The organism is Pseudomonas sp. NPDC086278 (assembly GCF_050280905.1).
Lineage (GTDB): Bacteria > Pseudomonadota > Gammaproteobacteria > Pseudomonadales > Pseudomonadaceae > Aquipseudomonas.
This window is the reverse complement of record NZ_JBNNWE010000036.1, coordinates 1-53,899: the sequence shown is the minus strand read 5'-3', so window position 1 is coordinate 53,899 and position 53,899 is coordinate 1. Positions and strand designations below refer to the sequence as shown.

Genomic DNA, 53,899 nt, shown 5'->3' with positions numbered 1-53,899 from the left:
ATTGCCAAATGGCCGCTGATCGCGCTTGGCCAGAAGCTTTGGCTGCGTTATTTCGGGACCCGCACTGACGGTTCGACGTACACCTCGCAAACCTACGACGCCACGCCTGTGCCCGGTGCCGGTTTGCCGAATGGCATGTACCCGAACACCCCAGTCGCCCAACTGCGCAGCCTGAAGGATGGCTCGCAGTTGCGAATTGAGTTCAAGGTAACCTTCGATGGCAACACCGATGAACGCCAGGCAGTGATTTTTCCATCCCGGCTCTACACCGTTAAGGCGTTGGTGGAGACGAGGCCGGAAATAACCTCGGTCAAAGGCGCGTCCAATGGCGCAGAGATTGCCAATGGCAGCCTCACCGTCGAGACCAGCGTGGTCCTGACCGGCACGGCGAGCAAGGGCCAGAAAGTCGATGTGCTCGATGGCACTGTCTCCAAAGGCCAACCCACCGCCGATGCGACGACGGGCATCTGGACCCTGACCGTCAGCGGTCTGGCCGTGGCGGCCCACAGTTTTACCGCGAAGGCGCTGTACGGCGCGGGCACCCCGTCGGCGGCGCGGACCTTCACGGTGACGGCGGTCGTTGCGCCGACCATTTCGTCGGTGAAAGGCTCGCCCAGCGGCGCCGAGATTCCCAATGCCTCCCTCACCATTGAAACCAGCGTGGTGCTCACCGGCACGGCGAGCAAGGGGCAGAAAGTCGATGTGCTCGACGGTACTGTTTCCAAAGGCCAACCTACCGCCGATGCGACGACGGGCATCTGGACCCTGACGGTCAGCGGCCTGGCCGTGGCGGCTCACAGTTTTACCGCGAAGGCGCTGTATGGCGCGGGGAGTTCATCGGCGGCGCGGACCTTCACGGTGACTGCGGTCATTGCGCCGACCATTTCGTCGGTGAAAGGCTCGCCGAGCGGCGCCGAGATTCCCAATGGCACCCTCACCATTGAAACCAGCGTGGTGCTCACCGGCATGGCTAATAAAGGCCTGCAAGTGGATGTGCTCGATGGCTCCGTCTCCAAGGGGCAACCGTTCGCTAACATAACGACCGGGGTCTGGACGGTTACAGTGTCGGGGCTGAGTGTGGGAAGCCATAGCTTCACCGTCAAACTCATATCCGGCAGTATTCCACCGTCAGCCGCGCGTCAATTTTCGATCATTCCACCGTATACAAAACCTACGATTACTACCGTAGTCCGAATTGACACCGGGGCACATGTCCCTAGCGGGTCAACTGTCCCTCGTACGACTCAGTTAAGAGTAACTGGGGGATGTTATTCACACCCTACGCGCTCGCGTGACATAAGTTTTTCAGGCAGCAATAACCATCAAGGAATAACGACGGTACCTCCAGGGAACAGCAGTTACTTCATTCTCGAGTTTGGGTCACCTGTAAACGCGGGATACGCGACATACCAGGCTATTGACTATTTATCGGGGCTATCTAGCCAGACCTCCTGGGGTATCAACTGGAGCTAACCTGGAAATAAATACAGAAATAAGGGGACGGATATATCAATCCGTCCCTGTGTTACTGCCGACTTCTGATGCGAAGCGACAACGTCTTTTGGTCTTAGTTTTCCTGCGCGCGATAAGCCCCCGGCGTCAACCCGGTCCACTTCTTGAACGCTCGATGAAACGCCGAAGGCTCTGAAAACCCCAGTTGCTCGGCAATCTGCTGCAACGACAAATCCGCCCGCCCCAGGTGATAAATCGCAATGTCCCGCCGCAACTGATCTTTCAATTCCTGAAAACTCGAGCCTTCTTCACGCAAATGCCGGCGCAAGGTCTGCGGGCTGATGTGCATGTGCGCGGCCACCGCTTCCAGGTCCGGCCAGCGTGCACTGTCGCGACTGAGCAAGCGGCGCAACTGGCTGCTCAGACTGTCGCCATCATCCGGGCGCGACAACAGGTCGGCGGGGGAATGTTGCAGGAAATGTTTGAGCGTCCGTTCGTCCTGCAACAGCGGCATGTGCAGGTAGCGGCTGTGAAACAGCAGGCTGCTTTGTTCGGTGGAAAATTGCAGGGGGCAGGGGAACAGCAAATCGTATTCGGCGCCGTGTTCCGGTCGGGGGTAACTGAACGTTGCCTGCTCCAGGCGGATGCGCTGGCCGATCAGCCAGCTGCCGAGGCGATGCCACACCATCAACTGGCTTTCAGTCAGGAAATGGTCCGGGTCCTGGAACTTCGAATCGTCGAGGCTCAAACGGACCATTTCGTCTTCATGGGTGAGGGTCAGACGCGGACCGTCGGGGAATAGGCTATAAAACAATAAGCCGCGATGCAGTGCCTTATCGAGGTTGCGGCAATGGATCACGGCGTGGCACATCATGGCGAAGCTGCCGGTTTTGCTCGGCACCGGGGCGAAGCCGAGGTATTCGTCGTCGAGGGCCAGCCACAAGCCCTGGATCAATCGGCTGAACTGTTCAGGGGCGATTCGCGCACGCGGCTCATCGAGCAGTTCGGGGCTGATACCGAGTTGTTGCAGCAGGTTTGAATAGTCATGACCCAGCCGGCGCGCGCCACCGAGGGCGGCACGGGCGAAATGACTGGCGATGGTGCGTTCGCGCATAAAGGGCAAGTCCGTCCATTGAACGACGGATAGTAGCGGCGGCGTCGTCCGATGGACAGGCGGATATCCGCCAAATTGCAGGACGACGTCTTGGCGATAGGCGGAAACCCGCCACATTACGTAACCGGTTGGTGACAAGGAAAAACCTGCACCCCTTGATGTCATAAGGCTTGCAGGGATTTTGGCAAAGGTGGCACGGGCCTTGCGATACACCGAGCAGATGCTTGCCGTCGCGCAGCTCGAAAAAACAAATCCCTCCAGAAGCAGGAGGGTTCGCAATTCAGGTGTCAGGCGCAACAGGTGGATGTCGCGACCGGGCACTCTTGAGGAACTTTGCAATGACGACTCGTCAGCCACTGTACAAATCCCTGTATGTCCAGGTGATCGTTGCCATCATCATCGGCATCCTGATCGGTCACTTCTATCCGCAGACCGGTGTGGCCCTCAAGCCGCTGGGCGACGGGTTCATCAAACTGATCAAAATGATCATCGCTCCCATCATCTTCTGCACCGTGGTCAGCGGTATCGCCGGTATGCAGAGCATGAAGTCGGTCGGCAAGACCGGCGGTTACGCGCTGCTGTACTTCGAAATTGTCTCGACCATCGCGCTGCTGGTCGGCCTGGTGGTGGTCAACATCGTCCAGCCGGGCAACGGCATGCACATCGACGTGACCACGCTGGATGCCTCCAAAGTCGCGCAATACGTGGCGGCCGGCGCTGATCAAAGCGTCGTCGGCTTCCTGCTGAACGTGATCCCGAACACCATCTTCGGCGCGTTCGCGACCGGCGATATCCTGCAAGTGCTGATGTTCTCGGTGATCTTCGGTTTCGCCCTGCATCGCCTGGGTGCCTACGGCCGTCCGATCCTGGACTTCATCGATCGCTTCGCTCACGTGATGTTCAACATCATCAACATGATCATGAAGCTCGCGCCCATCGGTGCCTTCGGTGCCATGGCGTTCACCATCGGTGCCTACGGCGTGGGTTCGCTGGTGCAACTGGGTCAGTTGATGGCGTGCTTCTACATCACGTGCGTGTTGTTCATCCTGATCGTGTTGGGCGGTATCGCTCGCGCTCACGGCTTCAGCGTGCTGAAAGTGATTCGCTACATCCGTGAAGAACTGCTGATCGTGCTGGGTACTTCGTCTTCGGAATCGGTACTGCCGCGCATGCTGATCAAGATGGAGCGTCTGGGCGCGAAGAAATCCGTCGTCGGTCTGGTGATCCCGACCGGTTACTCGTTCAACCTCGACGGCACCGCGATCTACCTGACCATGGCTGCGGTGTTCATTGCTCAGGCCACTGACACCCACATGGACATCACGCACCAGATCACCCTGCTGGTGGTGTTGCTGCTGTCGTCCAAAGGCGCTGCGGGCGTGACCGGTTCGGGCTTCATCGTGTTGGCGGCTACCCTGTCCGCCGTTGGCCACTTGCCGGTTGCCGGCCTGGCGCTGATCCTCGGCATCGACCGTTTCATGTCCGAAGCCCGCGCCCTGACCAACCTGGTGGGTAACGCGGTTGCCACCCTGGTCGTGGCCAAGTGGGTCAAGGAACTGGACGTTGACGTAATGCACGCCGAACTCGCTTCCGGCGGTCGCGGCATCGCCGACACCCGTCCTGAAGATGACCTGGGCGTTGCCGAAGGCCCAACCCCGACCAGCGTCAAGTAACACTCGCTGCACGGAAAAACCCGCTTCGGCGGGTTTTTTCATGCCCGGGATTTGAGCATAAGCGTCACAACTGCTGACGCATCGGGTGATTGCCGGGATGCCATTCGCTGCCTAGGCTGGAGGCATCGTTCACGGAGATTGCTCATGCCCGGTCCACTGGCATCACTCAAGGTTCTGGATTTCTCGACACTGCTGCCGGGGCCGTTTGCCTCGCTATTGCTGGCCGACATGGGCGCCGAGGTATTGCGCATCGAGTCGCCGACCCGCATGGATTTGCTGCGGGTGCTGCCACCGCACGATCAAGGGGTGTCGGCCAGCCACGCCTACCTCAATCGCAACAAGCGCAGCCTGGCGCTCGACCTCAAGCAGCCGGAAGCGCTGGAGGTGATCACGCAACTGCTGCAAGACCACGACATCCTGCTGGAGCAATTTCGACCGGGTGTGATGGAGCGTTTGGGCCTGGGTTATGAAGCGCTGAAGGCGATCAATCCGGCGTTGATTTACGTGTCGATCACCGGCTACGGCCAGACCGGCCCCTACAAGGACCGCGCCGGGCACGACATCAACTATCTGGCGCTGGCGGGGCTGGCCAGCCATACCGGCCGCGCTGACAGCGGGCCGTTGCCGTTGGGCATGCAAGTGGCGGATGTGGCCGGAGGCTCGCTGCACGGGGTGATCGGCTTGCTCGCGGCCGTGATCGCCCGCCAGCAAACGGGGCAGGGACAACATATTGACGTGAGCATGACTGATTGCGCGTTCAGCCTGAATGCCCTGGCGGGTGCTGGCTATCTGGCCTGTGGCGTCGAGCCGGGCCGCGAAGACCAGATGCTCAATGGCGGCAGCTTCTACGACTACTACCGTTCGCGGGATGGGCGCTGGTTATCGGTGGGGAGTCTGGAGCCGGCGTTCATGCAACAACTGTGTACGGCGCTGGGCCTGGAAGAGCTGTCGCCCTTGGGCTTGTCGCCAAAACCTGCGGACCAGAAAAAGCTCAAGGACGCACTGAAGACTGAATTCGAGAAGCACGACTTCAGCGAGTTATGCGGGCTGTTTGCCGAGCTTGATGCGTGTGTCGAGCCGGTGTTGAGCGTAGGGGAGGCGGTGCGGCATCCGCAGTTGCAGGCGCGCGGGCTGGTGACCGAAGTGCCGCGCGGGGATGGTTCGAGGCAGCGGCAGATGGCTTGTCCGTTGAAATTTTCGGACGGTCTGCCTGAGCCGCGGCATATCGGTGCCGGGCTGGGGCAGCACACGGATCAGGTGTTGGGGGCGTTGGGGTTCAGTGCTGAGCGGATCGATGAGTTGCGGCGTGCCAGGGTGGTTGTGTAGGGGCTTTGAGGGCCTCTTCGCGAGCAAGCCCGCTCCCACATTGGGTCTGTGGTGTACACAAATGGTGTATTCACAACAAATCCCCTGTGGGAGCGGGCTTGCTCGCGAAGAGGCCAGATCAAACACCACACAGTTAACTTATTCGACCCGCATCTCGCCACTAAACACCAACGTGCTCCGGCAGCGCCGGCACAAATAACGCCGCCCCTGGCGCACCAGCCCATGGCGCTGTGCCGAGAACGGGAAATCGCTGTCGGCGCACGGGCATTTATAGATATAGCGCGTCACGCTGCGGCGTTTCACGTCGTAGGTGTGGCAGCGATTCGGCGGCAGTTCATACACACCGCGCATGATCAGTTGCCACTCTTCGCCATGCGGCTGAATGCGGTCGCCAAACAGTTGATGGGCAATCAGGTGCGCGACCTCGTGGGCCACGGTTTGCTTGAGGAAGTCTTCGCTGTTTTCCCGGTACAGCTGCGGATTGAAGCGCAGCAGGTTCTCGTGCAGATGCGCGACACCGGCTTTTTGCCCGCGCAGCTTGAGGCTCACCACGGGGCGTTTGAAGGTTCTTTTGAAAAAGGATTCGGCTTGCTGGTAACAGTCTTCGACGCGGGTTTTGAGTTGCTCGGGCATGCTTGATGGATCTCCAGAGACGTCGAGTATGCCGCAACCCTGGGGTCTTGCGAATCGCCGAGGCGCCGAATGGTCATCGCCCCTTGTCTTGAAGAATTAGAAGGCCGCCTCGCGGCGGCCTGTATTGGCAGATCTTGTTTTGGGTGCAGCAAACGCTAATTCGTATAGACCGGCCCCACGCCGAGTCCCCAGACAATGACGGTAAACGCCATGATGGCCACCAGCACCACCAGGCCTACGGCAAGCACTGAACTTGAAAACAGGAAGCCCTCGTCGGATGGAATGTTCATGAAGGTGGGCAACCCCACATACAGCAAATACACGGTGTAGCAGATAGCCGCCGTGCCGATGATCATCCCCAGCCACATGTGCGGATACAGCGCCGCCAGGCCGCCGACGAACAGCGGGGTGGCGGTGTAGGTCGCAAACGCAACGCACCGGGCCAGGCTCGGGTTGGCGTCATAGGTGCGAGCCATCCAATGGATAAAGGCGCCCATCACGGCAACGCCGCCGAGCATCGCCACGTACGACATGATCGTCATCCATAGCGCACTTTCCTGCGTCAGCATCACCGGCGCACGGCTGCCAATGACCCAGCCGACCTGCGTGGTACCGATAAACGCCGACACGGCGGGGATCGCCGCCAGAATCAGCGTGTGAGTCAGGTACATGTGGCTGATGCTTTCCTCTTGGTCGCCACGGATGTCTTTCCATTCCTGGTCGGGGTGGGTGAAGAGCCCCACTACGTGATGGATCATGCCAGTCACTCCTCTTGTTATTACCGTCGCCCCCCAGCGGAGCGCCTACAGGCCAAAGTGGCCGAGTAAGTAAAGGTCTGAATATGTGTGCGACCTTATGTCGCAGTATAGAAAGGACTTAACGGCGCAGGTTGCGGGCCGTTAGAGCAAATCGCGCTGTAAAAACAACTGTTAATCGCGGGCGGGTCTGTCACCACCCTCCCTTGTGAACCTGTGAACCTGTGAACCTGCGAACCTGTGGACCTGTGGACCTGTGGACCTGTGGACCTGTGGACCTGTGAACCTGCGAACCTGTGGACTTGTGAACCTGTGGCGAGGGGGCTTGCCCCCGTTCGGCTGCGAAGCAGTCGCATGACAAATGCCGGGTTACCGGCGAAGCTTAGCCGCGGTTACGCTTCGCGTCCCAACGGGGGCAAGCCCCCTCGCCACAAGAGCGAGGTTTTTGCGTAAAATGCCGGCCTTTCGTCACACTTCACGGATCTGCGTCATGGGCACTCTCACGGTCAACCAGAACAAACTGCAAAAGCGCCTTCGCCGTCAGGCCGGTGAGGCCGTGGCCGATTTCAACATGATTGAAGACGGCGACAAGGTCATGGTCTGCCTGTCCGGTGGCAAGGACAGCTACACGATGCTCGATGTGCTGATGCATTTGCAGAAGGTCGCGCCGATCAGGTTCGAGATCGTGGCCGTGAACATGGACCAGAAGCAGCCAGGCTTCCCCGAACACGTGCTGCCGGCCTATCTGAAAGAACTGGGTGTCGAGTATCACATCGTCGAGAAAGACACCTATTCGGTGGTCAAGGAGCTGATCCCGGAAGGCAAAACCACGTGCTCGCTGTGCTCACGCCTGCGTCGCGGCACGCTGTACACCTTTGCCGATGAAATCGGCGCGACCAAGATGGCGTTGGGTCACCACCGCGATGACATCGTCGAAACGTTCTTCCTCAACATGTTTTTCAACGGCTCGCTGAAAGCCATGCCGCCAAAATTGCGCGCCGACGACGGTCGCAACGTAGTGATCCGCCCGCTGGCCTACTGCAACGAAAAAGACATTCAGGCCTACTCGGACTTCAAGCAATTCCCGATCATCCCGTGCAACCTCTGCGGTTCGCAGGAAAACCTGCAGCGTCAGGTAGTCAAGGACATGTTGCAAGACTGGGAACGCAAGACCCCGGGCCGCACCGAAAGCATTTTCCGCAGCCTGCAAAATGTTCAGCCGTCGCAGTTGGCGGACCGTAACCTGTTCGATTTCACCCATTTGCGCATCGATGAAACCGCCGCGTCGCGGTTCGTCAACGTGGTCAACCTTTAAACACCCGTGTGGGCGTGACCCTGTGGTTAGAGGGCTTGCCTTCGTTTGAGTGCGTAGTACTCACAAAAATCTTTGGAATGTCATCGATTTTGGGGCCGCTTCGCAGCCCAACGGGGGCGAGCCCCCTCGCCACTGGGCTCGCTCGGGTTATCTAAATTCCTCAGGAGAGGGCATGCGCGATTACAAGTGGCTGCACGAGTACTGTCTGAACCGCTTCGGTTCGGCGGCTGAACTGGAAGCCCATCTGCCCGTTCCCAAGACCCCGGCGCAACTGCGCAAGATCAGCGATGATCGCTACCTCTCGACCATGGCGCTGCGGGTCTTTCGCGCCGGGCTCAAGCACAGCCTGGTAGACGCCAAATGGCCGGCGTTCGAGGAAGTGTTCTTCAAGTTCGACCCGGAAAAAGTCGTGCTGATGAGCGCCGAACACCTGGAGAGGCTGATGCAGGACGCGCGGATCATCCGCCACCTGGGCAAGCTCAAAAGCGTGCCGCGCAATGCGCAGTTCATCCTGGACGTGGCCCATGAAAAGGGCAGCTTCGGCGCATTGATCGCCGAGTGGCCGGTGACCGATATCGTCGGGTTGTGGACGTACCTGAAAAAGCACGGTCATCAATTGGGCGGGTTATCGGCGCCGCGCTTCCTGCGCATGGTCGGCAAGGACACCTTTGTGCCGAGCTATGACGTGGTGGCGGGGTTGAATGCGCAGAAAATCGTCGACAAGGTGCCGACCAGCCAGCGCGATCTGGCCTTGGTGCAGGACGTATTCAACCAGTGGCATGAACAGAGTGGCGGGCGGGCGATGAGCCAGATTTCGATGATGTTGGCCTATACCGTCAATCATTGAGACCGAGGTGCGCCCTTCGCGAGCAAGCCCGCTCCCACATTTGACCGCATTCCAACTGAAGGAATGCGGTCGAATGTGGGAGCGGGCTTGCTCGCGAAGAGGCCAGATCAGGCGGTAGAGATCTCACCTTCACCGGCAAGCTTGCGATTCAACTGAAACCGCCACCGCACATACAGCAGCGCCGAGCAGAACACCGCCAGGCTCGCGCCCATTTCCAGCAAACCGAACAGCTGCCGGTTGGGGTCATACGCCGCCAGTGCGCCCTTGATGAAATACAGGTTCACCACAAAGCACATCCATGAGTGCCCGCGCGCGCTGCCGATGATCATCCCCGGCGCGAGCAACAGCAGCGGCACCAGTTCGATCAGCAGAATTACCCACGGTCGCGCGCCATGCAGGTCGGCGAACACCAGGTAGTAGGCGCACAACAGCCCGACCAGACCGCAAAAGCACAGCAGGCTGATGACGCGCATCGCCCGAACCCGTGGTTCGAGCCATTCGATGGAAGGCAGAATTTTCGGCTTCTTGGCCACGTCAGTTCCCCAGCTTTTGCGCGGTCTTGCCCAGGCGCAGGCCCAGGGCCCGGCACAGCACCACTTCATGTTCATTCAAACCCAGTTTGCCGTCGGCCCCGGCGTGATGACTGGCGCCATAGGGCGTGCCGCCGCCACGGGTCTCCAGCAGCGCCGACTCGCTGTACGGCAGGCCAGTGATCAGCATGCCGTGGTGCAACAACGGCAACATCATCGACAGCAACGTGGTTTCCTGGCCACCGTGCAGGCTGGCGGTGGAGGTGAACACGCCAGCCGGTTTGCCCACTAAGCCACCGGTCAGCCACAGGTTGCCGGTGCCGTCGAGGAAGTATTTGAGCGGCGCCGCCATGTTGCCAAAGCGCGTCGGGCTGCCGAGGGCCAGGCCCGCGCAATTTTTCAGATCGTCGAGGCTGGCGTACAACGCGCCTTCGTCGGGAATGTCCGGCGACACCGCTTCGCACTCGGTGGAAATCGCCGGCACGGTGCGCAGGCGCGCTTCCATTCCGGACTGTTCGACGCCACGGGCGATCTGCCGCGCCATCTCGTTGGTCGAGCCGCTGCGGCTGTAATACAGAACCAGAATGTACGGCGCACTCACGGCAGCAACTCCAGCACATTCTCCGGCGGACGGCCGATGACGGCTTTGTCGCCGACTTCCAGAATCGGCCGTTCCATGAGTTTCGGGTGTGCAGCAATGGCGGCGATCAATTGCGCCTCGCTGAGGGTGGCGTCTGCCAGGTTGAGGGTTTTGTATTCGTCCTCGCCGGTGCGCAGCAATTGCCGGGCAGTGAGACCGAGCTTTTTCAGCAGACCCTGGAGTTGCGGGGCGTCCAGCGGGGTGTCGAGGTAGCGGACGACGGTCGGGGTCAGGCCGCGGGCTTCGAGCAGTTCGAGCGCACCGCGGGATTTCGAGCAGCGCGGGTTGTGATAAAGCGTCAGATCGGTCATGTGCGGGTCGCATCTTGCGTAAGGTGGCGGCTATTCTAACTGTGCAGCGCGTAATCCAGAACCTTGGGAGGCGATGGGTCGCAGGCGCAATCAATTTTGAACAAGGATCACGACATGACAAGGCGACTGGCAGCGGCACTGGCGATCATCGGCACGTTGATGCTGGGGGGCTGCGGCAACGACTATGGCATCGACCAGAATGGCCGCAAAGTTGCCTCCGAGCGTCTCGACAAACAATGGGTGGTGCTCAATTACTGGGCCGAATGGTGTGGCCCGTGCCGGACCGAGATTCCGCAGTTGAACGCGCTGGCCGATCAATTGAAGGATAAGAAAATAGGGGTGTTCGGGGTCAACTTCGACAATGTGCAGGGGGAAGAGCTGAAAAGTGCCAGCGAAAAACTCGGCATCAAGTTCACCGTGCTGGCGTCGGACCCGGCAGAGCTTTTTGAGTTGCCGCGCAGTGAGGCGTTGCCGGTGACGTACATCATCGATAACAAGGGCAAGGTGCGCGAGCAACTGATGGGCGAGCAGACCGCGGCAGGTGTGATGGCGAAGCTGGAGGCGTTGCAGGCGAAGAACTGACCTTTCATGTGGTCAGGGGTTTACTGTGGCGACGGGCTACTGTGGCGAGGGGGCTTCTGTGGTGAGGGGGCTTGCCCCCGTTGGACTGCGCAGCAGTCCCATTTTTTGGGGTCGCTTCGCAACCCAACGGGGGCAAGCCCCCTCGCCACAAATGCCACTGACTTGGAAGAACAATCCTTTCCAGCCACAAATGCCACTGACTTGGAAGATCAATCCTTTCTAGCCACCAACACACTGGCTTGAAAGATCAATCCTCTCCCAGCCACCAACACAATGGCTTGCCAAGGAATCAACCCTCTTCCAGCCACCAACGCAATGGCTTGCCTTCAGCCGGCCAGAAACGCATCTGCTCGATAGGCGAAATGTCCCAGCGTTGCACGCCTTCCAGCGCCTGCAGGAAGCGTTTTTCCTGTTCCATGACCGCGGGCGCGCACTGTTTGCGGGTGCTGCCGATCTTGCCGAAGCTCAGCTTGTCGCCTTCAAGTGTGTACGGCGCGAACCAATGGTTGCAGCCACCGTTGCCGTAGGCCCGGCCGTCGTCACCCAAGGTGATGGTCAGGTGGCTGTAATCCATCAATGGACGCTCGCCGATCCACTCCAGAATGTAGCTGCGGTTTTGCTGCAGTTGCACCGGTTTGGCGGCGCAGCCCATAAGGCCGGCACCGATCATCGCGGCCAGAGCAAGGTGTTTCATCACGCAGGCTCCTGGCATGCCGGGCACAGATGCTTCTCGCCCACGGTGGTCCAGCCCAGCTCGGCAATGCGCGCGGTGGCCGCAGGCTTTTCAACCTTGTTGCCCAGTTTGGCGTCGACCGCAAACTCAAAGCTCAGCACTTTGGCGCAGCTGTCGCAATTGACCTGCCAGGTGTGAATCGCCAGTTCGCCGAACACCGGGCCACTGGCCACCGCGACCCATTGGCCGGGCGGGTTGATCAAGTGGCGAACCGTTTCGACGGTCAGGCGCATGGACAAGTCCTTGGCACCCTTGAGGGTCACGACCAACACATCATTGTTGCGAATCGAGCCGCCGTTGCCGGTGACTTGATAACGCCCCGGCACCAGGGCGCGGCATTCGGTGAGGGTGTGTTGCGGGTTCATCAGGCTGTAGCGGAAATCGTGTTCGACCATGGGTCCTCCAAATATGCGCGGTATGCTATCACGCGCCTGTAGCCAGCATCGCGCGGTCACATGACCTTCGATCAGGTTCAAATCCCCCATCGAGTCATGGCACACTGCCGCCTTTTGCATCTCTAAGGAACGGACATGGCGTTAATCGAATGTTATGAGTGCAAGCAGAGCATCAGCTCCACGGCGCCTGCCTGCATTCATTGCGGCGCACCGGCGGCAACGGTGCAAGTGGCGACGCCAATGGATACACCGGCCAAGGCGCCGCTTTCTTTCGGGCGTTTGCCGGTCGATGAGAAAGTCGCCAGAGTGACCCCGGCCGCCTTCGGCCGAAAACGAAAACCCGACGGGGCAGCGGATATTCAGGCTGCGGCAACCGCGCAGTCACTCAACGGAGTGCGTCCGGTCGAACTCTGGCTGAAGTTGATGATTTTCTTCTTGCCGCCGTTTTTTGTCTGGTTCCTGCTGCGTCGCGGGCATTCGGTGGGGCAACGCTTGCTCGGTTTCGGCTGGCTGGGCTTGATGATCCTGTTGTCCAAAGCCTGATCCGCTCAGCCCTCGACCCGGTTCTGCGGTTTGCCGGCGGCCCACGCAGCGATGTTGTGCAGGGTCGTCGCGGCAATCGCGCCCAAAGCTTCGCGGGTCAGGAAGGCCTGATGCGCGGTGATGATCACGTTGGGAAAAGTCAGCAGCCGCGCCAGTACATCGTCTTGCAACGGCAAGTCCGAACGGTCCTCGAAAAACAGCTGGGCCTCTTCTTCATACACATCCAGCCCCAGATAACCCAGGCGACCGTCCTTCAGCGCGTCGATCAGCGCCGGCGTGTCCACCAGGGCGCCACGTCCGGTGTTGATCAGCATCGCGCCGGGTTGCATGTGCGCCAGCGATTCACCGTTGATCAGGTGTTTGCTCTGCTCGTTGAGCGGGCAATGCAGGCTGATGATCTGCGATTGCGCCAGCAGCTCGGGCAAGCTCAAGTAGCGTGCGCCGAGGGCTTCGACTTGCGGATTGGGGAAGGGGTCGTACGCCAGCAACTGGCAGCCGAAGCCGTTCATGATTTTGGCGAACGTTGCGCCGATCTGCCCGGTGCCGACCACGCCGACGGTCTTGCCCACCAGATCGAAACCAGTCAGACCGTGCAGGCTGAAATCGCCGTCGCGGGTGCGGTTGTAAGCCCGATGCAGGCGACGATTGAGCGCCAGGATCAGCGCCACCGCGTGTTCTGCCACGGCATGCGGGGAATAAGCCGGAACCCGCACAATCGCCAGCCCCAGGGCTTTCGCCACCGCCAGATCAACGTGGTTGTAACCGGCCGAACGCAAAGCGATCAGGCGCGTGCCGCCAGCGGCCAGGCGCTCCAGCACCGGGGCGCCAAGGTCGTCGTTGATGAACGCGCAGACCACTTCGCAAGATTGCGCCAGCGCCACCGTGTCCAGGCTCAGCCGCGCCGATTGAAAATGCAGCTCGATGCCGGCGGGCAACTCAGCGCCGAGAAAACTCTCGCGGTCGTAGGTCTGGCTGCTGAAAAGAATCGTGCGCATGTTTGCCCTCCTGGGCTGCATCAAGCATTGATACGCGCGTGGGCGGCGAGGCGATTGATCGCCCGGTCGAGGTCTTCCAGCGCGCCGGGCGCTTTCGGGTCCTGTTGCTTGAGCAGGGTTTCGCTGCGCTGGCACGCCGCGCGCAGTTGCGGAACCCCGCAATAACGGGTCGCGCCGTGCAGGCGGTGAACGCGTTCGATCAAGGCATTTTGGTCGTTGGCTTCTCGAGCGATGCGAATGGCCTCGCGGTCGGCTTCCAGGGAGGCCAGCAACATCGCCAGCATGTCCGCCGCCAGGTCGGCCTTGCCAGCGGCCAGACGCAGACCTTCTTCCGCGTCGAGCACCTGCAATTCATGCGCGCCGCCGTGGCTGTCGCTGGAACGCTCCGGCCCCTGGTTGCGCAGCGCGAGGCCGGTCCACTTCAACACCACCTGCGCCAGTTGCCGTTCGCTGATCGGCTTGGTCAGGTAGTCGTCCATGCCGCTTTGCAGCAGTGCGCGCTTTTCGTTGGCCATGGCGTGCGCGGTGAGGGCGACAATCGGCAGCGGTGTGCAATGGCGCTCGCTTTCCCACTGCCGAATCGCTTCGGTACTTTGACGGCCGTCCATGCCGGGCATTTGTACGTCCATCAGTACCAGGTCGAAGGTTTCGGTCTGCACGGCTTTGACGGCGGCATACCCGCTTTCCACCGCAAGCACTTTGGCGCCCATGTCTTCCAGCAGGGTTTGCACCAGCAGCAAATTGGCCGGGTTGTCGTCAACGCAAAGTACTTTCGGCGCGCGGCTCGACACCGGTTCACCGGGCTCGCTGCGTTGCTGGCGCGGGTTGACCAGATCGGACAAGGCCCGGCGCAATTTACGGGTGCACGCCGGTTTGGCCTGAAGCTGGCTGTGCGGGTTCGGCACAGAAAGATGGAACAGCGTCTGTTCCGTGGTCGGGCACAACACCAGCACTTTGCAGCCGAGGTGCTCGAGGTCCCAGATGTGTTGGTTGAGACGCTCCGGCGGCATGTCATTGCTGGTGATGCCGAGCACCGCCAGATCAATCGCCTGATCGGTCTGGTGCGCGCCGGTCACGCCGTTGGCCAGGCTTTCGAGGGTATTGAACGGTGTGACGGCGAGGCCGCAATCTTCCAGTTGATGTTGCAACGCCTGACGCGCCAGTTCGTGGTTCTCCAGCACCGCCACGCGGCGCCCGAGCAACGGCGCGCCGGGCAGGTCTTCGGCGTCGTCGCGGGTTTTCGGCAGGCTCAGGCTGATCCAGAACTCCGAGCCTTCGCCCGGTGTGCTCTCCACGCCGATCTCGCCGCCCATCTGTTCGATCAAGCGCTTGGAAATCACCAGCCCCAGACCGGTGCCGCCGGGTTGCCGTGACAGCGAATTGTCGGCCTGGCTGAACGCCTGGAACAGCGCGCGCACGTCCTGGTTCGACAGGCCGATGCCGGTGTCCTGGATGCTGATGCGCAGTTGCACGCTGTCTTCGTGTTCTTCTTCGAGCATGGCGCGGGCGACGATGGTGCCTTCGCGGGTGAACTTGATCGCGTTACTGACCAGGTTAGTGAGGATCTGCTTGAGCCGCAGCGGATCGCCCACCAGCGACAACGGCGTGTCTCGATACACCAGACTCACCAGTTCCAGCTGCTTGGCGTGAGCGGCGGGGGCGAGGATGGTCAGCGTGTCCTGCAACAGGTCGCGCAGGTTGAACGGAATATTGTCGAGCACCAGTTTGCCGGCCTCGATTTTCGAGAAGTCGAGGATTTCGTTGATGATTCCGAGCAGGCTGTCGGCGGACTTTTCGATGGTGCCCAGATAGTCGAGCTGGCGGGGGGTCAGCTCGCTTTTCTGCAGCAGGTGGGTAAAGCCGAGAATGCCGTTGAGCGGCGTGCGGATTTCATGGCTCATGTTGGCCAGGAACTCGGACTTGATCCGGCTCGCTTCCAGGGCTTCCTTGCGCGCCAGGTCCAGCTCGATGTTCTGGATCTCGATGGTTTCCAGGTTCTGGCGCACGTCTTCGGTGGCCTGATCGATGCTGTGCTGCAATTCTTCCTGGGCGTTTTGCAGGGTGCCGGCCATGCGATTGATGCCGGAGGCGAGTTCATCCAGTTCCTGACTGCCGAGCGGCGGCAGGCGGGTTTCCAGATGACCGTCCTTGAGCTGCGCCACCGCCAGTTTGATCTGGCTGATCGGCCGGTTGATGGTGCGGCCCATGCGTAGCGCCAGCAGGGCGGCACCGGCGAGGCCGGCGGCGATCAGCAGTAGGCTGGCGAACAGGCTGCGGTAGCCGCGCAGCAACATGCCATTGTGGGACAGTTCAAGTTCGACCCAGCCCAGCAGGCGGTCGGCTTCTTGCGGAATCACCTCGCCGGCGAGGTTGCGGTGTTTGCCGAATACCGGCAACAGATAGCGCGTGGCATCGTTGCCACTGCGGCGCAGCATCTGCGAGCCGTTGCCTTGGGGGGGCTGGTTGAGCATGGTCGGGCCGGCGTGGGCCAGCAGCGAGCGGTCGGGAGCGAGGAAGGTCACGGCGCGCACATCGGTTTGCTCGAGCGACTCGGTGGCGATGCGCTCCAGCAAATCGTTGTCCCGGCGACCCATGGCCGGGGCCACCAGCGGCGCCAGTTGTTCGGCGATCATTTCGCCGCGCTGCACGAGTTGGGTTTGCAGGTCCGACTGCTGCATCCAGGTGAAATAGCCGCCCAGGACCAACGCCATCAGGCTGGTCGGAAGCAAGGTCAGCAACAGCACGCGGCCTTTAATTCCCAGTTTCTTGAGCACGCATCTCTCCTGCATCCAGCGGTTAAATGACCTGCGCGTGCATCCGGCACGCGGCACCTGCGCAGTGTAGCGATTTGCCGGCGCTCAATCCTGGTAAATTCTTGCCGTCATTCGTCGGTCAATGCTGCGCTTCGCTGTCGTGGGCAAACCTTGGGTTGCCCATCGAGGGGCAATCTTGAATAATCGCCAACTGAGAATTATTTGCAGATAGTCATGACTCCTATTGCTGCTGGCCACCCTCGAATCCTTTCCATCGAAGACGACCTCGTCCTGGGTGCCTATGTGCACGAGCACTTGGGCCGTTGCGGCTTTCAAGTGACGTGGTGCCAGAACGGGCAACAAGGCCTGGACATCGCCCGCGAGCAAGCCTTCGATGTGGTGTTGATGGACATTCTGCTACCGGGCCTGAACGGCTTGAACGTCCTGACCCAGTTGCGCCAGAGCCATTCGACGCCGGTGGTGCTGATGTCGGCGCTGGGGGCCGAGGCGGACCGCATCAGCGGGTTTCGCCTGGGCGCCGATGATTACCTGCCCAAACCCTTCAGCATGGCCGAACTGCGGGTGCGCATCGAAGCGATCCTGCGGCGGGTGGCGCTGGATCGCCGACCCGCCTCCGCGCCGATGGCAGCGACGACGGACAGCCTGCGCTTCGACGATGAAGTGTGTGAGGTTTTCTACGGCGAACACGCCGCCGGCCTGACCCGCAGCGAGTACCGACTGCTGGAGACTCTCAATCGCAACGGCGATGAAGTGTTGAGCAAGGCCTTCCTTTACCAGCACGTTTTGCAACGCGGTTATGCGGCCCATGACCGCAGCCTCGACATGCACATCAGCCAGATCCGCCGCAAACTCAAAGCCATCGGTTACATCGAGCGTGAAGTGCGCACGGTGTGGGGCAAGGGCTATGTGTTGAGCGCGCTTGATGAAATGGTCTGACTTGCCGGGCCGGCACTCGCTGTTCTGGAAGCTGGCGTGTTTATTGGTGGCGTTCTGTCTACTGATGATCTGGCTGAGCTGGTCGTGGGGCCGCTACATGGAAGAGCGCAACCAGTTCCTGTCGGATGAAGCCCGCGGCACGCTGGCGGGTTATGCCGTGGGCGCCGAGCAGGCTTGGCGTCAGGGCCAGCGCGCTGGCGTCGATGCCTGGTTGCAGAACATGCGTCAGCGCGAGTCGGGGTATGTCGGCGTCATTGGCGGTGACCTGCAATCCCTGAGCAGCCAGCCGCTGACGGACAAGGAAATCGAGCGCCTGACCTTTCTGCGCGGCCTCGACTGGCCGATCCATAAAAAAGCCCTGCCGTGGTTGCGCGTGCCGTTTCCCGGCAATCCGACCGCTGGCAATCTGGTCATCGAACTGCCGCAGCGGTTCATGCCGGGTCGCTACCAGATGGTTTGGCGGGTGATCACCAACGGTGTGATTCCGGGGCTGTTTACCTTGCTGTTGTGCGTGGGGCTTTATCGACTATTGGTGGTGCCGTTGAACAGCCTGCGCGAACAGGCCAATGCCTGGCGTGCCGATCAATTGAATGTGCGGCTGTCGAGCCGCACCACCAATCGTTCGGATGAACTGGGTGATCTTGGGCGGGCGTTCGATCACATGTCCGAGCGTTTGCAAAGCACGGTGGCCCTGCAACAACAACTGCTGCGCGACCTGTCCCACGAACTGCGCACGCCGCTGAGCCGTTTGCGCGTGGCCAGCGAAAGCGAGGCGGGGCTGGCAGCATTGCGTGAGCGCATTGGCCGTGAGGTCGATGGCATGCAGCGTCTGGTCGAGGACACCCTGCAACTGGCGTGGCTCGACACCGAGCGTTCGCCGCTACCCGAAGAAGCGATCCAGATTCAGGCGCTGTGGGAAATGCTCACCGAGAATGCCTGTTATGAGAGCGGCTGGCCGGGCAGCCAGTTGCAGTGCACGGTTGAGTCGTCGTGCTGGGTGCGTGGCAACCTCAATACATTGGCGCAGGCGCTGGAGAACATCTTGCGCAACGCCATTCGTCATTCGCCGTCGGGCGGTGTCGTGCGCCTGGGCGGTCGGCGTGATGGCGACTACTGGCATTTGTGGCTGGAGGATGAAGGCGGCGGGGTGGCTGAGGGCGATCTGGAACGGATCTTCTCGCCGTTCATTCGACTCGACGGTTCGCGACCGGGGGATGGCGGTTTTGGATTGGGGTTGAGCATTGCCAGGAATGCGGTGAAGCGTCAGGGCGGGAGCCTTTGGGCGGAAAATACCGGGCACGGATTGCGCTTGAATATCAGGTTAGTGGCTGAGGTTGGTGGCGTCAGTGATGACACCATCGAGAGCAGGTTCGCTCCGACAATGTCGGTGTGTCAGCCGCAAATTGCGTGATCAACTCATAACCCTGGGGGCGCGACCCTGCCCGCGATGAGCCCCGCGCAGCCACCACCGCTCTGATCTTGCCGGAGCGTTCCGGGGTTTGTGTACGACGTTTCCTAAAGGCGTTTGATGGCGCCTGAAGGCTTCCTTGACGGTTTAAGCTCTTGCTTTCCTCGCCCTCAAGGAGTTGAGCATGAATGCACCCAATGTTGCTGGCAGCACAACCGACGACCGCTTCAATGAAGTGCTTGCGCTGATTCAAAGTGCCAGGCAACAGGCCATGCAGGCCGTGAATACCCAACTGATCGAGCTGTATTGGCAGGTCGGGGCCTATATCAGTCGCAAGATTGAACGGGCCGAGTGGGGCGATTCGGTAGTCGGTCAATTGGCCGAGCATCTGGCCAGGACTCAGCCTGGGTTGCGTGGTTTTACACGTCCCAACCTATTTCGCATGCGTCAGTTTTACGAGATTTATCGAGGCGATGAAAAAGTCTCACCACTGGTGAGACAAATTCCCTGGACACACAATCTGGTCATCTTCAGCCAAAGCAAACTCCCGGAAGAACGAGAGTTTTACCTGCGGATGGCGGTTCAGGAGCGATGGTCGAAGCGTGAGTTGGAGCGCCAGTTCAAGGCCGCGCTCTTTGAGCGAAGCGTCACTAAACCGGCAAACACCTCGGCTGTACTGAAACACACGCACCCGGCTTCCCTTGAGATTTTCCGCGACGCTTACATGGTCGAATTCCTCGAGCTTCCCGGCCAGCATGCCGAAACCGATCTGCATAAGGGCCTGCTGTCGCGTCTTGAGCAATTTCTGATTGAGTTGGGCCGTGATTTCTGTTTTGTCGGGTCCCAATATCCACTGCAAGTGGGCGGGCGTGATTTTGCCCTGGATCTATTGTTCTTCCATCGCGGGCTTAATTGTCTGGTGGCCATTGAACTCAAGGTCGGTCGATTTGAGCCGGAGTATCTGGGCAAACTCGATTTCTACCTGGAAGCACTGGATCGCAAGGAGCGCAAACCCCATGAAAATCCGGCCATTGGAGTATTGCTCTGTGCAAGCAAGGATGACGAGGTGGTTGAGTACGCCCTCAACCGCAGCCTGTCGCCAGCGTTGATTGCCGAGTATCAGGTCCAGCTACCGGACAAACAGTTGTTGCAAGCCAAGTTGCACGAGTTTTATGCATTGAATATCGCGCAGGGAGAAGAGCACTGAGTCGCTTATTCCTATAAGCCATAAGCACCATACTTTGCGTGATATGGCCTGCGAACGTTTGCCGGTATGATAGGCGCCCCCGCAGTCTGGATTGCGAATACGCCATGACCTTGCAGTACCCAACCATCGCCGATTGCGTCGGCAACACTCCGCTGGTTCGTTTGCAGCGCCTGCCTGGCGCCACCAGCAACACCCTTTTGCTCAAGCTCGAAGGGAATAACCCGGCGGGTTCGGTCAAGGACCGGCCGGCGTTGTCGATGATCACCCGCGCCGAGTTGCGAGGGCAGATCCACGTCGGCGATACGCTGATCGAAGCGACCTCGGGCAACACCGGGATTGCGTTGGCGATGGCTGCCGCGATCAAGGGTTACAAGATGATCCTGATCATGCCGGACAACTCCAGCGCCGAGCGTAAAGCCGCGATGACAGCGTACGGCGCCGAGCTGATTCTGGTGACCCAGGAAGAGGGCATGGAAGGCGCTCGCGACCTCGCTCAGCGGATGGAAGCCGAAGGCCGTGGCAAGGTGCTGGATCAGTTCGCCAACGGTGACAACCCCGAGGCGCACTACACCACCACCGGCCCGGAAATCTGGCGTCAGACCGAGGGCACCATCACCCACTTCGTCAGTTCGATGGGCACCACTGGCACCATCATGGGCGTCTCGCGCTACTTGAAAGAGCAGAGCGACAACGTGCAGATCGTCGGTCTGCAACCCATGGAAGGCTCAGCGATTCCGGGCATCCGTCGCTGGCCGCAGGAATACCTGCCGAAGATTTACCAGGCTGATCGCGTGGACCGTATCGTCGACATGGCGCAAAGCGAAGCCGAGGACGTAACCCGTCGTCTGGCTCGCGAAGAAGGCATCTTCTGCGGCGTGTCCTCAGGCGGTGCGGTGGCAGCGATGCTGCGCCTGTCCAGAGAAGTTGAAAACGCGGTGATCGTCGCGATCATCTGCGACCGTGGCGACCGTTACTTGTCGACCGGCATTTTCGACGCGCCCAACTGATGGCCAAGCCAGAGAGAGGCCTGCGCTTCCAGCCCACGGGCGGCAGCAAGGCCCCGCAAATTCCGACCGGCAAAAAGCAGCGCCTGACTATCGAGCGCCTGGCGAATGACGGTCGCGGTATCGCGTTTTTCGAAGGTCGCACCTGGTTTGTCCTCGGCGCGTTGGCTGGTGAAGAGGTCGAGGCGCGCGTATTGGGCGCCCACGGCAAAGTGGTCGAGGCACGGACCGAGCGGGTGTTCCAGGCCAGCGAGCTGCGTCGCCCGGCGCCCTGTCCGCATGCCGGACGCTGCGGCGGTTGCAGCGTGCAACATCTGCCGCACGCCGAACAACTCGCTCTGAAACAGCGCATGCTCGCTGAGCAACTGTCGAAGGTCGCCGGCGTCGAACCCCAGGAGTGGGCAGCGCCGTTGAGCGGTCCGGAATTCGGCTACCGCCGTCGTGCCCGCGTGGCGGTGCGCTGGGACATGAAGGCGAAGAAACTCGAGGTCGGTTTCCGTGCGGCGGGCAGTCAGGACATCGTCGCCATCAACGAATGCCCGGTGCTGGTACCGCCCTTGCAACCGATCATGACCCGCTTGCCGGAAATGCTCCGACGCCTGAGCAAGCCTCAGGCGCTGGGCCATGTGGAATTGTTCAGCGGTTCGTCGTTGGCGGTTTTGCTGCGGCACATGGCGCCGCTGTCCGACGCCGACCTGACGATCCTCAAGGATTTCTGCGCCTTCCATGACGCCCAATTGTGGCTGCACGGCGACGGCGAGCCGCAACCCGTGGAGGCTGGTGCGACGCTGGGCTACCGGCTCGAAGCGTGGGATCTGGATCTGGCGTATCGGCCGGGGGATTTCATTCAGGTCAACGCAGGCGTCAATGAAGCGATGGTCGCTCAGGCGCTGGACTGGTTGAAGCCGACAGCGGACGAACGCGTTCTCGATCTATTCTGTGGGTTGGGCAACTTCGCACTGCCGCTGGCCAAAGCCGTGCGCGAAGTGGTGGCGGTCGAAGGTGTGCAGGCGATGGTCGAGCGCGCCGCCGCGAACGCCGCTAGCAACAATCTGCATAACGCGACGTTTTTTCAGGCCGATTTATCCCAGCCTCTGGCGGAGGCCGAATGGGCCCGCGAAGGCTTTTGTGCGGTACTCTTGGACCCACCGCGTGACGGTGCTTTCGAGGTGGTGCGCAAACTGGCGTCCCTGGGCGCCAAACGGTTGGTGTATGTGTCGTGCAACCCGGCCACGCTGGCGCGCGACACGGTTGAATTGATCAAGCAGGGCTACCGGTTAAAACGTGCCGGGATTCTCGATATGTTTCCTCAGACGGCACATGTCGAGGCCATGGCGTTATTTGAAGCGAGCTAGGACGGCTCGTCTGGTCCGACTGGCCCGCCCGTGCAGCATTCGCATTAGCCCCGCGAGTGCCCTCCGGCAATGAAGGTCAGCGATTTGACGCATTGAATCTGCGTCGTAGGGAAGGTAAGCAAGATGGTACAGGTGAGAGCACACCAGCCGATCAACACCGACGGCAGTATCAATCTCGAGGCTTGGCTCGATCATGCGGTCAGTGTCGATCTGGCACTGGATCGCGAAGCCTTGAAGGACGCATGCGAGTTCGCTCGTGCGTCCGAACAACAGGCCAATGCGGCGAAGAATCTGTGGTCCGAAGGGACTTCGAGTTTTCGCACGGGCCTTGAGATCGCCGAAATCCTCGCCGACCTCAAACTCGATCAGGATTCATTGGTCGCGGCGGTTCTGTACCGCGGCGTGCGCGAAGGCCAGATCGAACTGCCGGCAATCAGCCAGCGCTTCGGTCCGGTCGTCGCCAAACTCATCGACGGCGTGCTGCGCATGGCCGCGATCAGTGCCAGCCTGAGCCCCCGTCAATCGCTGGTGCTGGGCACCCAGGGCCAGGTCGAAAACCTGCGCAAAATGCTCGTGGCCATGGTCGACGACGTTCGCGTCGCGCTGATCAAGCTTGCCGAGCGCACCTGCGCGATCCGTGCGGTGAAAACCGCCGACGACGAGAAGCGCAACCGCGTTGCCCGTGAAGTCTTCGACATCTACGCGCCGCTGGCGCACCGCCTCGGCATCGGTCACATCAAGTGGGAGCTGGAGGACTTGTCCTTCCGTTACCTTGAGCCCGACCAATACAAGCAGATCGCCAAGTTGCTGCACGAGCGGCGGCTCGATCGCGAGCGTTTCATCGCCGACGTGATGAGCCAGCTGAAGAATGAGCTGACGGCGACTGGCGTCGATGCCGACATCAGTGGCCGGGCGAAACACATCTATTCGATCTGGCGCAAAATGCAGCGCAAGGGGCTGGAGTTCAGCCAGATCTACGACGTGCGCGCCGTTCGCGTGCTGGTGCCGGAAATGCGCGACTGCTACACCGCGCTCGGCATCGTCCACACCTTGTGGCGCCACATCCCGAAAGAATTCGACGACTACATCGCCAACCCGAAAGAGAACGGCTACCGCTCGCTGCACACCGCGGTGATCGGGCCGGAAGGCAAAGTGCTGGAAGTGCAGATCCGCACTCATTCCATGCACGAAGAAGCCGAGTTGGGCGTGTGTGCGCACTGGAAGTACAAAGGGACCGACGTCAAATCCGGCTCCAACCACTACGAAGAGAAAATCTCCTGGCTGCGTCAGGTCCTCGAGTGGCATGAAGAGCTGGGCGACATCGGTGGCTTGGCCGAACAGCTGCGGGTTGATATCGAGCCGGACCGGGTCTACATCTTCACCCCGGACGGCCACGCCATCGACTTGCCCAAAGGCGCGACGCCGCTGGACTTCGCCTATCGCGTGCACACCGAAATCGGTCACAACTGCCGTGGCGCGAAGATCAACGGGCGCATCGTGCCGCTCAACTACAGCCTGCAAACCGGTGAACAGGTCGAGATCATCACCAGCAAACACGGCACGCCGAGCCGCGACTGGCTGAACCCGAACCTGGGTTACATCACCACCTCGCGGGCGCGGGCGAAGATCGTTCACTGGTTCAAATTGCAGGCTCGCGATCAGAACGTCGCCGCCGGCAAGACCTTGCTCGAGCGCGAACTGAGTCGCCTCGGCCTGCCGGCGGTGGACTTCGACAAGCTGGCCGACAAGGCCAACATGAAGACCGCCGAGGACATGTATGCGGCGTTGGGCGCCGGGGATTTGCGCCTGGCGCAACTGGTGAACCTGGCGCAACAACTGGTCGAGCCGGAACGCGGCAACGAGCAACTGGAACTGATTCCGCGCAAGGCCACCGGCTACAAACCGGGCAAGCGCGGCGACATTCAGATCCAGGGGGTCGGCAACCTGATGACGCAAATGGCCGGCTGCTGCCAGCCGTTGCCGGGGGATGCCATCGTCGGCTACATCACCCAGGGCCGTGGCGTGAGCATTCACCGCCAGGACTGCGCCTCGGTGCTGCAACTGGGCGGGCGTGAGCCGGAACGGATCATCCAGGTCAGTTGGGGCCCGGTGCCGGTGCTCACCTACCCGGTGGACATCATCATCCGTGCGTACGACCGTTCCGGGCTGCTGCGTGACGTTTCGCAAGTGCTGCTCAACGAGCGGATCAACGTGCTGGCGGTCAACACTCGCTCGAACAAAGAGGACAACACCGCGTTGATGTCCCTGACCATCGAGATTCCGGGGCTGGACGCGCTGGGGCGGTTGCTGGGGAGGATTTCCCAGTTGCCGAACATCATCGAAACCCGGCGTAACCGCACGCCGTGATGTTTCCCCGATCCAATGTGGGAGCGGGCTTGCTCGCGAAGAGGGCGTGTCAGTCGACAACAATGTTGTCTGACACACCGCTTTCGCGAGCAAGCCCGCTCCCACAGGGATTTTGCTGTGAGGGAGATTGATGTATTCACTTGAAGATCTATTGCACCTGATGAGCCGTCTGCGCGACCCGCAGTTTGGCTGCCCGTGGGACATCCGGCAAACCTACGCCACCATCGTCCCGCACACCCTTGAAGAAGCCTACGAAGTCGCCGATGCCATCGAGCGCGGCGACTTCGCTCATTTGCAAGGGGAACTGGGCGATTTGCTGTTCCAGGTGGTTTATTACAGCCAACTGGCCCGAGAAGAAGGGCGCTTCGAATTCGCCGGGGTCATCGACGGCATCACCCGCAAGCTGATCCGTCGTCATCCTCATGTGTTCCCCACCGGTGATCTGTACGCGCCGCTGGATGTCCCGCGCATGACTGAAGAACAGGTCAAGCAGCGCTGGGAAGAGATCAAGGCCGAAGAACGCGCCGAGCAATCAGCCGCGCCGCAGCAGTTGTCCTTGCTCGACGACGTGCCCGCTGCGCTGCCAGCCTTGTCCCGTGCCGCCAAATTGCAAAAGCGTGCCGGGCAGGTGGGTTTTGATTGGCCGCACGCCTTGCCGGTGCTGGACAAGGTTCGCGAAGAACTCGATGAAGTGCTCCAGGCCATGGCTGATAACGACTCGGCGGCGATTGCCGATGAAGTCGGCGATCTGCTGTTTTCCGTGGTCAATCTGGCGCGTCATTTGAAAGTTGATCCGGAAACGGCACTGCGCGGCGCCAACAACAAATTTGAAAGACGCTTCCGTTTTATCGAACAGGCATTGCGCGACACCCACCGTCCCATAGAAGATTGCACCCTCGAAGAGTTGGACGCCTTGTGGGGCGAAGCCAAACGTCAGGAAAAGAACGTGACCAGCTGCGGTTGAGCAGTTGCCCAAGTGAGACATAAGCACCATGAGCATTTCCCTTCGCGACCAGTTGCTCAAAGCAGGGCTGGTCAACCAGAAGCAGGCCAAACAGGTCGGCAAAGAGAAACAGAAACAGCAGCGGTTGGTCCACAAGGGCCAGATCGAGCAAGACGACACCCAGCAGCGCCTGGCCCAGGAAGCACTGGCCGAGAAGGTCAAGCGTGATCAGGAGCTGAACCGTCAGCAGCAGGAGAAGGCCGAGGCCAAGGCTCGCGCGGCGCAGGTCAAGCAATTGATCGAAGTCTCGCGTCTGCCGAAGTTGACCACCGAGGATTACTACAACTTCGTGGACGACAAGAAGGTCAAGCGCCTGTCCGTCAACACGTTGATGCGCAACAAGCTCAGTAACGGTTCGCTGGCGATCGTGCACCATGCCGGCAGCTACGAGGTGATCCCGCGTGAGGCGGCCCTGAAGATCCAGGAGCGCGATCCGCAGCGCATCGTGCAACTGAATGTGCAGACTGAAGAAGCGGCGGCTGAAGACGATCCGTACGCGGCCTATCAGATCCCGGACGATCTGATGTGGTGAGCCATTAGAGGCTGCAACAACGACAAACCCCGCTCATGGCGGGGTTTGTCGTTTTCAATGCTGTAATTGCTTGTGCGCAGCGGCTAGGCGGATAGCTGTTCGCGTTGCTGCTCCAGTGTTTCCAGTTCGCACTTGTAGTTGTGCGCGTCAGTCTCGGAGTGGAACATCCCGACCAACAGGTCCTGTTGGTGCACGTCCCAAATACGGATACCGGCGGCTACGCCTTCATGAGACATGTGTGAATCGTCGCGTTCAGTTACTTTTACAGTCATCTGCTAGCTCCAATCTCGATTACCTGCACCAAGGCATGTGCAGGACTCTGTTATATGTTTTGTTAGCTTGCTAAGTAAACAGTCGAGTTTGGTAACGAATAATTGTGAATTCTGCAAAAGTGCTACAGCCCGCTAAATGCGCGACATTCGGTCGCAGGGCGCTGAGTTTCATGACAAAAGATTCATGTTCGCGCCGAACAAAACCGCGTGTTCAACACCGAACCTGTGGGAGCGGGCTTGCTCGCGAAAGCGGTGTTTCAGTCGACATCTCTATTGACTGACACGCCCTCTTCGCGAGCAAGCCCGCTCCCACAGGTTCTGCGGTGTGCCGCATTTTCCAGGCACAAAAAAACGCCCCGAACCAGTCGGGGCGTTTTTATGTGCGGTGTAGCGGGGCGGGTATTACTTGCCAGCCCAGCGCTTCAGTACCAGCGTGGCGTTGGTGCCACCAAAACCGAAGCTGTTGCTCATCACGGTGTTGATGGTGGCGTCTTCGCGGGTCTTGGTCAGGATCGGCATGTCTGCCACTTCCGGGTCCAGTTCGTCGATGTTGGCGGAACCCGCCATGAAGTTGCCTTCCATCATCAGCAGGCAGTAGATCGCTTCATGAACGCCGGCGGCGCCCAGGGAGTGACCCGACAAACTCTTGGTAGAGCTGATGGCCGGGGCCTTGTCGCCGAATACCGCACGCACGCCTTCCATTTCCTTGGAGTCGCCGACCGGCGTCGAGGTGCCGTGGGTGTTCAGGTAGTCGATCGGGGTGTCGACGGTGGACATCGCCATCTGCATGCAGCGGATGGCGCCTTCGCCGCTTGGCGCAACCATGTCGTAGCCGTCGGAAGTAGCGCCGTAGCCGACGATTTCCGCGTAGATTTTCGCGCCACGGGCCAGAGCGTGTTCCAGCTCTTCAACCACGACCATGCCGCCACCGCCGGCGATGACGAAACCGTCACGCTTGGCGTCGTAGGCACGGGAAGCCTTTTCCGGGGTTTCGTTGTACTGGGTCGACAGTGCGCCCATGGCATCGAACAGGAACGACTGGCTCCAATGTTCTTCTTCACCGCCGCCGGCGAACACGATGTCCTGCTTGCCCAACTGGATCTGCTCAACCGCAGTACCGATGCAGTGAGCACTGGTGGCGCAAGCGGAGGAGATCGAATAGTTCACGCCCTTGATCTTGAACGGCGTGGCCAGGCAAGCGGAAACGGTGCTGCCCATGGTCCGCGTGACACGGTACGGGCCAACGCGCTTCACGCCTTTCTCGCGCAGGATGTCCAGCGCTTCCATCTGGTTCAGCGTGGAAGCACCACCGGAACCGGCGATCAGGCCGGTGCGCGGGTTGGACACTTGCTCATCGGTCAGGCCGGAGTCAGTGATGGCGTCTTGCATGGCCAGGTAGGCGTAAGCCGCCGCATGGCCGACGAAGCGATAGATCTTGCGATCGATCAGCTCTTCGAGGGGAAGGTCAATGGAGCCGGAAACCTGGCTACGCAGACCCATTTCGGCATATTCCGGGTTGAACCGGATGCCAGGGCGGCTTGCACGCAGGTTAGCGGAGACGGTCTCTTTGTCATTGCCCAGGCACGAAACGATGCCCAGACCAGTGATAACGACGCGGCGCATGCGGATAACCCTTAGAAGTTTTCAGTGGAGGTGAATACGCCGACCCGAAGGCCTTCGGCGGTGTAGATTTCGCGGCCGTCGACACTGACCGAACCATCGGCGATGGCCAGGTTCAGCTTGCCCTTGAGCACGCGTTTGATCTGAATGTTATAGGTGACTTTCTTGGCGGTCGGCAGGACCTGGCCGAAGAATTTCACTTCGCCCGAACCCAGTGCGCGACCACGGCCCGGCAGACCCTGCCAGCCGAGGTAGAAGCCGACCAGTTGCCACATGGCGTCGAGGCCCAGGCAGCCTGGCATCACCGGATCGCCTTCGAAGTGGCAGGCGAAAAACCACAGGTCCGGAGTGATATCCAGCTCGGCGACCAATTCACCCTTGCCGTACTTGCCACCCTCGGCACTGATATGGGTGATGCGATCCACCATCAGCATGTTCGGGGCGGGCAGTTGTGCGTTACCTGGGCCGAACAGCTCACCGCGACTGCAGCGCAGCAGGTCTTCCCGAGTAAAGGCGTTTTGTTGGGTCATGCGAGCTCCTCAATAGTCCCATGCGGCAGGGTGGGGCAAATCTTCCCGGCCGATCGAAGCGTTCATGCCTCGAGTCAGCAGCCTACTCATAGACTATTGCGTTGTGGTGAAAGTCACAGCACCAAGGACATGAATGTACACTTGTGCACTGAAATTATTATTCAAGCCCCTTTTCGGGCCTGTTCGGGTGCCTAAGACTGCCGCACTTTCGCCTTTCACGCCAGTCGCAGATGGTCGAAAGGCCGCCTCTACTGCACCCAGCGCTGCAGAATTTGCTGCAGATCAATGCGTTTGAAGGGCTTGGCCAGGTAATCGTTCATTCCCGCCGAAAGACAGGCTTCGCGGTCGCCCTGCAAGGCGTTGGCGGTCAGCGCGATGATCGGCACGTCCGCGCAGCCGGGCAATTGACGGATCTGCCGGGTGGCTTCGTAGCCATCAATGATCGGCAGTCGACAGTCCATCAGAATCGCTTCGAAAATCAGACTTTCAGCGCTGCGCACCGCCTGCGCGCCATCGGTAGCGACGCTGACGATAAAGCCCAGGCTACGCAACATGGCTTCGATGACCGTCTGATTGACCGGGTTGTCTTCCACCAGCAAGACATTGCGCCCCTCGCCATCACCTGCCTCGGACGGCACTCGCGGGGTCAGTACCGGCAATGACTGCTTATAGAGCGCCAACGGAATTTCCAGGGTGAACACCGAACCCAGGCCTTCTTCGCTTTGCGCGCGTAAGGTGCCGCCCATGCGTTCAGCCAGCGTGCGGGCAATCGGCAGGCCGAGCCCGGTGCCGCCGTAACGCCTTGAAATAGAACTGTCGGCTTGCTGGAACGCGTTGAACATCAACTCCAGGCTCTGCGCCGAGATTCCAATACCGCTGTCGCGCACGGTGCAGGTGAACCACAGCAGGTCGTGGTCCAGCGATTGCCACTGCGGCTCGATGCTCACCCGGCCCTGCTCGGTGAACTTCAGCGCATTGCCCACCAGGTTGACCAGAATCTGCCGGATGCGCGTCGGGTCGCCCTGCACCTGCAAGGCGCGCATGTCCTCGGGAACGATCAGCGCCAGATCCAGGCCACGCTGTGCGGCGCTGTGCTGGAACGATTGGGCGCAACTGTTGATGAGGTCCGCGAGGTTGAACGGAATATGTTCCAGCTCCAGTTCCGAACGCTCGATGCGCGAGAAGTCGAGAATGTCGTTGATGACTTTCAGTAAATGCTCGGTGGACTCCGACGCCAGCGCCGCATATTCGACCTGCTCCTCGGTCATCTCGGTGGTTTCCAGCAGTTGCAGCATCCCGAGCACGCCATTCATCGGCGTGCGCAATTCGTGACTCATCATCGCGAGGAAATCGGATTTGGCGTTGTTGGCTTTTTCCGCCTCTTCTCGCATCTGGATCAACTGCGCCATCGCCTGCTGCTGCTCGCGGCTGGCGTGTTCGAGGCCGCTGGCGAGGTTGTTGATGTGTTGCGACAGCGCGCCGAGTTCGGTGTCGTCGACAATCGGCAGCGGCGTTTTGTAGTCACCTTCCTGGATCGCCTTGACCGCGTTGCCGATGTCGCGGATCGGTTGCGACAAGCTGCCCGCCAGGCGCCGGGCCAGCAGAAAAGTGAACAACAGGGCGAACAGCGCGAGGACACCGGCCTTGAACAGGATTTCCTGCTGGCGCTGGCTGAAGGCGTCATTGGACAGGCCGACGATCACCCGGCCCAGATAATCCTCGGGAGGCGCCGTGTTCGCGACTTTGCTGCCCTGCAAGAAATCATTGTTCAAGACGATCCGTTGCAAGCGCACGGGCGCCTGGAACACTTCGACCTGTTGCGAGCGGTTGTGGGTTTCCGATGGCTGCTCGACGTACACCAGAATCCGGTTGGCGTTGTCCTGGACTTCCAGAAAACGCACGTTGGGGGTGGCGAGCGTGGCTTTGAGCAAACTTTCCAGCACCTCGTTGTTGCCCGAAATCACCCCGTACTCGGTGGCCGGAGCCAGTTGGTTGGCGATCAGTTGCCCGGTGTGATTGAGTTCCTGGCGCAGGTCCTGAATCCGCACGAAGGTAAAAAAGCTGATCAGCAGCAACGTCAGCAACAGGGCAGGACCAAGGCTGATGATCTGGGTGCGAGTGCTGATGTCCCAAGGGCGCAGGAAGGTCACGGACGGCTTTCTCCTTCAGCCAGTTGGGTGGCAACAGCGGCTTCATTCACCTGTTCGATACCTAATGAACGAGCCACTTGCGGGTTACTCAAGACTTTGAAGTGTTGTGGGTAGAGCATTCTTGGCCAACCGGTCGGCGGGAGGTCGAGCAACTCGTCGAGCACCGTCAGCCAGTCATCTTGATCGCTGTAGGTGCTGGCCAGGCTTCCGGCCCTGACGAACGCGGCGTTGGGACCGATCAGTGCCAGTTGCCGGGCGTAGCTGCTGAGCAGCAGGTTTTTCACGGTTTTCGGGTTGTACAAGTCCGGGTCATCGATCCCCAACAGCACGTCACAACGTTTCAGCAAGGCCTGCAACGGGCGGCTGTCGTTGGTGTTTTCCCAACGCTCGGCCACCACTTCAAGGTCGAGGGCCTGCGCGGCCACCTGCAACTCGTTTAACAGGATTTCATTGTGGCTGTCATAGAGCACGCCCACCCGCCGGACCTGCGGCAGGATGAGCCGGGTCAAGCGCAACTGCCGATCCAGCGGCGGGTCACTCCACAGCAGACTGAGGCGCGCCGGGAGTTGGCTGCCGAAGCGTTGCCAGGCTTGCAGGCGGCTGATGCGCAACACCAGCGTCGCCGGACCCTGGGGGTCTTGCAGGCGCCAGTCGAGGCTCGGCGGGTCGAGCAGGACCAACCGGGTGTCGGCCGGCAGCTTGCCTGGGGCCGGCAGGTTTTCCAGCGACTGGAAACGCACGGTATCCGCCGGGCGCATGTCGCTCAGGCCCTGAACGAAAGCTTGCACGCCGGGACTGTTCTCGGCGCCGATCAGCAGAATGTCGGCGGCCTGACTCCCCAGGCAGACAAACGCCAGGCATAGCCCTGCCAGCAGGCGGCCAGCAATTGGCGACATTCGACGCAGGCGCTGCCCCATTTAAAACGTCAGCTCCGCGCTGAAATAAAGCACTCGACGCTCATCGTAGTTGTTGTCGGCAAAGGTGGTGGGCTGGTTGTCCAGACGCTGCTGAAGGATGCCGGCCAGTTCCAGATTGGCCTTGCCCAGGCCGACGCGTTTGGCGATTCGCGTGTCGGCGCGTTCGAAGCGGTAGCCGTTTAGGGCGTCGTCGCCGTAATAGAAGAGGGCGCTGTTCCAGCCGGAGCCCCAATTGCGCAGCCAACCGGCGGAGCCGCTATTGCGTGCGGTCTGTTGCTCATCCAGCGGGTTGCTCGCCTCGGCGTCGACGTAGGCATAGGTCAGGCGCAGCCGGTCGACGTGGCTCACGTGCCAGTCCAACTGGGCTTCGCTGCCCTTGAACCGTGAGCGGTTGGCGTTGCTGGCGATGTACTGATTGTTGCGCAGCGGTTCGCTGATCATGCCGGTGATTTCGTCGTAGAACAGCTTCACATCGACCGTCAGCCCAAGCTCGGCGAAGTAGCCGTTGTAGCCCAGTTCGCGCGAACGCATGTGTTCCTGGTCGAGATCGCCGGGGCCGCGTGTCCGCACAAAATAGCGGGCGCTGTTCTGCCCGTAGGCACTGGGCCGCAGGTTGTTCACCCGGTAACTCCAGTTGACGTTGTTTTCGAACATGTCCGGTGACCGGATGGCTTCCGAGTAGACGGCGCGCAAGCCGTGACGCGGGTTGATCAAATAGTTGACCGCCACGCGTGGGGTCAGCGAACTGCCGATCAATTGCGTGTCTTCGAACATCGCACCGCCCTGCAACAGCCAGTGCTCGGTAGCGCGCCATTCGAGTTGGCCGAACGCGCGCCAGGTGGTGTCGTCGAGGGTGCCATTGAAGTAGGTCTCGGAGTCTGCCCGGTCGTAACGATAGTTCATGCCGCTGACCAGCCGCAGACTGTCGGACAGGCTGAGGGTGTCTTGCAGTTCGAGGTCATAGCGCGATTCGCGGGCGCTCTGGTCGATATCGCCGCAGAGCGTTTGCCGGGCGCCATTGCGCCACTGTGTCAGCACCTGATTGGCCAGCGCCTGCTCTGCCGGCGTGCCGCGCGGTGCTCCGGGGCCGGTGAACCGCTCAATGTTGCGGGCCAGGCGTTCGGTGTAGTTCGGGTTGAGCTGCCACAGTCGGGTCAGTTCCGGGCTGAACGAGACCTCGGCATCGCAGGCGCGCCACGTCTGCTGGCGGTCCCAGTGTTGCGCCGAGCCCTGGATGTAGAGGCGGTGATCCGGATTGATGTCCAGGTTCCAGCGCAACGAACCGGCGTAGTCCTTGGCAATGACGTCGGAATTGTTCCCCGCAGCGGTAATCCCCGAGAACACCGGGCGATAGGTATATGGCCGCTGGTTGGCCCCGTTCTTGGCATTCAATTGCCAGTCGATGCTCTGGTTTTCGCTGAGTGTCTGACTGACGGCGAGGTTGAAGCGATTCAAGCGGCGGCTGTCACGAAGATCGGCGCCGGAACGGTCCGAGTCGAAGCCGTCGTCCTGCTGGCCGGACAACGACAGGCGCCAGTTGCCGTCGGCCCAACCGGCGCCCTGGCTGGCATAGAAGTCGTTGATGCCACGCTGGCCACGGGTGACTTTCAGCCGCGTGCCGTGGCTGTCGGCGGGGTTGCGCGTGATGATGTTGACCACCGCCATCAACGCATTGGCGCCGTAGCTGACGGTGTTGGGGCCGCGAAACACCTCGATACGCTCGATGTCTTCCATGGCCACCGCAATGTCGCTCCAGTCCACCGTGGCCAGGCCGGCGCGGTACACCGAACGGCCGTCGATCAGCACCTGCATGCGCCGCGCTTGCGTGGCGTTGGTGCCGTGGTAATTCACCGCCGCCTGATTGCCGCTGAGGTTGCCGACCATCATGCCCGGCACCAGTCGCAGCAACTCGCTGATGTCCCGCGCGCCGCTGGCGGTGATGAGTTCGCTGTCGATCACCGTCATGCTTCCCGGAACCGCGGCCGGCGATTGCTTCAGGCGGGTGGCCGTGAGCACTTGCGGCAGCGGTTCGTTGTCGAGAAACAGGTCGTCGGCCAGCAATGCCGGGCTGAACATCAGCGCCACAACCAGCGGCGAGCGAGGTGAAGAAGCACCAAACGACACAACACATCCTTGATAGTGAATAACTGGCGCGCATGTTAACCGAGCGCTACGACTTTTCCATTCACGATCTCGGCATTTTCCTCGGTTTTATTGGTCTTCTTCCTACTGATACCGGTAAATGACGCGGGGGCTGGCCGCCACTGGGCCGCTCCGTATAATGCCGGCATCGCCACTGGTATGGATTAACGGATTGCATATGACTGAACAGCGCCCGATTGCGGTCCTGGGAGGCGGAAGTTTTGGTACCGCCGTGGCTAACCTATTGGCCGAAAACGGCCATCAGGTCCGGCAGTGGATGCGTGACCCCGAACAGGCCGAGGCCATTCGCGTCAACCGCGAGAACCCGCGTTACCTCAAGGGCATCAAGATTCTGCCGGGTGTCGAAGCCGTCACTGACCTGCAAGCGACCCTCGACGCCTGTGATTTATGCTTCGTCGCGCTGCCGTCCAGCGCGTTGCGCTCGGTGCTGGTGCCGCACGCCGAACGCTTGAGCGGCAAGTTGCTGGTGAGCCTGACCAAGGGCATCGAAGCCCACACCTTCAAACTGATGAGCGAAATTCTCGAAGAGATCGCTCCGCAAGCGCGCATCGGCGTGCTGTCCGGGCCGAACCTGGCCCGTGAAATCGCCGAACATGCGCTGACCGCCACGGTGGTCGCCAGCGAAGACGAAGCACTCTGCCAGCGGGTGCAGGAAGCGCTGCACGGTCGCACGTTTCGCGTGTACGCCAGCGCCGACCGTTTCGGCGTGGAATTGGGCGGGGCGTTGAAAAATGTCTACGCGATCATCGCGGGGATGGCGGTGGCGCTGGGCATGGGCGAAAACACCAAGAGCATGCTGATCACCCGCGCGCTGGCGGAAATGACCCGCTTCGCGGTGAATCAGGGCGCCAACCCGATGACGTTCCTCGGGCTGGCGGGTGTCGGCGACCTGATCGTGACCTGCTCGTCGCCGAAAAGCCGTAATTACCAGGTCGGGTTCGCCCTCGGCCAGGGCTTGAGCCTGGAGGACGCGGTGACGCGTCTGGGCGAAGTCGCCGAAGGCGTGAATACCCTGAAAGTGCTCAAGGCCAAGGCCCAGGAAGTCGGCGTCTATATGCCGCTGGTCGCCGGGTTGCACGCGATTCTGTTTGAAGGGCGCACGCTTGAGCAGGTCATCGAGCTGTTGATGCGCGCCGAGCCGAAGACCGACGTCGACTTTATTTCCACCAGCGGTTTCAACTAAGCCCCAGGGAGTTGCGTATGAACGATCCGAAAACCGAAGCCAGGTACGAATCCATCCTCCTGCGTGTGCTGTGGATGATCGTCTTTTTGCTGGTCTGGCAAGTGGCGCAATTCATCCTCGGTGCGGTGGTGCTGGTGCAACTGATCTATCGTTTGATCTATGGCGCGCCGAGCGCCAGCCTGATGAATTTCGGCGACAGTCTGAGCCAGTTCCTGGCACAGATCGGCCGTTTCGGCACATTTCATACCGACCAGAAACCCTGGCCGTTCGCCGACTGGCCGGCGCCGCGCACCCCGGACGGCGAAGCGCCACACGTCGTGGCCCCCGCGCCGCATCCGGTTCGAGATGAGGAACCAAGCTATGAAACTCTGGGTATTGCGTCACGGGGAAGCCGAGCCGTATGGCTCGCGTCCCGATTCCGAGCGGGCCCTGACGGCGCACGGTCGTGAAGAAGCCTTGCGCAGCGCCGCCGAATTGATCGGGCAACCGATCAGCGCGATCTACGCCAGCCCTTACCTGAGGGCGCAACAAACCGCGCAACTGGTGCGCGAAGCCCTTGGTTTCGAACCGGACATTCGCACCGTCGAGTGGCTGACCCCGGACAACCGCCCGCAAGCGGTGGCCGAGCAGTTGGTGTCGGTGGATTACGCGCTGCTGGTCAGCCATAACCCGCTGGTGGGCAATTTGCTGGGGTATTTGCAGCATGGCCATGTGCAGCAGCCCGAAGCGGTGAAAACCGCAGGGCTCGCCGAACTCGAAGGCGACTTGCCGCTGGCCGGCGCGATGAAGCTCAACGGCATCAAGCACCCTTAGTCCCGCTTAAAACCGGATTGAATGTGGGAGTGGCGGTGAACCTGTTTTTTTGTGTGAAATAGTCAACCAAGCACTTGCTTGGTTGACTACGCTTGCTCCAGAACAAAAATTCAGGAGCGAGTCGCATGTCTGCCGCTTTTCGTTTACCGCTGGACGTCTTCTACGAGCGTGAAGCCCGCCATCCCCGCCAGCGGTTTCTGGTCCAGCCGGTCGGCGGCGGTCAGGTCGAGACATTGACCTGGGAGGACGTTGGCCATCAGGCCCGGTGTGCCGCGCACTGGTTGCGCGCCCGGGAATTGCCGCAAGGCAGCCACATTGCCCTGATCTCGAAAAACTGCGCGCACTGGATCGTCGCCGACCTGGCGATCTGGATGGCCGGGCATGTGTCCGTGCCGCTGTACCCCAACCTCACGGCCGAATCCGTCGCGCAAGTGCTCGACCACTCTGAAGCCGCGCTGGCGTTTATCGGCAAACTCGATGACTGGCCCGCCATGTCGCGCGGCGTCCGTCCCGAGCTGCCGACCATCAGCCTGCCGCTGCATCCGCCCGGCACTTTCGCTTTCAGCTGGGCCGACCTGCAAACCAGTTCGCCGATCCAGGACAGTCCCAAACCGTCCGCCGAGCAACTGGCGACGATCATCTACACCTCCGGCACTACGGGCCTGCCCAAAGGCGTGATGCACAGTTTCGGCAACCTGGGATTTGCCACCACGCGAGGCACGCAATTGTTCGGACTCAACGAGTCGGACCGGCTGCTGTCGTACTTGCCGCTGTGCCACGTCGCCGAACGCATGTTCGTTGAAATGGCGTCGATCTATACCGGGCAAACCGTGTTCTTTGCCGAGAGCCTCGACACGTTCCTCACCGATTTGCAGCGCGCGCGGCCGACCGCGATGTTCGGTGTGCCGCGCATCTGGACCAAATTCCAGATGGGCGTCTACAGCAAGATCCCGGCAAAACGCCTCGACTTCCTGCTCGGTTTGCCCTTCATCGGCAAGCGGGTTGGGCACAAAGTCCTGGCCGGGCTTGGGCTGGACGCTTTGCGCGTGGCGTTGTCCGGCGCGGCGCCCGTGCCGCAGAGCTTGCTGCTGTGGTACCGCAAGCTCGGGCTGGATGTGCTGGAGGTGTATGGCATGACCGAGAGCTGCGGTTACTCGCATATCGGCCGCCCCGGTGATGACAAACCGGGCTGGATCGGCAAGCCGTGCCCCGAGGTTGAAGTGCGTATCGACGAATCCGGCGAAGTGCTGGTGCGCAGCGGCGCGACCATGCTCGGCTATTTCAAGGAGCCCGGGAAAACCGCCGAGGCCATCACCGGGGACGGTTTCTTGCGCACCGGTGACAAGGGCGAACAGGACGCCGAAGGCAACCTGCGCCTGACCGGGCGCCTGAAAGAAATCTTCAAGACCAGCAAAGGCAAATACGTGGCTCCGGCACCGATCGAAAACCGTCTGGCGGTGCATTCGCGAATCGAGCAGGTGTGCGTGGTCGGCGATGGTTTGAGCGCACCATTGGGGCTTTGCGTGCTGTCGGCGGCCGGGCAACAGGACGTCGGGGCGGCGAGGGCGGGGCTGCATTCAAGCCTGGAAAAACTGCTGGAGGAGGTCAACGGTGCCCTCGACAAACATGAGCGTTTACGCCGTCTGGTGGTGGTCAAGGACAGTTGGGCCGTGGAAAACGGCTTCCTCACGCCGACGCTGAAGATCAAGCGCAACGTGATCGAAGCTGCTTATGGCGCGCGCTTCGAAGAATGGAGCGAGCGCAGCGAAAGCGTGTTGTGGCAGGATTGAGCCACGCACAAAACCAACAAAGGAAAAGCAGCGATGAGCCTGTGGCGAACCACTCCCAACATCGAGCAATTGAACGCAATCCAGAAAAACACCATCGGCGAAGTACTGGATATCCGCTTTGAAGCCTTCGATGACGAGTCCCTGACCGCCAGCATGGTCATCGACCATCGCACGCATCAGCCTTATGGCTTGCTGCACGGCGGCGCCTCGGTGGTGCTGGCGGAAACCGTCGGTTCGATGGCCAGCTACCTGTGCATCGACGCCAGCAAATTCTACTGCGTGGGCCTGGAAATCAACGCCAACCATCTGCGCGGCTTGCGCAGCGGGCGGGTGACGGCAGTGGCCAAGCCGATTCACATCGGGCGCACCACCCATGTCTGGGACATTCGGTTGAGCAGCGACGAAGGCAAGGCCAGTTGTGTGTCGCGGTTGACCATGGCGGTGGTGCCGTTGGGTGAAAACCCGCCATCGCGCTAAACACAAGCCTTACGCGCTCCCCCCAGCCTCTGGCCGGACTGTCATCATCGCTGGCAGTTACGGTCATTGCGCTTATGGGTGGTGTTACCGACAATCAACGCCTTCTCGCTCATGGATTTGCTGGTATGTCGCAACAGATATTTTTCGCCCACGCCAATGGCTTTCCGTCGGGGACCTACGGCAAATTGTTCGCGGCGCTCGCGCCCGAGTATCAGGTGACGCATCTGGAGCAGCACGCCCACGACCCGCGTTTCCCGGCGGACGACAACTGGCACAACCTGGTCGATGAGCTGATCCATCACCTCAAGCAGCAACCGGAACCGGTGTGGGGCGTCGGCCACTCCTTCGGCGGCGTGCTGCACTTGCACGCGGCGTTGCGTTGCCCGGAACTGTATCGCGGCGTGGTGATGCTCGATTCACCGGTGCTGACCCGCACCGATCAATGGGTCATTCGCGCGGCCAAGCGTTTCGGTTTCATCGACCGCCTGACCCCGGCCGGCCGCACGCTGGGGCGGCGCGAGGAGTTCTCCGACCTGGCCGCAGCGCGGCTGTATTTTTCGGGGAAAACCTTGTTCCGTGGTTTCGACCCCGAATGCTTCGACGCCTACCTGCAACACGGTTTGCACAAGGTCGGCGACAGGCTGCGCCTGCGTTTCGACCCGGCCACGGAAATCAGCATTTATCGCGGCGTGCCGCACACCAGCCCCGGCCGCGCCCGCCAGTTGAAAGTGCCGCTGGCGGTGGTGCGCGGGCACAAGAGCCGCGTGGTCATGCGCCATCACGCCAGCGCCGTCGGGCGCATGCCGTTGGGCGAATCGCTGACCATGCCTGGCGGCCACATGTTTCCCCTCGAACGTCCGCAAGACACTGCCACGTTGCTGAAAAACCTGTTCAGCCGCTGGGAAGGTCGCCGTCAGCAGGATTGCGCATGAATCACATCGTCGAAGAAGTTCGCCTGAGCCTGCCGCACATCGAGCTGGCGGCGCACCTGTTCGGCCCTGAAGACGGTCTGCCGGTGATCGCCCTGCACGGTTGGCTGGACAACGCCAACAGCTTCGCCCGCCTGGCGCCGAAGCTTGAAGGGCTGCGCATTATTGCGTTGGACATGGCCGGTCACGGCCACTCCGGGCACCGTCCGCCGGGTGCCGGTTACGCGATGTGGGATTACGCCCACGATGTGCTGCAAGTCGCCGAGCAATTGGGCTTGAAGCGTTTCGCGCTGATGGGGCATTCCATGGGTGCAATCGCTGCATTGATCATCGCCGGCGCGATGCCGGAACGCGTCACGCACCTGGCGTTGATCGACGGCGTCATTCCGCCGACCGACAAAGGCGAAAACGCCGCCGAACGGATGGGCATGGCCCTGCAAGCGCAACTGGACCTGCGGGAAAAGCGCAAACCGGTTTACCCCACGCAGGAGCGCGCCATCGAGGCGCGCATGAAAGGCTTGGTAGCGGTCAGCCGCGAAGCCGCCGAACTGTTGGCCCAGCGCGGGCTAATGCCGGTGCCGGGCGGTTACACCTGGCGCACCGACAACCGCCTCACGCTGCCGTCGCCGCTGCGCCTGACCACCGAGCAGGCCATGGCTTTCGTCCAGCGAATCAGTTGCCCGGTCAAACTGGTGGTGGCGGCCGATGGCATGCTCGCCAAACATCGGGAGATGCTGGAGCGTCTACCCTTTAGCCGTGAGCAACTGCCAGGCGGCCATCATCTGCACCTGAATGACGAACCCGGCGCCGACCTTGTCGCAGACTGTTTCAATCGGTTCTTCGCCGTTCCTTGACTTGCGCCGGGCAACTGTCGAGGCTGGGCGGGTTGAAATGGGAGACAACCATGATAGATCTCTATACCGCTGCGACCCCGAATGGCCACAAGGTCTCTATCGTGCTCGAGAAACTCGGCCTGCCCCGCACGGAGCACGGCTTGGGTTTCGACAATAAGGAACGCATCGACGATGCGCGCATCATCCACAATGCCCAGGCGATGTTGATCCGATGAGCCTGTCCATCCGATCACTCAGTTTGCTGGCGCTGTGTTATTTCAGTCCGATGGTCGTTGCCGCCGATGTGCCAGGCAGCCAGGACCTGCCCATCGTGCCGCGCATCGAGGATGCACAAATCGTCGACTACCGTCCGGCCGTCGAAGCCGAGCGAATCTACCCGATGGGGTCGATCCGCAAAATCAGCGGGCAGTTGCGCTTTGACGGTCAAGTCACGGCGCGCGGGCAAACCACTTCGATCACCTACGAATTGCCGCCGGAACATACCTCAACCGAAGCCTTTACCGCCGCGCGTGAAGCCTTGCAGAAGCAGGGCGCCGAGCTGCTGTTCTGGTGCCAGGCCCGCGATTGCGGGGAAAGCAGCCTGTGGGCCAACGAGGTCTTCGGCAACGCCAAGCTCTTTGGTGCCGATGATCAGCAGGCGTACTTGCTCTTGAGACTGGCGGCGCCACAGGACAACACGCTGGTGGCGCTTTACGGCATCACGCGCGGCAATCGCAAGGCCTATCTGCATGTCGAGCAGTTCGATGCGGCAGCGCCACTGGGCGATTTGCTGCCGACGTCCGCGACCTTGCTGCGACAACTCAAAAGCACCGGCGAACTGGATTTCCCTAAACTCAGCGCTGACCCCGACGACACCTGGCTGCGGCTGATTTCTCGCGGGTTGAATCTGGACACTACGCTGCGCGTCAGTGTGTCCGGGGCCAAGGCCGAAGCCTGGCGCGAAGCGTTGATTGCCCAGGGCGTGCGGGCCGCGCGAATGGAGGCCGGTAACGTCGAAGGCTCTGGCCTGCACATCGAACTGTTGCGGTAAGCTGCACCGGCGAACGCGCACCGCGCGCTCGCCTACTCTTTGTTGACTGACTTTTTCGAGACTTACATGCCCAATAACGATCGGCTGTTGGTGCAGATTCTGCTCCTGGTGCTGTTTGGCGCGAGCTTCTGGGTGATGGCGCCATTCTGGTCGGCGTTGTTCTGGGGCGCGGTGCTGGCGTTTGCCAGTTGGCCGTTGATGCGTTTGTTGACCCGCTGGCTCAATGGCCGTGAATCGTTGGCGGCGGCGTTGCTGACCCTCGGCTGGATGCTGCTGGTGGCGGTGCCGCTGGTGTGGCTGGGTTTCAACCTGGCGGATCACGTGCGCGATGCCACGGCGTTCATCAAGGATGTGCAGGTCGAGGGCCTGCCGGAAGCGCCGACGTGGCTGGGCAGCATTCCCCTGGTCGGTGAACGGTTGGTGGGCGTCTGGAACAGCATCGACGAGCAGGGCGCCGCGATGATGCTGGCGATCAAACCGTACCTGGGGCAGGTCGGCAACTGGTTGCTGGCACGCAGTGCGCAAATTGGCGGCGGCATTCTTGAGCTGACGCTGAGCATTGTGTTTGTGTTCTTTTTCTACCGCGACGGCCCGCGTCTGGCGACCTTTGTCCATGGGTTGCTGGAACGTCTGATCGGTGCCCGTGCCGGTTATTACATTGATCTGGTGGCGGGCACCGTGCAGCGGGTGGTGAACGGCGTGATCGGGACGGCGGCGGCACAAGCGGTGCTGGCGCTGATCGGCTTCCTGATTGCCGGCGTACCGGGCGCATTGGTGCTGGGGATCGTCACGTTCCTGCTCAGCCTGATTCCGATGGGGCCGCCGCTGGTGTGGATACCGGCCACCGCGTGGCTGGCCTGGAAAGGCGACTACGGCATGGCGGTGTTTCTCGGGATCTGGGGCACGTTCGTCATCAGCGGCGTTGACAACGTACTGAAGCCGTACCTGATCAGCCGTGGCGGCAATCTGCCGCTGGTGATCGTGCTGCTGGGCGTGTTTGGCGGGCTGATCGCATTCGGGTTTATCGGCTTGTTTATCGGGCCGACGTTGCTCGCGGTTGCGTACAGCCTGTTGACCGACTGGAGCAAAAGTCAGGCGCGGGTGGAAGATCGTAGGCCCTGAGTTTTATGTTGGGGCTGATGGCCCTATCGTCGGATCGCCGCCCGGAACAAGCTCGCTCCGGGCGGCGATCCGATGATGCTCAAGTCACCACGTTCAGGTATTTGCCCACCGTCGCCACGTTGTCGAGCGAATATCGCTTGCTCAGGTTGGCGATCATCTTGTTCAGCGCTTCGTTGACGTTGAACTGATCGGTAGAGCTGTCGCTGGATTTCTCGCGACCCGTTTGCAGCGCCGCTTTCAGTTCATCGCTGCTGACGCCGCCGCTGCTGTCACTGTCCAGCACTTTGAGCAATGCGGCGCTGGTGTCGGTGCCGGTCGATGAGGTGCCGCTGCTCACCTGCAACGCGCTGCTCAATTCGGTCGCGGTCACGCTGCCATCGCTGTCGGTATCGAGCTGGCTGAACAGTTCCTCGCTGGACACCTGCGGTGGCGGGGGTGGCGTCAGGCTGGCGGCGAGTTCGTCCTTGCTGACTGTGCCGTCCTGGTTCTTGTCGAGTGCCGAGAAGATTTGCTTGCTGTCCGCGCTGCTGCCGGCGCTGGTCAGGCCGGTACTCAGTTCGTCGCTGCTGATGGCGCCGTCACCATCGGTGTCCAAAGCGCTGATCAGCGCGTCGGCCAGTTCAGTGCTCGGCGGCTGGTCATGTGGCGGTGGCGGCGGGGGAGCCATCGCGGCCATTTCTTCGCTGCTGAGGCTGCCGCTGGCATCGCTGTCGAGGTCGGCGAAGTTTTTGCTCAGGTTGACCAACAGACGGTCGTCGGACTTCTGCGACAACGCGCTCTTGAGTTCATCCTGATCCACCGCGCCATCGCCGTTGGTGTCGAGCTTGGCCAGCAACTCCTTCTGGAATTGCTGGCTGCGGGCGTTGTTGGTGGTCGTCGTGCTGGTGCTGGTATAGCTCGTGTAGTTGCTGACGCTACCGATCATTAGGCTCACTCCCTGGAATGGAAAACCGGTGGGGGCACCGGCTTATGCAGACTCAAGGGCCAGGTTGTCGTGGGTATATGAGGTTTGTACCGTTCGGTACACAGATCAGGCGCGGGGCAAATCAATCACGGCGGTCAGACCGCCACCGGGGGTTTCTTCCAGGCTCAATTGCCCACCCAGGCGTTCCGCCGCCTCGCGAGCGATGGTCATGCCCAGGCCGACACCGCCGGAGTTGCGGTTGCGCGAACCTTCCAGGCGAAAGAACGGCTCGAACACCGCCTCACGTTTGTCCGCCGCGATGCCCGGCCCTTGATCGATGACGCGGATCACCAGGTATTCGCGGCTATCGTCGAGGGTGATCAACGCCTGCCCGGCATAACGCAAGGCGTTATCCAGCAGGTTGTTGATGCATGACCGCAGCGCCATCGGCTGCACTTGCAGCGGTGCGCAATGGCCGCTGACCTGCACTTCGGCGCCCTGGTCCTGGGCGTTTTCGCTCAACGATTCCACCAGTGCCTGCACGTCCATCCATTGCCGCGCTTCGCTGGTGCGCTGTTCGTGCAAGTAAGTGAGGGTGGCGTCGAGCATGCTGATCATGTCGTCCAGATCCTGGCGCATCTGGCCTTGCAGCTTGTCGTCGTCGATCTGTTCCAGCCGCAGCTTGAGCCGCGACAGCGGCGTGCGCAGGTCGTGGGACACCGCGCCGAGCATGCGCGAGCGCTGATGCACTTGTTCGATGATGCGTTGCTGCATCTTGTTGAACGTATGCGCCGCCTGCCGGGCTTCACGTGGGCCGGATTCATCCAGCGGCGCGCTGTCGAGGTTTTCGCTCAGGCGCTCGGCGGCATCGCTCAGGCGCTGGATCGGCCGGCTCAGCAGTTTGGCGCCGTACCACGCGGCGATGATCAAGGACACCAGCTGAAAGGTCAGCGGCACCAAGGGGCCGCCGAACCACGGTCGCGGCGGGCGGTTTTCGAAGCGCGGGTCCAACGGCGGGCGCTTGCCGTCGAAGCCTTGGGCAAATTCCGCTGGCGGCGGAGGCGGGGGCGGGCCGTAGTGATGGAACCAGGCAAAGGCCAGCAGGTGCGCCAGGATAATCGCGATCAGCAACACGCCAAACAGACGGGCGAACAGCGTATCGAAGCGCGCCCGCATCAGCCGATGTCTCGTGCGTCGAACAGATAACCCTCACCGCGCACGGTTTTGATCAGCTGCGGGGCTTTGGGGTCATCGCCGAGTTTCTGGCGCAGGCGCGAGACAAGCAAGTCGATGCTGCGATCAAACGCTTCGATCGAGCGCCCGCGTGCAGCGTCCAGCAGTTGTTCGCGGCTGAGCACCCGACGCGGACGTTCGATGAACACCCAGAGCAGGCGGAATTCAGCGTTGGACAACGGCACCACGAGGCCATCCGCCGCGATCAACTGGCGCAGCACGCTGTTCAGGCGCCAGTTGTCGAAGCGGATATTCGCCCGCTGTTCGGTGCGATCATCGCGTACCCGACGCAGGATGGTCTGAATCCGCGCCACCAGTTCGCGCGGTTCGAACGGCTTGGCCATGTAATCGTCGGCGCCCAGCTCCAGGCCGATGATGCGGTCGGTGGGTTCGCAGCGCGCGGTGAGCATCAGGATCGGAATGTCCGATTCGGCGCGCAGCCAGCGGCACAGCGACAAACCGTCCTCCCCGGGGAGCATCAGGTCGAGTACCACCACGTCAAAATGTTCCGCTTGCAGCGCCAGGCGCATGGCGGCGCCATCGGTCACACCGCTGGCGTGAATGTTGAAACGGGCCAGGTAGTCGATCATCAATTCGCGGATCGGGACGTCATCGTCGACGATCAGCGCGCGAATGCTCCAGCGCTTGTCGTCGCCGGGCGCTTTTTGATCATCGTTCAAAGGTGCTGGAGTGCTGTGCATGCGTGCGTTCATCTGCCAGAGAGGCTGCCAACCACAAAGATAGGCCGCGAGGTTGTGGCTTCAGCATAGGCGTCCGGCCCGGAGGCGGGAAGTGCTGGAAGGACGTGGTGCGGCTGCCGAGGGTAGCGATGAAAAATGTTGGCGGCGTGTCGTGAGTGTATCGGCCTCGACACAATTGGCCAAAGGGCTAGTCTTGCTTGAGCTGCGACGACGAATTACCGATCATCGGGTCCCGCAGCGGCGCTGGTTCCGCTACAATGCGCGCCGATTTCGTCCTGCCTGAGAGCCCGCACATGTCCGTCTGCCAGACTCCTATCATCGTCGCCCTGGATTTCCCCACCCGTGACGCCGCACTGAAGCTGGCCGACCAGTTGGACCCTAAACTGTGCCGGGTCAAAGTCGGCAAGGAACTGTTCACCAGTTGCGCCGCAGAAATCGTCGGCACCCTGCGTGACAAGGGGTTCGAAGTGTTCCTGGACCTTAAATTCCACGACATCCCGAACACCACCGCCATGGCGGTCAAGGCCGCTGCGGAAATGGGCGTGTGGATGGTCAACGTGCACTGCTCGGGCGGTCTGCGCATGATGGCCGCGTGCCGCGAAGTGCTCGATCAGCGCACCGGGCCCAAGCCACTGTTGATCGGCGTGACGGTGCTGACCAGCATGGAACGTGAAGATCTGGCGGGGATCGGGCTGGACATCGAACCGCAGGAACAAGTACTGCGTCTGGCGGCATTGGCGGAAAAAGCCGGGATGGACGGCTTGGTGTGCTCGGCGCTGGAAGCCCAGGCCTTGAAGTCGGCTCACCCGTCGCTGCAATTGGTGACCCCGGGGATTCGCCCGGCGGGCAGCGCCCAGGACGATCAACGACGCATTCTGACCCCGCGTCAGGCGCTGGATGCAGGCTCCGACTATCTGGTGATTGGTCGCCCGATCAGCCAGGCGGCCGATCCGGCCAAGGCCTTGGCTGACGTAGTCGCCGAAATCGCCTGAGCACCGCTAAACCTGTGGGAGCGAGCTTGCTCGCGATGAGGGAGTGTCAGTCGACATATTAGTTGTCTGACACACCGCAATCGCGAGCAAGTCGAATCGTCGCACCGCCGCTCCCACATTGGTTTCGGGGTTACTGAAAGTTTTGGGTTAAACCTTCAACACCAACTTCCCGAAATTCTCGCCGCTGAACAATTTCATCAGCGTCTCCGGGAACGTCTCCAGCCCTTCAACGATGTCCTCTTTGCTCTTGAGCTGCCCCTTGGCCATCCACCCGGCCATTTCCTGCCCGGCCGCGGCAAACTTCGCGGCGTAGTCCATCACCACAAAGCCTTCCATGCGCGCGCGGTTGACCAGCAGCGACAGGTAGTTGGCCGGGCCTTTGACCGCTTCCTTGTTGTTGTACTGACTGATGGCGCCACAAATCACCACCCGCGCTTTAAGGGCCAGGCGACTCAACACCGCGTCGAGAATATCGCCGCCGACGTTATCGAAATACACGTCCACGCCTTTCGGGCACTCGCGCTTGAGGCCGGCGATCACGTCTTCGTTCTTGTAGTCGATGACGCCGTCAAAACCCAATTCGTCGATCAGGAATTTGCACTTGTCCGCGCCGCCCGCGATGCCGATCACGCGGCAACCTTTAATCTTGGCGATCTGCCCGGCAATGCTGCCCACCGCACCGGCGGCACCTGACAACACGACGGTGTCGCCTTCCTTCGGCGCGCCAACATCCAGCAGGGCGAAGTAAGCGGTCATGCCGGTCATGCCCAGTGCGGACAAGTAACGGGGCAGCGGCGCCAGTTTCGGATCGACCTTGTAGAAACCCCGTGGCTCGCCGAGGAAATAATCCTGCACGCCGAGCGCGCCGTTGACGTAGTCGCCGACCGCAAACCCCGGATTGTTCGATGCAATGACTTTGCCTACGCCCAGCGCGCGCATGACTTCGCCCAGCCCGACCGGTGGAATGTAGGATTTGCCCTCGTTCATCCAGCCGCGCATCGCCGGGTCCAGGGACAGGTATTCGTTTTTGACCAGAATCTGACCCGCCGCCGGCTCGCCGACTGGCACTTCCTGATAGGTAAAGGTCTCGCGCGTTGCCGCGCCCACCGGACGTTTGGCGAGCAGGAATTGGCGATTGGTCTGGGTAGTCATGACAGGCACTCAAGATGAATGAAGCCTTGTTGATAGTCCTTCAAGGGCAATGCCGCAAGTCTGGCTGATGCGGCGAATGCACCTCGATCCAGTGCGGTGATAGTTGGGGCACCCGTTTTATCACTGCAAATCATGGCCACCCAACCGGGGGTTTGATAGTGCTGCCTTACGCAAGGCCCCTGTGTCTAGACTGGTGCCACGCGATCCCCCGCATTCTTCTCGTAGAGGACATAACAAAATGAGCATGACGTTTTCCGGCCAGGTCGCCGTGGTGACTGGCGCCGCCAACGGCATAGGCCGTGCGACCGCCCAGGCGTTCGCCGCTGAAGGGTTGAAAGTGGTGGTGGCCGACATGGACACCGCTGGCGGCGAAGGCACTGTGGCGCTGATTCGTACGGCGGGCGGCGAAGCGACCTTCGTGCGTTGCAACGTGACCGAGGAAAGCGATGTAAAAAATCTGATGGACGAAGTGGTCAATACCTACGGACGTCTGGACTATGCCTTCAACAACGCCGGCATCGAGATCGAAAAAGGAAAACTGGCTGACGGCACGCTCGACGAGTTCGACGCGATCATGGGCGTCAACGTCAAAGGCGTCTGGCTGTGCATGAAGTACCAGCTGCCGTTGCTGCTGGCCCAGGGCGGTGGAGCGATCGTCAACACCGCGTCGGTGGCGGGCCTCGGGGCGGCGCCGAAGATGAGCATTTACGCGGCGTCGAAACATGCGGTGATCGGCCTGACCAAGTCAGCGGCCATCGAGTACGCCAAGAAGAAAATCCGGGTGAACGCCGTGTGCCCGGCGGTGATCGACACCGACATGTTCCGCCGCGCTTATGAAGCGGACCCGAAGAAGGGCGAGTTCGCCGGGGCGATGCACCCGGTAGGCCGGATCGGCAAGGTCGAAGAGATCGCCAGCGCGGTGCTGTACCTGTGCAGCGACGGTGCGGCATTCACCACGGGGCATTCGCTGGCGGTGGATGGCGGCGTCACGGCGATCTAATCGACCAGGCGGTGCCGTGTAGGAAAAAGCCCGCTCGCATGCGGGCTTTTTCATGGTTCCGTGAATGGGCCGGACAATGTGTTTCAAATGGTTAGAACCAAGGGTTTTGGCGGCGTTGTCGCACAGCCGATCCAGCCGACCTGTGATTAACTGCTTCCCGCAAATGGACAGGAGTTTGCTTGCTCATGGAATTGAGAATCGATCGACAGGCATTGGTGCCGGTCGTACAGCAAATCGTTGATGCGTTGGCGGTCTGGCTTCGCCAGGACGAGGTGCTGCCGGGGACGCGCTTACCTTCCGCACGGCATATCGCGCGGGTCAATCTGCTCAGTCAATCCAGCGTCGTTGAAGCCTGTGAGCGGTTGGTCGCCCAGGGCGTATTGGCGCCGCGCCATGGCGCCGGCTTTGTGGTGGCGGCAACGGCCGCGCAGGCGCCACCGGACCCTGCCGGCTTCGACGGTGCCCACGTCAGCCAGTGCGACCGGTTCGGTCAATTGAACCTGGGCTGCGGCGGGTTGCCCGAAAGCTGGCGCGAGACGGACGACCTGAGCTATGCGATCCGTCAGGTCAGCCGCACAGACATGGCGGGGTTGTTCAACTACAGCACGCCGCTGGGCTTGCCCGCCCTGCGGCAACAGATCCTCAAACGATTGGGGCTGCTCGGCATGGACGTCGACGAGAGCCGGATCATGACCACGTCCGGTGCCAGCCATGGGCTCGACCTGATCATTCGCACATTGCTCAAGCCGGGTGATTGCGTGGTGGTCGAAACCCCGGGGTATCCGTTGCTGTTCGATCTGCTCAGGTTGCACGGTGTGAACATGATCGAGGTGCCGCGTACGCCGCGCGGGCCAGATACCGAGGTGCTGGAGTCGCTGCTGGTGACGCATCGGCCACAAGCGCTATTCATCAACAGTTGCTATCACAACCCTACCGGCAGCAGCCTCACGCCGGGCGTGGCGCAACGGGTGTTGCAGTTGACCCAGGCCTACGGCGTGCGGGTGATCGAAGATGATGTCTACGCCGATTTGCACGCCAGCCGCGGTACGCGCCTGGCGGCGTCGGGCATCGATCGTAATGTCATTTACGTCGGCAGCTATTCCAAAACCCTCAGCAGCTCCCTACGGATCGGTTTTGTAGTCGGTGGCGCCGGGGAGATTTCGCAGATGGCCCACATCAAGATGATCAGCAGCATGGGGGCTTCGCGGTTTTGCGAAGCGGTGCTGACGTGCCTGTTGGCAAGCGGGGCCTATCGCAAACTGGTGCAGCGCCAGCGCCAGCGCTTGAGCGTTGACAGGGAAGCCGCCTTGCAATTGCTTGAAGACGCGGACTGGGAAGTTTTCGGCCAGCCTTCCGGTGGTTTGTTCATCTGGGCGCGATCGCGGATATCCGACTACGCTCAGGTTCGCAGGCAGGCCGGACGCCTCGGGGTGTTGCTGTCTTCGTCAACGGCGTTCAGTCCTGTTGGAGAAGCCAGCGGATGGCATCGCATAAACGTTGCCTATGCCTGTGATCCCCGCGCTCGGGCATTTTTTCAGGCCACTGCTGTGAATCGACCTCAAGCGTTCTGAAAACGACGTGGGCGTAGCTTTTTGCCATTATTCCGACGCCAGAGACTTGTGCTGGAACATGCCCGTTGCGAATCTTCACCCACTCACAATGGCAGGGGACTAAGCGCAATGATTTCGGCCGTGCAAGGACGTTTTGCCAACCTCGGTATGGCAAAAAAAATGGGTGTCGGGTTTGTGCTGGTGCTGCTGCTGACGGCACTGGTAGCCGCCATTGGCGTATGGTCCCTGCAAACCATCAGCCATCGCTTCGACGGGCTCAAACAAATGTCGTCGCTCAACAGCAGCCTGCTCAAGGTGCGCCTGCTTGAGCAGGAGTACGCCTTGCACGGTAACCCGAAAACCGTCGACGCCCTTCACGAAGGCGTGGATGGCTTGATCGCATTGGCCACTCAACTCAAGACCGGGTCAGCGGCAAACGTGCCGGTGATGAACGATGTGGAGCAATCGCTGGGCGCCTATCGCAAGGCATTCGATGAGTTTGTTTCACTGAGTCAGGCCAAGGACCTGGCCCTGGAAATGGCCAGTTGGTCGGTGTCCAGCGTTGCCAATAACCTGGATGTGTTGCAGGCCGGGCTGGCCGATGATGGCGCTTACGCCTTGAAGGAGTCCGAGGGCAAGGACGGCGGGCAGTTTATCGAACAGGCCAATCAGGTCAGCCAAGTGTCACGGTTGATGTTGCAAGCCATGAACGAAGCGCGGGTGCGCCTGGACCAAAGCCGCAAGGGCGATGACAGCGGTGGCCAGGGCAAGATCGAGCAAGCCGATCAGGCACTCACGCAAGCCGAACAGCTGAAAACCACGGTCAAGGATGAGGGGTATCAGACTGTCCTGAATGAAGTGTCGGGTCACATTGCCAGCTTCAGCGAAAAACTCGCGGAATACACCGGCCTGCTGGCTCAGGAAAAAACCGTGTATGAGCAACTGCACCAGCGCGCCGCACAGGTGGTTGAGCGGGTGGATCAGGCGTATGTCGCCGAAGACAAGTCAATGCAGGCCGAGTTGAAAAAGAACTCGTTGCTGATCATTGGCTCCTCGGCGCTGGCTTTGCTGGTCGGGTTGATCGCGGCATGGGTGATTACCCGGTTGATCGTGGCTCCGCTACGCAGTGTGATTCGTGTTGCGCAGCAGATTGCCGCGGGAGATTTGAGTGCAACGGTTGAAGTAACGCGCCGTGACGAAATCGGCCAGTTGATGCAAGCCATGCAGCAAATGGGCGCGGGGCTCAGCCATATCGTCAGCGGTTTACAGGCCGGTATCGAGCAACTGGCGAGTTCGGCGCATTCGCTGTCGGCGGTAACCGAGCAGACCAACCTCGAAGTCAGCAGCCAGAAGGAAGAAACCGAGCAGGTCGCCACAGCGATGAATCAGATGACGGCGACAGTGCACGATGTGGCGCGCAACGCCGAGGAGGCCGCGCACGCGGCGCAGACCGCCGACGATAAGGTTGAAAGCGGTCAGCAGGTGGTGCGTCAGAGCATGGCGCGGATCGAACAGCTGGCGGACTCGGCGTCGTCGGCCAGTTCGAGCATTGAAAGTCTGAGTGCGGAAATCCAGAACATAGGCACGGTGCTCGGCGTGATCAAAAGCGTTGCCGAGCAGACGAACCTGTTGGCGTTGAATGCGGCGATCGAGGCGGCGCGGGCAGGTGAGCAGGGCAGGGGCTTTGCGGTGGTGGCGGATGAGGTGCGGGCGCTGGCCAAGCGCACGCAGCAGTCGACCGAGGAGATCGAGCGGCTGGTGAGTGCGTTGCGCTCGGCGGCGCAGTCATCGGTGCAGCAGATTCAGAGCAGCGGTGAGCTGGTGAAACTGGCGGTGAGTGATGCGTTGCAAACCGAGAGTGCGCTGGGGAGTATTGCGGCGGCGGTGTCGTTGATTCAGCAGATGAATCAGCAGATTGCGGCGGCGGCCGAAGAGCAGAGTTCGGTGGCGGAGGAGATTAATCGCAGCGTGACGAGTATTCGTGCGAGTGCGGATCAGTCTTCGTTGGCGATGCAGGGGAATGCGGCTTCCAGTATTGAACTGGCGCAACTGGGGAGTGAGTTGAAGGGAATGGTTGGGCACTTTCGGCTTTGATTTTTTTGGTCGGTGTTTTTGTGGGTGGGTATGGATCCGTTGCTGCGGTAACGGCGGCTGGCGGTTTCGCCCTTACGGCGAGTCCCTTTTGGCAAACGCCCCAAAAGGAACCAAAAGGTCTCGCCCCGGCGTCCGGCCCCTCGCTTAGGCTCGGCGTTCCTTCGCTCCGGTGTCCATCTGGGGACATCGCCTACGGTTTGCTTCGCTGCACCTCCTCTCGATGTGTGCGGCTTCGCCGCACGGCGCTACGCGCCTGATCCCCAGATGAACACCTCCACTCAGCCTCCCGAAGGGGCGGGTAGATCAAAAGCTGAAGGCGAGCTAACGCTCGGCCTGATGAGTGGTGAAGGTCAACAGCGGGTGGGCGGCGTTTGATTTTTGTGGGAGCGGGCTTGCTCGCGAAGGCGGCCTGACAGCCGACCAGTCACTCCCAGATACACCCCATTCCCCTGTGGGAGCTGGCTTGCCAGCGAAGACGGCCTAGCAGCCAACCAATCACTCCCAGCCGCACCCTATCCCACTGTGGGAGCTGGCTTGCCTGCGAAGGCGGCCTGGCAGCCGACCAATCACTCCCAGATACACCCCATTCCCATGTGGGAGCTGGCTTGCCAGCGAAGACTACCCAACAGCCAACCAATCACTCCCAGATACACCCCATTCCCCTGTGGGAGCGGGCTTGCTCGCGAAGACGTCCTGCCAACCAACCAATGTCTTGTAGCTGTATCCCACATCAAATCCAAGGCAAAAAAAAGCCACCGGTGTCGGTGGCTTTCCGGTTTTTGCGGATTAGTCGTAGATCACTCTTTTTTTCCAGTCTGCATCCGCCTCGACGTCTTTGAGGCCGACGTTCAACTGGTTGGCTTCGTCTTCCACCTTGGCGATGTTGTCCATGACTTGGGCATTGGCGCGGGCCAGGAGTTTTTCCAGGTATTCGAGTTGTTCGGCGTAGGTTTGCGGGTCCTGTTGTTTTCGCAGGTACTGCACGCCGCGCTCGAACGCCAGGCGGGCTTGCCCTGGCTGGTTCTGTTGCAGGCATTGCTGTCCGAGATTGTTGAAGAACTCGATGTGCAGCAGGACCAGGATGTGGCGGACTTCGCGGATCCAGCGTTTGGCTTCGTTGGTCGGCAGGAAGCCGTCTTGCGCGGCGCGGGTGATTTGCCCGTGCAGGGCTTCGAGCAGGAAGCGCACGTCCTTGGCTTTGGCTTCGGTCTTGATGGGTGCCGGCGGGTTGTTGACCGGGATCGATTGGCCTTGAGCGGCCAGCGCTTCCAGCTCGACGATTCGTGCCCTGAGGTTGGCGCTGGTCTTTTCCAGGTTGAGCAGGCGCTGGCAGACGTTGAGTTCCAGGCGCGTTATCAGCAGCTTGAGCGCCGGCGTCATCAACTGGCCAGGGAAGGTCTCGGTGATTTCACCGCAGCGACGCAGGCGGTCATTGAGTTCAACCTTGGTGCGGGCCTTTTCCAGCTTGTTGTTTTCCACCACATGGTTCATGTAGCCAATGGCGATCAATAGTGCGATCCCGGCTACGACTAGCAGGGTGATCATGAGTGGCGTCACCGGTAAGACCTCTTTATGGGGGTTGCGATCGAGTGTAGTGGCTTGCCTTTTGGGCGCATAGGGCCGCTCGACGAGTTGAATCGTTGTGCCTCTGTTTGTATCGGCCGCAATTCTACTTATATAAGTGGTGGCGAATGTGTTTCAAATTGCCATCACTTTGCGGCGGTGGACTATAACCGCTTGCCGGGTAGCGGAATATAGGCGGCAGAGCCAAGCAGGCGCAAAAGCCCGAATCGAGTCTGAAAGCAGGGCGAAGTCATTGATTTAAATAAATTTATATCAAGGGGTTGACGACCCCTCAATCCATCCATAGAATGCGCGCCACTTACAGCGTAAAGCGCACAGCGAAACGCGGTAAGGAGTGAATGTTGTACGTGTGTCCCCTTCGTCTAGTGGCCTAGGACACCGCCCTTTCACGGCGGTAACACGGGATCGA

Annotated in this window: 47 protein-coding genes and 4 pseudogenes; 30 read left to right on the top strand and 21 right to left on the bottom strand. The window is 60.9% G+C overall.

Annotated features, from left to right (window positions below):
* A pseudogene (locus ACQKP4_RS13780) lies at positions 1-1,473 on the top strand (hypothetical protein); the annotation flags it as partial.
* Between the two features lie 94 nt (positions 1,474-1,567).
* On the opposite strand, the gene ACQKP4_RS13775 reads toward ACQKP4_RS13780, so the two are convergent.
* On the bottom strand, positions 1,568-2,566 hold the full coding sequence (locus ACQKP4_RS13775; protein WP_427633912.1) for an AraC family transcriptional regulator: 999 nt from the start codon (positions 2,564-2,566) through the stop codon (positions 1,568-1,570).
* A 338-nt stretch (positions 2,567-2,904) separates the two neighbouring features.
* On the opposite strand from ACQKP4_RS13775, the gene ACQKP4_RS13770 reads away from it, so the two are divergent.
* Together ACQKP4_RS13770 and ACQKP4_RS13765 are read left to right on the top strand one after the other, a co-directional pair.
* The gene (locus ACQKP4_RS13770; RefSeq protein ID WP_427633910.1) at positions 2,905-4,239 is read left to right on the top strand and encodes a dicarboxylate/amino acid:cation symporter; all 1,335 of its coding nucleotides are present in this window, start codon (positions 2,905-2,907) and stop codon (positions 4,237-4,239) included.
* Between the two features lie 144 nt (positions 4,240-4,383).
* Positions 4,384-5,565 (top strand): CaiB/BaiF CoA transferase family protein, encoded by a 1,182-nt coding sequence (locus ACQKP4_RS13765; RefSeq protein ID WP_427633908.1) that lies wholly within the window; start codon positions 4,384-4,386, stop codon positions 5,563-5,565.
* A 138-nt stretch (positions 5,566-5,703) separates the two neighbouring features.
* On the opposite strand, the gene ACQKP4_RS13760 is transcribed toward ACQKP4_RS13765, so the two are convergent.
* Entirely contained in the window at positions 5,704-6,198 is a 495-nt protein-coding gene (locus tag ACQKP4_RS13760; protein ID WP_427633906.1) for a SprT family zinc-dependent metalloprotease, read from the bottom strand.
* Between the two features lie 155 nt (positions 6,199-6,353).
* Positions 6,354-6,956: a Yip1 family protein gene (locus ACQKP4_RS13755; RefSeq protein WP_427633904.1), complete on the bottom strand. Its 603-nt coding sequence runs from the start codon at positions 6,954-6,956 to the stop codon at positions 6,354-6,356.
* Positions 6,957-7,443: 487 nt separating this feature from the next.
* Between ACQKP4_RS13755 and ttcA the strand changes: the two genes are divergently transcribed.
* Both ttcA and ACQKP4_RS13745 read left to right on the top strand, forming a co-directional pair.
* Positions 7,444-8,268 carry a tRNA 2-thiocytidine(32) synthetase TtcA gene (gene ttcA / locus ACQKP4_RS13750; RefSeq protein ID WP_427633903.1) on the top strand — a complete coding sequence of 275 codons (825 nt, stop codon included), beginning with the start codon at positions 7,444-7,446 and terminating at the stop codon, positions 8,266-8,268.
* Positions 8,269-8,440: 172 nt separating this feature from the next.
* Positions 8,441-9,115, top strand: coding sequence for a DNA-3-methyladenine glycosylase I (locus tag ACQKP4_RS13745; RefSeq protein WP_427633901.1), 675 nt, complete (start codon positions 8,441-8,443; stop codon positions 9,113-9,115).
* A gap of 107 nt (positions 9,116-9,222) precedes the next feature.
* Here the strand turns inward: ACQKP4_RS13745 and ACQKP4_RS13740 are convergent, their stop codons facing one another.
* The 3 genes from ACQKP4_RS13740 to arsC are packed head-to-tail and all read right to left on the bottom strand — an operon-like array spanning position 9,223 to position 10,596.
* Positions 9,223-9,648, bottom strand: a complete 426-nt coding sequence (locus ACQKP4_RS13740) for a DUF2069 domain-containing protein (protein ID WP_427633900.1) — start codon at positions 9,646-9,648, stop codon at positions 9,223-9,225.
* Position 9,649: 1 nt separating this feature from the next.
* Positions 9,650-10,246, bottom strand: coding sequence for an NAD(P)H:quinone oxidoreductase (gene wrbA / locus ACQKP4_RS13735; RefSeq protein ID WP_427633898.1), 597 nt, complete (start codon positions 10,244-10,246; stop codon positions 9,650-9,652).
* Complete coding sequence (gene arsC / locus ACQKP4_RS13730; RefSeq protein WP_427633896.1) at positions 10,243-10,596, bottom strand: arsenate reductase (glutaredoxin); 354 nt, start codon at positions 10,594-10,596, stop codon at positions 10,243-10,245. The genes wrbA and arsC overlap by 4 nt, the downstream gene beginning before the upstream one ends.
* Positions 10,597-10,710: 114 nt before the next feature.
* Here arsC and ACQKP4_RS13725 point away from each other — a divergent pair, with 114 nt between their 5' ends.
* Positions 10,711-11,178 (top strand): TlpA disulfide reductase family protein, encoded by a 468-nt coding sequence (locus tag ACQKP4_RS13725; RefSeq protein WP_427633894.1) that lies wholly within the window; start codon positions 10,711-10,713, stop codon positions 11,176-11,178.
* Positions 11,179-11,467: 289 nt separating this feature from the next.
* On the opposite strand, the gene ACQKP4_RS13720 is transcribed toward ACQKP4_RS13725, so the two are convergent.
* Together ACQKP4_RS13720 and ACQKP4_RS13715 are read right to left on the bottom strand one after the other, a co-directional pair.
* A complete protein-coding gene (locus ACQKP4_RS13720) occupies positions 11,468-11,872 on the bottom strand; it encodes an META domain-containing protein (protein ID WP_427633893.1) in 405 nt (134 codons plus the stop codon).
* A complete protein-coding gene (locus tag ACQKP4_RS13715; protein ID WP_427633891.1) occupies positions 11,872-12,306 on the bottom strand; it encodes a hypothetical protein in 435 nt (144 codons plus the stop codon). Before ACQKP4_RS13715 ends, ACQKP4_RS13720 begins: the two co-directional genes overlap by 1 nt.
* A gap of 135 nt (positions 12,307-12,441) precedes the next feature.
* Between ACQKP4_RS13715 and ACQKP4_RS13710 the strand changes: the two genes are divergently transcribed.
* Positions 12,442-12,849, top strand: coding sequence for a hypothetical protein (locus ACQKP4_RS13710; protein ID WP_427633889.1), 408 nt, complete (start codon positions 12,442-12,444; stop codon positions 12,847-12,849).
* 5 nt (positions 12,850-12,854) lie between these two features.
* On the opposite strand, the gene ACQKP4_RS13705 is transcribed toward ACQKP4_RS13710, so the two are convergent.
* Both ACQKP4_RS13705 and ACQKP4_RS13700 read right to left on the bottom strand, forming a co-directional pair.
* The gene (locus ACQKP4_RS13705) at positions 12,855-13,844 is read right to left on the bottom strand and encodes a 2-hydroxyacid dehydrogenase (RefSeq protein ID WP_427633887.1); all 990 of its coding nucleotides are present in this window, start codon (positions 13,842-13,844) and stop codon (positions 12,855-12,857) included.
* Between the two features lie 20 nt (positions 13,845-13,864).
* A complete protein-coding gene (locus ACQKP4_RS13700; protein WP_427633885.1) occupies positions 13,865-16,618 on the bottom strand; it encodes a response regulator in 2,754 nt (917 codons plus the stop codon).
* A 213-nt stretch (positions 16,619-16,831) separates the two neighbouring features.
* Between ACQKP4_RS13700 and ACQKP4_RS13695 the strand changes: the two genes are divergently transcribed.
* The 8 genes from ACQKP4_RS13695 (at position 16,832) to ACQKP4_RS13660 (ending at position 26,430) form a co-directional block, all read left to right on the top strand.
* The gene (locus tag ACQKP4_RS13695; RefSeq protein WP_427633884.1) at positions 16,832-17,554 is read left to right on the top strand and encodes a response regulator transcription factor; all 723 of its coding nucleotides are present in this window, start codon (positions 16,832-16,834) and stop codon (positions 17,552-17,554) included.
* Positions 17,541-18,965, top strand: coding sequence for a histidine kinase sensor domain-containing protein (locus ACQKP4_RS13690; RefSeq protein ID WP_427633882.1), 1,425 nt, complete (start codon positions 17,541-17,543; stop codon positions 18,963-18,965). Before ACQKP4_RS13695 ends, ACQKP4_RS13690 begins: the two co-directional genes overlap by 14 nt.
* A gap of 181 nt (positions 18,966-19,146) precedes the next feature.
* Complete coding sequence (locus tag ACQKP4_RS13685) at positions 19,147-20,169, top strand: PDDEXK nuclease domain-containing protein (protein ID WP_427633918.1); 1,023 nt, start codon at positions 19,147-19,149, stop codon at positions 20,167-20,169.
* Positions 20,170-20,273: 104 nt separating this feature from the next.
* Positions 20,274-21,176, top strand: a complete 903-nt coding sequence (gene cysM, locus ACQKP4_RS13680; RefSeq protein ID WP_427633880.1) for a cysteine synthase CysM — start codon at positions 20,274-20,276, stop codon at positions 21,174-21,176.
* Entirely contained in the window at positions 21,176-22,528 is a 1,353-nt protein-coding gene (gene rlmD / locus ACQKP4_RS13675; protein ID WP_427633879.1) for a 23S rRNA (uracil(1939)-C(5))-methyltransferase RlmD, read from the top strand. The genes cysM and rlmD overlap by 1 nt, the downstream gene beginning before the upstream one ends.
* Positions 22,529-22,651: 123 nt before the next feature.
* Positions 22,652-24,895 carry a GTP diphosphokinase gene (gene relA, locus ACQKP4_RS13670; protein ID WP_427633877.1) on the top strand — a complete coding sequence of 748 codons (2,244 nt, stop codon included), beginning with the start codon at positions 22,652-22,654 and terminating at the stop codon, positions 24,893-24,895.
* A gap of 130 nt (positions 24,896-25,025) precedes the next feature.
* Positions 25,026-25,859 (top strand): nucleoside triphosphate pyrophosphohydrolase, encoded by an 834-nt coding sequence (gene mazG / locus ACQKP4_RS13665; protein WP_427633875.1) that lies wholly within the window; start codon positions 25,026-25,028, stop codon positions 25,857-25,859.
* 28 nt (positions 25,860-25,887) lie between these two features.
* On the top strand, positions 25,888-26,430 hold the full coding sequence (locus ACQKP4_RS13660) for a DUF2058 domain-containing protein (RefSeq protein ID WP_427633873.1): 543 nt from the start codon (positions 25,888-25,890) through the stop codon (positions 26,428-26,430).
* Positions 26,431-26,513: 83 nt separating this feature from the next.
* Here the strand turns inward: ACQKP4_RS13660 and ACQKP4_RS13655 are convergent, their stop codons facing one another.
* The 6 genes from ACQKP4_RS13655 to ACQKP4_RS13630 form a co-directional block, all read right to left on the bottom strand.
* A complete protein-coding gene (locus tag ACQKP4_RS13655) occupies positions 26,514-26,702 on the bottom strand; it encodes a hypothetical protein (RefSeq protein WP_162437964.1) in 189 nt (62 codons plus the stop codon).
* 402 nt (positions 26,703-27,104) lie between these two features.
* Positions 27,105-28,325, bottom strand: a complete 1,221-nt coding sequence (fabB, locus tag ACQKP4_RS13650; protein ID WP_427633871.1) for a beta-ketoacyl-ACP synthase I — start codon at positions 28,323-28,325, stop codon at positions 27,105-27,107.
* Positions 28,326-28,336: 11 nt separating this feature from the next.
* Complete coding sequence (gene fabA / locus ACQKP4_RS13645) at positions 28,337-28,852, bottom strand: 3-hydroxyacyl-[acyl-carrier-protein] dehydratase FabA (protein ID WP_427633869.1); 516 nt, start codon at positions 28,850-28,852, stop codon at positions 28,337-28,339.
* Positions 28,853-29,100: 248 nt separating this feature from the next.
* Positions 29,101-31,002, bottom strand: coding sequence for an ATP-binding protein (locus tag ACQKP4_RS13640; RefSeq protein WP_427633867.1), 1,902 nt, complete (start codon positions 31,000-31,002; stop codon positions 29,101-29,103).
* Positions 30,999-31,919, bottom strand: a complete 921-nt coding sequence (locus tag ACQKP4_RS13635; RefSeq protein ID WP_427633865.1) for an ABC transporter substrate-binding protein — start codon at positions 31,917-31,919, stop codon at positions 30,999-31,001. Before ACQKP4_RS13635 ends, ACQKP4_RS13640 begins: the two co-directional genes overlap by 4 nt.
* The gene (locus tag ACQKP4_RS13630; RefSeq protein WP_427633863.1) at positions 31,920-34,043 is read right to left on the bottom strand and encodes a TonB-dependent receptor plug domain-containing protein; all 2,124 of its coding nucleotides are present in this window, start codon (positions 34,041-34,043) and stop codon (positions 31,920-31,922) included.
* A gap of 196 nt (positions 34,044-34,239) precedes the next feature.
* Here ACQKP4_RS13630 and ACQKP4_RS13625 point away from each other — a divergent pair, with 196 nt between their 5' ends.
* The 10 genes and pseudogenes from ACQKP4_RS13625 to ACQKP4_RS13580 all read left to right on the top strand — a co-directional run bounded on the left by ACQKP4_RS13625 (position 34,240) and on the right by ACQKP4_RS13580 (position 42,280).
* Positions 34,240-35,265, top strand: a complete 1,026-nt coding sequence (locus ACQKP4_RS13625) for an NAD(P)H-dependent glycerol-3-phosphate dehydrogenase (protein WP_427633861.1) — start codon at positions 34,240-34,242, stop codon at positions 35,263-35,265.
* A gap of 17 nt (positions 35,266-35,282) precedes the next feature.
* A pseudogene (locus ACQKP4_RS13620) lies at positions 35,283-35,621 on the top strand (DUF4389 domain-containing protein); the annotation flags it as partial.
* Between the two features lie 4 nt (positions 35,622-35,625).
* A complete protein-coding gene (sixA, locus tag ACQKP4_RS13615) occupies positions 35,626-36,078 on the top strand; it encodes a phosphohistidine phosphatase SixA (RefSeq protein WP_427633859.1) in 453 nt (150 codons plus the stop codon).
* 125 nt (positions 36,079-36,203) lie between these two features.
* On the top strand, positions 36,204-37,868 hold the full coding sequence (locus tag ACQKP4_RS13610) for an AMP-binding protein (RefSeq protein ID WP_427633858.1): 1,665 nt from the start codon (positions 36,204-36,206) through the stop codon (positions 37,866-37,868).
* Between the two features lie 33 nt (positions 37,869-37,901).
* Entirely contained in the window at positions 37,902-38,345 is a 444-nt protein-coding gene (locus ACQKP4_RS13605) for a hotdog fold thioesterase (protein WP_427633856.1), read from the top strand.
* A gap of 125 nt (positions 38,346-38,470) precedes the next feature.
* Positions 38,471-39,277, top strand: coding sequence for an alpha/beta fold hydrolase (locus tag ACQKP4_RS13600; RefSeq protein ID WP_427633854.1), 807 nt, complete (start codon positions 38,471-38,473; stop codon positions 39,275-39,277).
* Entirely contained in the window at positions 39,274-40,128 is an 855-nt protein-coding gene (locus ACQKP4_RS13595) for an alpha/beta hydrolase (protein WP_427633852.1), read from the top strand. Before ACQKP4_RS13600 ends, ACQKP4_RS13595 begins: the two co-directional genes overlap by 4 nt.
* A 50-nt stretch (positions 40,129-40,178) precedes the next feature.
* Positions 40,179-40,292 (top strand): annotated as a pseudogene (locus tag ACQKP4_RS13590) (glutathione S-transferase); the annotation flags it as partial.
* Between the two features lie 59 nt (positions 40,293-40,351).
* Positions 40,352-41,158: a DUF4892 domain-containing protein gene (locus ACQKP4_RS13585; protein WP_427633916.1), complete on the top strand. Its 807-nt coding sequence runs from the start codon at positions 40,352-40,354 to the stop codon at positions 41,156-41,158.
* Positions 41,159-41,224: 66 nt separating this feature from the next.
* On the top strand, positions 41,225-42,280 hold the full coding sequence (locus tag ACQKP4_RS13580; protein WP_427633851.1) for an AI-2E family transporter: 1,056 nt from the start codon (positions 41,225-41,227) through the stop codon (positions 42,278-42,280).
* A gap of 79 nt (positions 42,281-42,359) precedes the next feature.
* Here the strand turns inward: ACQKP4_RS13580 and xopAW are convergent, their stop codons facing one another.
* The 3 genes from xopAW to ACQKP4_RS13565 form a co-directional block, all read right to left on the bottom strand.
* A complete protein-coding gene (xopAW, locus tag ACQKP4_RS13575) occupies positions 42,360-43,205 on the bottom strand; it encodes a XopAW family type III secretion system calcium-binding effector (RefSeq protein ID WP_427633849.1) in 846 nt (281 codons plus the stop codon).
* A 105-nt stretch (positions 43,206-43,310) separates the two neighbouring features.
* A complete protein-coding gene (locus ACQKP4_RS13570) occupies positions 43,311-44,360 on the bottom strand; it encodes a sensor histidine kinase (protein ID WP_427633847.1) in 1,050 nt (349 codons plus the stop codon).
* Positions 44,360-45,118, bottom strand: a complete 759-nt coding sequence (locus tag ACQKP4_RS13565; protein WP_090186861.1) for a response regulator — start codon at positions 45,116-45,118, stop codon at positions 44,360-44,362. The genes ACQKP4_RS13570 and ACQKP4_RS13565 overlap by 1 nt, the downstream gene beginning before the upstream one ends.
* Positions 45,119-45,411: 293 nt before the next feature.
* Here ACQKP4_RS13565 and pyrF point away from each other — a divergent pair, with 293 nt between their 5' ends.
* Entirely contained in the window at positions 45,412-46,110 is a 699-nt protein-coding gene (gene pyrF, locus ACQKP4_RS13560) for an orotidine-5'-phosphate decarboxylase (protein ID WP_167370440.1), read from the top strand.
* A 147-nt stretch (positions 46,111-46,257) separates the two neighbouring features.
* Here the strand turns inward: pyrF and ACQKP4_RS13555 are convergent, their stop codons facing one another.
* Complete coding sequence (locus ACQKP4_RS13555) at positions 46,258-47,262, bottom strand: NADP-dependent oxidoreductase (protein ID WP_427633844.1); 1,005 nt, start codon at positions 47,260-47,262, stop codon at positions 46,258-46,260.
* 238 nt (positions 47,263-47,500) lie between these two features.
* Between ACQKP4_RS13555 and ACQKP4_RS13550 the strand changes: the two genes are divergently transcribed.
* From ACQKP4_RS13550 to ACQKP4_RS13535, 4 genes and pseudogenes are all read left to right on the top strand, one after another.
* Positions 47,501-48,262: an SDR family oxidoreductase gene (locus ACQKP4_RS13550; protein ID WP_427633843.1), complete on the top strand. Its 762-nt coding sequence runs from the start codon at positions 47,501-47,503 to the stop codon at positions 48,260-48,262.
* Positions 48,263-48,447: 185 nt separating this feature from the next.
* Positions 48,448-49,833 (top strand): PLP-dependent aminotransferase family protein, encoded by a 1,386-nt coding sequence (locus ACQKP4_RS13545; protein ID WP_427633841.1) that lies wholly within the window; start codon positions 48,448-48,450, stop codon positions 49,831-49,833.
* A 108-nt stretch (positions 49,834-49,941) separates the two neighbouring features.
* Positions 49,942-51,045: pseudogene (locus tag ACQKP4_RS13540) on the top strand (HAMP domain-containing protein); the annotation flags it as partial.
* Complete coding sequence (locus ACQKP4_RS13535) at positions 51,025-51,906, top strand: methyl-accepting chemotaxis protein (RefSeq protein WP_427633914.1); 882 nt, start codon at positions 51,025-51,027, stop codon at positions 51,904-51,906. The pseudogene ACQKP4_RS13540 and the gene ACQKP4_RS13535, both read left to right, overlap by 21 nt.
* A 786-nt stretch (positions 51,907-52,692) precedes the next feature.
* Here the strand turns inward: ACQKP4_RS13535 and ACQKP4_RS13530 are convergent.
* Positions 52,693-53,463 carry a hypothetical protein gene (locus tag ACQKP4_RS13530; RefSeq protein ID WP_427633839.1) on the bottom strand — a complete coding sequence of 257 codons (771 nt, stop codon included), beginning with the start codon at positions 53,461-53,463 and terminating at the stop codon, positions 52,693-52,695.
* Positions 53,464-53,899 lie beyond the last annotated feature (436 nt).

Bases quoted from the DNA above. Each gene is read 5' to 3' on its own strand.
- ACQKP4_RS13690 (WP_427633882.1), top strand. From the start codon at position 17,541: ATGAAATGGTCTGACTTGCCGGGCCGGCACTCGCTGTTCTGGAAGCTG.
- ACQKP4_RS13655 (WP_162437964.1), bottom strand. From the start codon at position 26,702: ATGACTGTAAAAGTAACTGAACGCGACGATTCACACATGTCTCATGAA.
- ACQKP4_RS13765 (WP_427633908.1), top strand. From the start codon at position 4,384: ATGCCCGGTCCACTGGCATCACTCAAGGTTCTGGATTTCTCGACACTG.
- ACQKP4_RS13600 (WP_427633854.1), top strand. From the start codon at position 38,471: ATGTCGCAACAGATATTTTTCGCCCACGCCAATGGCTTTCCGTCGGGG.
- ACQKP4_RS13610 (WP_427633858.1), top strand. From the start codon at position 36,204: ATGTCTGCCGCTTTTCGTTTACCGCTGGACGTCTTCTACGAGCGTGAA.
- ACQKP4_RS13550 (WP_427633843.1), top strand. From the start codon at position 47,501: ATGAGCATGACGTTTTCCGGCCAGGTCGCCGTGGTGACTGGCGCCGCC.
- ACQKP4_RS13545 (WP_427633841.1), top strand. From the start codon at position 48,448: ATGGAATTGAGAATCGATCGACAGGCATTGGTGCCGGTCGTACAGCAA.
- rlmD (WP_427633879.1), top strand. From the start codon at position 21,176: ATGGCCAAGCCAGAGAGAGGCCTGCGCTTCCAGCCCACGGGCGGCAGC.
- ACQKP4_RS13720 (WP_427633893.1), bottom strand. From the start codon at position 11,872: ATGAAACACCTTGCTCTGGCCGCGATGATCGGTGCCGGCCTTATGGGC.
- ACQKP4_RS13555 (WP_427633844.1), bottom strand. From the start codon at position 47,262: ATGACTACCCAGACCAATCGCCAATTCCTGCTCGCCAAACGTCCGGTG.
- ACQKP4_RS13660 (WP_427633873.1), top strand. From the start codon at position 25,888: ATGAGCATTTCCCTTCGCGACCAGTTGCTCAAAGCAGGGCTGGTCAAC.
- relA (WP_427633877.1), top strand. From the start codon at position 22,652: ATGGTACAGGTGAGAGCACACCAGCCGATCAACACCGACGGCAGTATC.
- ACQKP4_RS13755 (WP_427633904.1), bottom strand. From the start codon at position 6,956: ATGATCCATCACGTAGTGGGGCTCTTCACCCACCCCGACCAGGAATGG.
- ACQKP4_RS13625 (WP_427633861.1), top strand. From the start codon at position 34,240: ATGACTGAACAGCGCCCGATTGCGGTCCTGGGAGGCGGAAGTTTTGGT.
- ACQKP4_RS13535 (WP_427633914.1), top strand. From the start codon at position 51,025: ATGCAAGCCATGCAGCAAATGGGCGCGGGGCTCAGCCATATCGTCAGC.
- ttcA (WP_427633903.1), top strand. From the start codon at position 7,444: ATGGGCACTCTCACGGTCAACCAGAACAAACTGCAAAAGCGCCTTCGC.
- pyrF (WP_167370440.1), top strand. From the start codon at position 45,412: ATGTCCGTCTGCCAGACTCCTATCATCGTCGCCCTGGATTTCCCCACC.
- ACQKP4_RS13770 (WP_427633910.1), top strand. From the start codon at position 2,905: ATGACGACTCGTCAGCCACTGTACAAATCCCTGTATGTCCAGGTGATC.
- xopAW (WP_427633849.1), bottom strand. From the start codon at position 43,205: ATGATCGGTAGCGTCAGCAACTACACGAGCTATACCAGCACCAGCACG.
- ACQKP4_RS13760 (WP_427633906.1), bottom strand. From the start codon at position 6,198: ATGCCCGAGCAACTCAAAACCCGCGTCGAAGACTGTTACCAGCAAGCC.
- ACQKP4_RS13745 (WP_427633901.1), top strand. From the start codon at position 8,441: ATGCGCGATTACAAGTGGCTGCACGAGTACTGTCTGAACCGCTTCGGT.
- ACQKP4_RS13635 (WP_427633865.1), bottom strand. From the start codon at position 31,919: ATGGGGCAGCGCCTGCGTCGAATGTCGCCAATTGCTGGCCGCCTGCTG.
- sixA (WP_427633859.1), top strand. From the start codon at position 35,626: ATGAAACTCTGGGTATTGCGTCACGGGGAAGCCGAGCCGTATGGCTCG.
- arsC (WP_427633896.1), bottom strand. From the start codon at position 10,596: ATGACCGATCTGACGCTTTATCACAACCCGCGCTGCTCGAAATCCCGC.
- ACQKP4_RS13775 (WP_427633912.1), bottom strand. From the start codon at position 2,566: ATGCGCGAACGCACCATCGCCAGTCATTTCGCCCGTGCCGCCCTCGGT.
- fabA (WP_427633869.1), bottom strand. From the start codon at position 28,852: ATGACCCAACAAAACGCCTTTACTCGGGAAGACCTGCTGCGCTGCAGT.
- ACQKP4_RS13595 (WP_427633852.1), top strand. From the start codon at position 39,274: ATGAATCACATCGTCGAAGAAGTTCGCCTGAGCCTGCCGCACATCGAG.
- ACQKP4_RS13715 (WP_427633891.1), bottom strand. From the start codon at position 12,306: ATGGTCGAACACGATTTCCGCTACAGCCTGATGAACCCGCAACACACC.
- ACQKP4_RS13705 (WP_427633887.1), bottom strand. From the start codon at position 13,844: ATGCGCACGATTCTTTTCAGCAGCCAGACCTACGACCGCGAGAGTTTT.
- ACQKP4_RS13580 (WP_427633851.1), top strand. From the start codon at position 41,225: ATGCCCAATAACGATCGGCTGTTGGTGCAGATTCTGCTCCTGGTGCTG.
- ACQKP4_RS13570 (WP_427633847.1), bottom strand. From the start codon at position 44,360: ATGCGGGCGCGCTTCGATACGCTGTTCGCCCGTCTGTTTGGCGTGTTG.
- ACQKP4_RS13685 (WP_427633918.1), top strand. From the start codon at position 19,147: ATGAATGCACCCAATGTTGCTGGCAGCACAACCGACGACCGCTTCAAT.
- ACQKP4_RS13695 (WP_427633884.1), top strand. From the start codon at position 16,832: ATGACTCCTATTGCTGCTGGCCACCCTCGAATCCTTTCCATCGAAGAC.
- cysM (WP_427633880.1), top strand. From the start codon at position 20,274: ATGACCTTGCAGTACCCAACCATCGCCGATTGCGTCGGCAACACTCCG.
- ACQKP4_RS13605 (WP_427633856.1), top strand. From the start codon at position 37,902: ATGAGCCTGTGGCGAACCACTCCCAACATCGAGCAATTGAACGCAATC.
- fabB (WP_427633871.1), bottom strand. From the start codon at position 28,325: ATGCGCCGCGTCGTTATCACTGGTCTGGGCATCGTTTCGTGCCTGGGC.
- ACQKP4_RS13710 (WP_427633889.1), top strand. From the start codon at position 12,442: ATGGCGTTAATCGAATGTTATGAGTGCAAGCAGAGCATCAGCTCCACG.
- ACQKP4_RS13725 (WP_427633894.1), top strand. From the start codon at position 10,711: ATGACAAGGCGACTGGCAGCGGCACTGGCGATCATCGGCACGTTGATG.
- ACQKP4_RS13565 (WP_090186861.1), bottom strand. From the start codon at position 45,118: ATGCACAGCACTCCAGCACCTTTGAACGATGATCAAAAAGCGCCCGGC.
- mazG (WP_427633875.1), top strand. From the start codon at position 25,026: ATGTATTCACTTGAAGATCTATTGCACCTGATGAGCCGTCTGCGCGAC.